Raw genomic sequence first — 57,671 nt, 5'->3', positions numbered from 1 at the left:
ACCCCATCTGGTTGATAACCTGCAGCTCAATGTCCAGGCGTTCGTCATATTCAGGACGGCGTTGAGCCCGCACTTCCGGGTCGGGGAATAAAAATTCGAGACGCTCTTCCAGCCCCTCTTTCGACTTTTTGACCAGATAATCTTCGGTGGTCATATCGCCGGTTGGGAACTGCGGCAGGAAGTATTCCCCCAGACGCACCGTCACATTGCAGCGTTTCGCTATTTCGACGCTGTTTTCCAGCGCTTCCGGGATGTCAGCAAAGAGTTCGCACATCTCCTCTTCGCTGCGCATAAACTGCTGCGGCGAATAGTTGCGGGGGCGTTTGGGGTCATCAAGGGTGAAGCCGTCATGAATGGCGACGCGAATCTCGTGGGCGTCAAAATCCCCCCCGTCGATAAAGCGCACATCGTTGGTGGCGACAACCGGCAGCCCGCGTGATTGCGCAAGCTCTACCGCCGCGTGCAGATAGCTCTCTTCATCGGCACGGCCGGTACGAATCAGCTCCAGATAGAAGCGATCCGGGAAGTGTTCTTCATAAAAAGCGACGCACTGATCCACCAGCGCGCTGTTGCCGCGTAGCAAACTTCGGCCGACATCGCCCATCCGGCCGCCGGAGAGGAGAATTAACCCCTCTTTTAGCTCTGCCAGCCACTCGCGGTCGATCCACGGGCCCAGCGCGCCGTAACCACGCTGATAGGCGCGGGAGATAAGCAGCGTCAGGTTCTGGTAGCCGACATTGTTAGCGGCGAGTACGGTAAGCTGCGTCATCTCATCGCCGAGCAGTTCGCTCTGCACATGAAAATCAGCGCCGACGATTGGCTTTATCCCTGCCCCGTGCGCCGTTCCATAAAACTTCACCAGACCGCACAGGTTGGTGAAATCGGTAATCGCCAGCGCAGGCATGCCGAGGGCGGCCGCCTTTTTCACCAGCGGCCCGGTTTTCGCCAGCCCATCAATCATGGAGTAGTCGCTATGCACCCGCAGGTGTACGAAACGTGGTTCAGCCATCTTCAGATTCCGCGTTACTTAATTACTTGCGTCTTGATTCAGGACACCAGTCCCAGTGCGCGTTTCACCGGCCCGAAACTGCGCCGGTGATGCTCTGTCGCGCCGTGTTCAGCCAGTCTTTCCAGATGGAAAGCGGTAGGATACCCCTTATGCTGGGCAAAGCCATACTGGGGAAAAGAGAGATCGAGAGTGGCCATTTCCGCATCGCGCGTGACTTTAGCGAGTATTGAGGCGGCGCTTATCTCCGCAACCCGGCTATCGCCCTTTACAACGGCCAGCGAAGGCATGGGAAGCGTCGGGCATCGGTTACCGTCAATCAGTACAAACTCAGGCGTTATGCCGAGGCCGGCGACGGCACGCTGCATCGCCAGCATGGTGGCGTGCAAAATGTTCAGCTCGTCGATCTCATGCGGCTCCGCCCGCCCAAGGCTCCAGGCCAGCGCTTTCTCTTTAATCTCATCATAGAGCGCCAGGCGGCGTTTCTCTGATAATTTTTTTGAATCATTAAGCCCGACGATCGGGCGGGCCGGATCGAGGATCACTGCGGCAGTGACCACGGCACCGACCAGCGGCCCGCGCCCCACTTCATCCACACCCGCCACCAGATGGGTGTGAGGATAAATAAATTCCATCATTGCGCCAGCTCCAGTACGGCATCTGCGGCCTGTTCGTCGGCGTTACAGCGGATCTGCTGATGCAGTTCGCGGAACGTTTCATGCATCGCATGGCTGGTTTGCCCCTTCGCCAACAGCGGCATCAGCGCGTCGGCAAGCTTTGGCGGCGTGCAATCGTCCTGCAAAAGCTCTTTGACCAGCTCCCTTCCCGCCAGCAGATTAGGCAGCGAAACGTAATCCGTTTTGACCAGACGCTCAGCCAGCCAGAAGGTAAAGGGCTTCATGCGATAGCCGACGACCATCGGGCATTTTGCCAGCATACACTCCAGCGCCGCCGTGCCGGACGCCAGCAGTGCGGCATCGCTGGCGACCATCGCTTCCCGCCCCATGCCATCCAGCAGATGTACCGCTAAATCGGGCGCCACCTCAGCCTTGATCTGTTCAAACTGCTCGCGACGTTTAGCGTTCACCAGCGGCACTACAATTTCCAAATCCGGGTAGTGTTGCCGCAGTAGCTGAGCGGTTCTCAGAAAGTCCGCGCTGAGCATCTCGACTTCCGCGCCCCGGCTACCCGGCAATAATGCCAGACAGTGGGCGTCGTGCGGCAGACCCAGCGCTTCACGGGCCGCCTGCTTATCAGGATCCAGCGGCATGGCATCCGCCATGGTGTGGCCGATAAAACGGCACGGTACGTTGAATTTATCGTAAAACGCTTTTTCGAAAGGCACAAAGGCCAGCACAAGGTTGGTGGCTCTGCCTATTTTGAAAACCCGTTTCTGACGCCAGGCCCAGACGGAGGGGCTGACATAATGAATGGTTTTGATGCCCTGCTTTTTCAGGTTCCCCTCGAGGGTAATATTGAAATCGGGGGCGTCAATGCCGACAAAAACGTCAGGCTTAAGCGCCGTAAACCGGCGGGTCAAATCAGCGCGGATATGCAGCAGACGACGCAGGCGACCAAGCACTTCAACAATGCCCATGACGGCCAGCTCTTCCATTTCGTACCAGGCTTCACAGCCTTCCGCCTGCATACGCGGGCCGGCGACGCCTACAAACCGGGCATCCGGCATGCGGGCCTTGAGGGCACGAATTAAGCCTGCGCCAAGAATATCGCCGGAGGTTTCTCCGGCGACCAGGGCTATCGTTAACGGACGTCTTTCGGCCATTACCGAATCAGACCACGCGTCGAGCGCTCAAAGAAGTCGGTAAAGGCTTGCACTTCCGGGTACTGCGCCGCCAGCTCAGCAATTTCCGGCTTCGCTTCATCCAGCGTTTTACCGCTGCGATAAAGAAGCTTATAGGCGTTACGGATAGCGGTGATAGCTTCGCGGCTAAAGCCACGACGTTTCAGCCCTTCGATATTAACGCCAAACGGCGTGGCATGGTTGCCCTGAGCAATAACGTATGGCGGAACGTCCTGCGCAACGCCAGAACAGCCCCCGACCATAACGTGCGCGCCAATAATACAGAACTGGTGCACGGCGGTCATGCCGCCGATGATGACATAGTCATCCAGCGAAACATGACCCGCGAGCGTGGCGTTATTCGCCAGGATGCAGCGGTCCCCTACCGTACAATCATGCGCCACGTGGGCGTTGATCATCAGCAGGTTATCGCTGCCCACCTTCGTCAACCCACCGCCTTGTACTGTGCCACGGTGAATGGTGACGCTTTCGCGGATGCGGTTGCGATCGCCAATTTCCACTTGGGTCGGCTCGCCAGCATATTTCAGATCCTGGTTTACTTCGCCAATAGAGGCGAACTGATAGATCTCGTTATCGCGACCAATTTTCGTGTGGCCATTCACGACAACGTGAGACTTCAGTACGGTGCCCTCACCAATTTCTACGTGAGGTCCCACAATACAAAACGGGCCAATGTGAACGTTGGCGCCGATGACGGCACCCTCTTCAACAATGGCTGAAGGATGAATAAAGGCGGTTTTATCAATCACGTATCAGGCCTCCCGGCTACGTGCACACATCATAGTAGCTTCACAAACAACTTTGCCATCGACCAGCGCAACCCCTTTAAAGCGGGTCAGGCCGCGGCGCGTTTTCTCGAAGGTGACTTCCATGATCATTTGATCGCCTGGCACAACCGGGCGCTTAAAGCGCGCTTCATCAATACCTGCGAAGTAATAGAGCTCTCCTGGCTCCAGCTTACCGACGCTTTTAAACGCCAGAATGCCGGTCGCCTGCGCCATCGCTTCCAGAATCAGCACGCCTGGTAAAATCGGTTTACCAGGGAAGTGGCCCTGGAAAAACGGTTCGTTTACCGAAACATTTTTAACTGCGCGTAGAAAACGACCTTCTTCAAAATCCAGCACGCGGTCAACCAGCAAAAACGGGTAACGGTGCGGCAGAAGCTCCAGGATCTCTTCAATGTGCAGAGTATGAGTGTCAGTAGTCAAAATACTCTTCCTGTCTAAATATACTAAATGGCAATAATAACACGGCCCGCGGCAATCTTATGAATGCCGACAGGCCGGGAACTTTAAACGTAGCGGGCGAGCTTTTAGTCTTCTTTATTGACCTTGCGCTCAATGGCTTTGAGGCGCTTGCTCATGTCGTCAATGTTCATCACAAGGGCCGCGGTTTTACGCCACACCTTATTCGGCTGCAGCGGAATGCCCGAGGAGTACACGCCAGGCTCGGTGATAGGACGCATGACCATCCCCATTCCCGTGACGGTGACCTTGTCGCAAATTTCCATATGACCATTGATAACGCTGGCACCGCCGATCATGCAGTAACGGCCTATTTTAAGGCTCCCTGCCATAATCACGCCGCCAGCAACCGCGGTATTGTCGCCAATCACGACGTTATGTGCAATCTGGCACTGGTTATCAATTATGACGCCGTTACCAATGCGGGTGTCGTCAAGCGCGCCACGATCGATAGTCGTACAGGCGCCGATCTCAACGCGATCGCCAATAATCACGCGACCCAGCTGCGGGATCTTAACCCAGTTGCCACGATCGTTGGCGTAGCCGAAACCGTCAGCGCCGATCACCGTGCCAGACTGGACGAGACAATTCTCACCGATCTCGATCTCATGGTAAACGGTAACATTGGCCCATAAACGCGAGCCTGCGCCAATTTTGGTCTCTTTGCCCACGAAACAGCCGGGACCGATAATGACGTTATCGCCAAGCGTTACGCCGGATTCAATCACGGCGTTCGCGCCAATCGACACGTTGTTGCCCAACGTCGCACCGGGATCAACCACCGCGCTGGGGGCGATGTTTTGCGCCGGTTGCGGCGTGGTATCTAAAATTTGCGCCATGCGCGCGTAGGTGAGGTAGGGGTTTTTGACTACCAGCGCCGCGCTATGGGCGAAAGGAAGATCGTCCTGCGTCATCACGACAGCAGAAGCCTGGCAGACGGCCAGGTGTTCACGGTATTTTGGGTTTACCATGAAAGTAATTTGACCTGCTTTAGCAGATTGCATGGACGCAACGCCGGTGATGACGATATCGCCATCACCGTGTAATTCTGCATCCAACTGTTGAGCTAAATCAGACAGTCGAATTGAAGGCATTACTTATTTAACCTGTTTCAGTACATCAGCGGTGATGTCTTTCACGTCACTGCTGTTGTAGATAGCAGCGTTAGAGGGGATAACCAGATCCACACCCTGAGAAGAGGCAACTTTCTTCACCGCAGCCTGGATACGGGTCATCAGCTTAGCGCGCTCTTCGTTAGAACGACGCGCCTGATCCTGCTCGAAAGACTGACCTTTCTGTGCAAGCTGCTGACGCTGGGACTGGATGTCTTTTTCCAGTTTTGAGCGTTCAGCCGCTTTCATTGTGGAACCGTCACGCTGATAGCGCTGCATTTTGGTCTGCAGATCGGATTCCAGACGCTGCAGTTCGCTGGCGCGGCTACCGAATTCGCTTTTCATTTTCTGAGAAACGCCGGAAGTCTGCGCAACCTGCTGGAACAGGCTGTTCATATCAACGACCGCAATTTTGTCGGCCGCCTGAGCAGACGTTGCCAAAGCCATACCTAAACCTGCAGCTAATAACCACTTTTTCACAATTAACTCCTCACCATCCCGTTGGCACCCAAGGGCACCGTTCTTTGCGTTGGCGGGCGACGCGACGCGTCGCCTCAACCATCACTACACTACTTATGCATTCCTTCGCAACGGCAAGTTACCAGGTTTTACCAATGTTAAACTGGAACTGCTCTGCTTTGTCTCCATCGTACTTTTTAAACGGCTGGGCGTAGGAGAAGACCAACGGCCCCAATGGCGACATCCATTGTAACGCGATACCTGCCGACATACGGATATTGCTCGGATCGCTATAATCCGGAACACCCGCATCCCTTGTAGCGGAGGTGTTTTGCCAGTTGGTATCCCACACTGTACCCGCATCCCAGAAGAAGGAGGTACGGACAGAGTTAGCATATTTTTCGCTCACGAACGGCGTCGGCGTAATGAATTCCAGGCTGGCGACGCCCATTGCGTTACCGCCCACCGCGTCGTCGGAACTACACACTTTATCCGAAGAGGATTTGTTGCAGTTATCCTCATCGTTGCCGCCGTAGTAGACCGCTTTCGGACCGATGTTGTTAGACTGGAAGCCACGCACGGTGCTTGAGCCGCCCGCATAGAAGTTCTCATAGAACGGCAGTTCTTTTCCGCCGATACCGTCGCCATAGCCCCAACGGGTACGGCCCAGCACCACCCATTTATGATCGTCATCGATCGGGAAGTAAGAGGCGGTATCCAGCGTTACTTTGTAGAACTCGTTATCCGAGCCCGGCACGGTCACTTTACCGTTCAGGTTGACACGTGAACCTTTGGTCGGGAAGTAGCCGCGGTCAAGGTTGTTGTACGTCCAACCGTAGTTGAAGGTGAAGTCGTCAGCCGAGAAACTGTTGTCGTCGTTATCTTTGCTGGTGCTCTGCCCTACGGAGTCGAGATAGCGCCACATCGCCACCTGCGGTTCCATATTGGACAGGTCGTTGTGGACATAGCCCAGGCCAAGGCGCAGCGTGTTGTACTCATTAATCGGGAAGCCAAGCGTACCGTCTAAACCATAACTTTTATTGGTATAGGAGGAGAGGTCAGCATCATCCGCTTTAAAGTCGTTGTAGAAAATACGCCCGCCAAGACTCACGCCATCAACCGTAAAGTACGGGTTGGTCACGGAGAACTCAGAATAGGTCTGGTAGTCGTTTTTCGTACCGCTGATGCCCACGGAGTAACCGGTACCTAACCAGTTATCCTGCTGCACACCCACCTGGAAGCTAACGCCGCTCTCGGTGCCATAGCCCACGCCGAAGTTGAAGCTCCCGGTGTTACGCTCTTTCACCTTGTAGACCACATCAACCTGATCGGGGCGGCCCGGAACGCGCTGGGTCTCGGAATCGACCGTTTCGAAGTAGCCCAGACGGTTCAGACGCTCTTTACCCTGGTCAACCAGGTCACTGCCCAGCCACGCGCCTTCCATCTGACGCATTTCACGGCGCAGCACCGCGTCTTTCGACGTATCGTTGCCTTCAAAACGGATTTTACGCACGTAGTAACGGTTACCCGCGTCGACATTTACCCGCAGACGAACGGTTTTATCCGTATCGTTGATTTCAGGCTGCGACTGTACGCGCGGATAGGCATAGCCATAGCGACCAAGAAGCTTCTTGATATCATCTTCCATTTTGGTCACTTTGGTGCCGTTATAGAGTTCGCCCGGCTCGATCTTCGTCAGGCTCTCGATTTCAGCAGAGTGCCCGGCCAGATTGCCGCTCACCTGAACGCCGGAGAGTTTGTACTGATCCCCTTCGGTGATGTTGACGGTGATATAAATACCTTTTTTGTCCGGCGTCAGGCTGACCTGGGTAGAGTCGATATTAAAACGGGCGTAGCCGCGATCCAGGTAGTAGCTGCGCAGGGTTTCAAGATCGCCTGCCAGTTTCTGTTTCTGATATTTGCGATCGCCTACCACGTTCCACCACGGCACTTCATCACGCAACTGGAAGGTGGAGATCAACTCTTCGGTAGAGAACGCATGGTTCCCCACGATATTGATCTGCTGGATCTGCGCGGAAACGCCTTCCTGGAATACCAGTTTCAGATCGACACGGTTACGCGGCAGCGGCGTCACGACCGCTTTTACGCTGGCGCTGTATTTACCAACGCTGTAGTAGAAATCTTCCAGCCCTTTTTCGATATCGGACAGGGTGGTGCGATCCAGAGACTCGCCTACGCGCACGCCTGAAGCTTCAAGATTCTGCTTGAGCATGTCATCTTTCACCGCCTTGTTGCCGGAGAAAGTGATGCTGGCGATTGTCGGGCGTTCTTTCACCTGAACAAGAAGCGTATCGCCATCGCGCAGGACGCGAACATCCTCGAAGTTCCCAGTGGCAAACAGAGCGCGAATGGTATTACCGATATCTTCATCATTCACCGTGTCGCCTGGGCGCACCGGCATGCTGAGGAGGGCCGCACCAACGGCGACACGCTGCAGGCCTTCGAAATGAATGTCCTTCACTACGAACCCGTCAGCACCGTATACGGTGGCGCTGCTAAACAGCAGCGACGCTATGAGCAACTTTTTCATCGCCATCGTTATTATGCGTTCTTCCTAACAAACTCTCTTACAACCGAGAGAAATCATTGAAAAGTGCAAGCCCCATTAACAACACCAGCAATATCGAGCCAATGCGGTAACTAAAGTCTTGAACTCGCTCGGATACCGGCGCGCCTTTTAGCTTTTCCATGGCCAAAAACAGCAGATGACCCCCGTCTAAAACGGGCAGTGGAAACAGGTTGATTATGCCTAAGTTCACGCTGATTAAAGCGAGGAACATCAGATAATAGATCAACCCGAACTCCGCTGACATCCCAGCCCCCTGAGCGATCGAAATCGGCCCGCTGAGGTTGTTCAGTTTTACGTCACCGGTTATCAATTTCCCCAATATACTGACCGTCAGCTTCATCAACTGCCAGGTTTTATCCGTGGCGTGAACGATGGCGCTGAATGGCCCGTACTGGCGTACTGTCTTGTATTCATCCGGCAAAGGGACAACTTTCGGCACTACGCCGGCGAACCCCTCTGCCTTGTTACCGGGTTTTTCTTCCGGTATCAACGTTAATGACAGGGGAGCCCCCTGCCTTTCGATCGTCAGCGCCAACGGCGTGCCTGGATTATCGCGCACCAGAGTAACAAACGTCATCCATTGCGTTAACGGCTGACCATCGACTTTAACGATCCTGTCGCCAGCTTGCAAACCTGCTTTGCTTGCAGCGTGCCCTGACTGAACCTCCGCAAGCACCGGTTCTATCCGGGAACCATACGGCTGAATCCCCAAAGATGAGACAGGATCGTCTTTATCCGGTGAAAAAGTCCACTGGCTTAAATCGAGAACTTTATCCTGCCGATTATCGCTGCCGAATGGCGCAACGCTGAGCGTGGTCTGCCGATCGCCAATTTTGGCCACCAGCTGCATACGCGCAGTGTCCCAGTCAGGCGTTTCGATACCGTCAATTGCTTTAAGTTCCGTACCTGGTGCAATTTGTGCGTTAGCCGCGATGGAATTGGGCGTAATTTCACCAATAACCGGACGAACGCCAGGGACGCCGATGATGAAGACCAGCCACCAGGCAAAAATAGCAAAGAGGAAATTGGCGACGGGGCCAGCGGCGATAACCGCGGCGCGCTGGCCGACGGTTTTATTATTGAACGCGTAATGACGCATCTCCGGGGCAACCGGCTCGACGCGCTCATCCAGCATTTTGACGTAGCCGCCCAGGGGGATCAGGGCAAGCACAAATTCAGTACCGCGTTTATCGGTGCGACGCCACAGCGCTTTGCCAAAACCAATCGAGAAGCGCTCAACGCGGACGCCGCAACGGCGAGCAACCCAGAAATGGCCAAATTCATGCACGGTGATCAGCACACCGAGCGTAATGATGAACGACGCCAAATCCCAGAGAAAGCTCAGCATAAAACCGTCCGTTAAATCGTCCTGAAAACCAGTAACAGCAGGCAGGCAAACACAGGAATTGCCGCCGTCAGGCTGTCGATGCGGTCAAGTATACCACCGTGACCGGGGATTAAATGACCACTGTCTTTGATACCGGCTTCACGCTTGAACATGCTTTCCGTCAGGTCGCCCAGCACCGAGGCCAGCGCCGCGATAACCGAGCACAGCAGCAGCGTTGACGGCGCCACGTCAAGATTAGCCCAGGCGCCATAAGCCCAGGAGATTATGCCGGCGGTAACCAGACCACCGATAAACCCCTGCCAGGTTTTTCCGGGAGAAACTTTAGGCGCCAGTTTATGTTTGCCGAACAGCTTGCCAAACATATATGCGCCGGAATCCGCGCCCCAGACAAGGATCATGATGTAAAGCAGCCAGATGGCGCCGCTGTAGTGGTTCTCATCATAATGCCACGCCCGCAACGCCAGCATACCCCAGAAAAAAGGAATAATAGTGAGGATGCCGAAAATCAATTTTAACGGCTTAGAATGGCGCCACATTGCCGCCGATGCCGGGTAGCCTAACACCAGCGCCAGGGCAATTATCCACCACACCAGCGACGCCCACAGAGAGACTTCCACCATGGGCTGATGAATATTGTGATGATATTCGGGAAGCATAAACAGCATCAACGCCAGCACCAGCCCACAAAGGACGGCCAGCCAGACGCGCTGCGTGCGGGAGTTAAACCCGCTCAGTTGCCCCCATTCCCACGCGGCCAGCATGCATACGGCAAGGGTAACAATCGCAAAACCCACCGGCGGCAGTAAAAACAGCGCCGCAATAACAATGGGTATCAATACAAACGCAGAAATCAGGCGATACTTCAGCAAAAGCTACCCCCATCAGGCTTTGTCGCCACCAGGCTCGGTGCCGCCGAAACGACGCTCTCGATTGGCAAACGCATGCAGCGCACCTTCAAAGTCTTGTTCATCAAAATCGGGCCAAAGAACATCTGTAAAGTAAAGTTCGGCGTAGGCAATTTGCCAAAGCAAAAAATTACTGATGCGATGTTCCCCACCCGTCCTAATCACTAAATCTACCGGCGCCAGTTCGTGCATACAGATCTGCTTATTCAGCGCATCTTCGTCGATTTGGTCGGGATCCAGCAGCCCTTCCTGCACCTGAACGGCCAGCTGGCGCACGCCCTGAACGATATCCCAGCGCCCGCCGTAATTTGCCGCGATATTCAGCGTTAACCCGGTGTTTTGCGCAGTTAACGCCTCGGCTTTACGAATGCGCTCCTGCAGACGCGGGTTGAAACGGCTGGTATCGCCAATAATGCGCAGGCGCACATTATGTCGATGCAGGCTTTTCACTTCACTGTCCAGCGCCCAGACGAAGAGTTCCATCAGCGCGCTGACTTCCTGCGCCGGGCGATTCCAGTTTTCGCTACTGAACGCGTAAAGCGTTAGCGCATCAATCCCGCTGTTGGCGGCATAGGAAACGGCCCGGCGAACTGACTTCGCGCCAGCTCTATGCCCAAAGGCCCGTATCTTCCCTTGTCTTTTCGCCCAGCGACCATTGCCGTCCATAATTATCGCTACATGACGGCAGCCATGCGCAGGCAAATTTTCGCTTATTGGTTGATTCGCAGACAACATAACGCGTTTTAGTCCCTGAAAAAGGATTTAGCGGTACTCAGGAATACAAAGCCTTTACGTAAAAAAGCCGTGTCAACCACGGCTTCCACTTTCAGCCCGGTGTTAAAACCGGCTGATGGGTGGCGCAGACTATATCACCGAAGCCCTACGCTAACAAATAGCATGACTGTTAGTGGCTGGATTATCACCAGCTTGCGAAGCGCGTCACTTGTTTTTGCGCCGCTTCACGGGCCATCCTGTCCACCGCCAGCACCTCATCAATGCTCTGTGGTTCAGATAACGCCATCTGTTCGAGCACGGACAGATTAAGCGCCGCGATGTCTGTAAAGCGGATGGTCGACGCCAGAAACGCTGCCACCGTCACCTCGTTTGCCGCATTCAGCGCCGTGGTCGCCGCCTGCCCTTCGGCGAAAGCATCTATCGCCAGCTTCAGGCAAGGATAACGACCGAAGTCAGGCTCGGCGAAAGTCAGCGCGCGCAGCTTGCAAAAATCGAGGGCCTTAACGCCAGACGGCACCCGCTCAGGCCAGGCCATCGTGTGCGCAATCGGCGTACGCATATCCGGCTCGCCCAGCTGCGCCAGGACGCTGCCATCCTGATAGCGTACCATGGAGTGAATCACCGACTGCGGGTGGATTAACACTTCCATCTGGCTTGCGGAGGCATTAAACAGCCAACGCGCTTCAATGTATTCCAGACCTTTGTTCATCATGGTGGCCGAATCAACGGAGATTTTTCGCCCCATCGACCAGTTAGGATGATGGCATGCCTGATCGGGCGTCATTGAGGCCAGTTCAGACAGCGGCGTTTCCCGGAACGGGCCACCAGACCCGGTAAGCAGGATAGACGAGACGCCATTCTGCTCTAAGTCAGCGTACCCCAGGTTCTGCTGGAAAGGTTGCGGTAAACTCTGAAAAATAGCGTTATGCTCGCTATCGACGGGCAGAAGCTGCGCCCCGCACTCCTTGACCGCCTCCATAAACAGACGGCCACAGGTGACCAGCGACTCTTTATTCGCCAGCAGCACGGTTTTACCGGCGCGTATCGCAGACAGCGTAGGCACCAGGCCCGCCGCGCCTACGATCGCCGCCATCACCTGGTCAACGTCATCCAGCGCGGCCATATCGCATGCCGCCTGCTGGCCGCTCATCACTTCGGTGCGGCATCCAAGGCGCTGTAATTCATTTTTCACCGCCTGCGCGCTGGCTTCATCGTCCATCACCGCATAACGGGGCGAGAACTCAAGGCACTGTTCAACCATACGGCTAACGTTCTTGCCTGCTACCAGCGCGGTCACGGAAAAGCGGTCGGGGTTGTGGCGAACCACATCGAGCGTGCTGCAACCAATCGATCCTGTTGAGCCCAGAAGGGTTAAATGCTTCATGTAACGCTCACATTGTTGCGCGGATTAAAAAGCAAAACGCCGTCAGCAAAACCGCCAGGGCGGTTTTCTGTACGGCGTTTTCAGTCATTTTTGAATCAGAACTGCATCAGCTCTGTTTCTTTTTCCGCCAGCGCCGCGTCCACTTTTTTGATGGCGGCGTCAGTCAGTTTCTGCACTTCGTCCTGAGAACGACGATCGTCGTCTTCGCTGATCTCTTTCTCTTTCAGCAGCGCTTTGACTTTGTCGTTCGCATCACGACGCACGTTACGCACGGCAACACGCGCCTGTTCGGCTTCGCCACGAACGATTTTGGTCAGATCTTTACGACGCTCTTCGGTCAGCGGCGGCAGAGGAACGCGAATGTCCGTACCGGCAGAGCTTGGGTTCAGACCAAGGTCGGAAGCCATAATCGCTTTCTCAACGGCCGGGCCCATAGAGCGATCGAACACGTTGATTTTCAGGGTACGGGAGTCTTCTACCGTCACGTTTGCCAGCTGGCGCAGCGGCGTCGGAGTACCATAATACTCAACGACGATACCATCGAGCAGGCTCGGAGAGGCACGGCCTGTGCGCACTTTGCTGATTTGAGTTTTGAACGCTTCTACGCATTTTTCCATGCGCACTTCAGCATCTTTTCTGATATCGCTAATCACGTTACGAATCCTTGAAATCTTGTCTCGGGCAAACCATACGCCGCATGTGTGCTTAGTATAGTCTCGTTCGGTACAAGGCACCCGGGAAAGATGCCTGCCAGAACCGCTTAATAAATGAAAGCGGAATCTTACCTTTATTTATTGCTTACGGGAATTATTCCGTAATTAAAGTGCCTTCTTTTTCGCCCATCACCACACGACGCAGCGCGCCTGGTTTGTTCATATTGAACACGCGAATAGGCAATTTGTGGTCGCGGGCCAGCGTAAACGCAGCCAGGTCCATAACCTTGAGTTCTTTATCCAGTACTTCACTGTAAGAGAGCTGATCGTACATGGTCGCAGCCGGATCGGTTGCCGGATCGGCGGTAAATACGCCGTCTACTTTCGTGGCTTTCAGCACCACATCGGCTTCGATTTCAATACCGCGCAGGCAGGCGGCGGAATCGGTGGTAAAGAACGGGTTGCCGGTACCCGCGCTGAGAATCACCACGCGATTGTTGCGCAGCAGGCTAATCGCCTCTGCCCAGCTGTAGTTATCACAGACGCCGTTAAGCGGGAAAGCGGACATCAAACGGGCGTTCACATAGGCGCGGTGCAGCGCATCGCGCATTGCCAGGCCGTTCATCACCGTTGCCAGCATCCCCATGTGGTCGCCCACAACGCGGTTCATGCCTGCTTTTGCCAGGCCAGCCCCACGGAACAAGTTACCGCCACCAATCACCACGCCGACCTGAACACCCAGTTCAACCAGCTCTTTGATCTCCTGCGCCATGCGGTCAAGGATGCTTGCATCAATACCGAAGCCCTCTGAGCCCTGCAGCGCTTCGCCGCTGAGCTTAAGCAGAATGCGTTTATAGACGGGTTTTGCATTGGTAGCCATGTTTCTTTCCTGAGACTGTCAATAATGAGACGGGTTTAAATCTGGCGACATTGTATGTCGCTTTTCAGCGCAGCCACTATAGGTACTGACTGAATTTACAAGAAGGGCGCAAAAAGAAGCCGCCCTCAGGCGGCTGCTTTAAGAATTAAGACTGCTTGGACATAGCAGCAACTTCTGCTGCGAAGTCAGTCTCAACTTTCTCGATGCCTTCACCCACTTCGAAGCGGATGAAGCTGGTTACGTCAGCGTTATGCTCTTTCAGCAGCTGACCAACAGTTTTGCTCGGGTCCATAACGAAAGGCTGGCCGGTCAGAGAAACTTCGCCGGTGAATTTCTTCATGCGGCCTTCAACCATTTTCTCTGCGATTTCTTTCGGCTTGCCAGACTGCATGGCGATGTCCAGCTGAACCTGGTACTCTTTCTCAACCACTTCAGCGGAAACGTCTTCCGGCTTAACGAACTCAGGCTTGCTTGCAGCGATGTGCATAGCCAGCTGTTTAACCAGCTCTTCGTCAGCGCCTTTAGCAGCAACCAGAACGCCGATACGCGCGCCGTGCAGGTAAGAGCCCAGCACGTCGCCTTCCAGCGCGGCAACACGACGGATGTTGATGTTTTCGCCGATTTTAGCAACCAGCGCAACGCGTTCTTCTTCGAACTGCGCTTTCAGCACTTCAACGTCAGTGATTTTGCCAGCAACAGCCGCGTCCAGTACTTTGTTAGCGAAAGCCTGGAAGCCAGAATCTTTAGCAACGAAGTCGGTCTGGCAGTTAACTTCCAGAATGATGCCGTAAGTACCATCGATTTTGGTGATGATCACGCCGTCAGCAGCAACGTTGCCCGCTTTTTTCGCCGCTTTGATAGCGCCGGATTTACGCATGTTTTCAATTGCCAGCTCGATGTCGCCGTTCGCTTCGGTCAGCGCTTTTTTGCAATCCATCATGCCTGCGCCAGTACGCTCACGCAGCTCTTTTACCAGGGATGCTGTAATTTCAGCCATTCTTTAGTCCTCGGGAGATGTGATCTGCCCGGCCCGCGCGGGAACCAGACAAACTTAAAAGTGAAAAAGGGGCCGCTAAGAGGCCCCTATTTATACGGTACTAAATAAGGGTGTAACCTTATTATTCAGCTTCTACGAAGCTTTCTTCCGCCTGAGCAGCCAGGTCCTGAGAACGGCCTTCGCGAACGGTAGTCGCAACAGCGCTCAGGTACAGGGTGACAGCACGGATTGCGTCGTCGTTACCCGGGATAACGAAGTCAACGCCGTCTGGATCGGAGTTGGTATCAACGATAGCAAATACCGGAATACCCAGGTTGTTTGCTTCTTTGATCGCGATGTGCTCGTGGTCAGCGTCGATAACGAACAGCGCGTCCGGCAGGCCGCCCATGTCTTTGATACCACCCAGGCTGTTTTCCAGCTTTTCCAGCTCACGAGTGCGCATCAGCGCTTCTTTCTTGGTCAGCTTGTCGAAAGTACCGTCCTGAGACTGAGTTTCCAGGTCTTTCAGACGTTTGATGGACTGACGAACGGTTTTCCAGTTAGTCAGCATACCGCCCAGCCAGCGGTGGTTCACGAAGAACTGGTCGCAGCTGTTAGCAGCTTCTTTCACCGCTTCGCTTGCAGCGCGTTTAGTACCAACGAAAAGGATTTTACCTTTACGAGAAGCGATCTTGTTCAGCTCAGCCAGCGCTTCGTTGAACATCGGTACAGTTTTCTCAAGGTTGATGATGTGAACTTTGTTACGCGCGCCGAAGATGAACGGTTTCATTTTCGGGTTCCAGTAACGGGTCTGGTGACCGAAGTGAACACCAGCCTTGAGCATATCGCGCATGGAAACAGTAGCCATGTTTAAAACCTCTATAGATTAAGTTGGGGTTATGCCTCCACGTATCCCATATTACCGACCCCGAAGGGCACCCCGGAATATGTGCCGATACGTGTGTGTTGTTACACAAAGTGAGTATGTCGCTCCCGTCCACCCTGCGTATCTGAGTTGGATCGGAAGTCCGGCGCGCTTTATACCACAAATCACCCCGGAAACCAATAATTGTTAGCCTGCCGTGCTGCTAATGATTCTCAGTTTGGCAGCAGGCGCGCCGGGCTGTTACCATTGACAACACTCAGACTAGTATTGTCGAAAAACCGACGCTGATGGACAGAATTCATGGCTATCTCAATAAAGACCCCAGAAGAAATTGAAAAAATGCGCGTCGCCGGCCGTCTCGCCGCCGAAGTGCTTGAAATGATCGAGCCGTACATCAAGCCCGGCGTCAGCACTGGCGAGCTTGACCGTATCTGCAACGACTATATCGTTAACGAACAGCACGCCGTCTCCGCCTGCCTTGGCTATCACGGCTTCCCGAAATCCGTATGCATCTCTATTAATGAAGTGGTCTGCCACGGCATTCCGGACGACGAAAAACTGCTGAAAGATGGCGATATCGTCAACATTGACGTGACGGTCATTAAAGATGAGTACCACGGCGACACGTCAAAAATGTTTATCGTCGGTAAACCCACCATTCTGGGCGAGCGTCTGTGCCGTATCACCCAGGAGAGCCTCTATCTGGCGCTGAAAATGGTGAAGCCGGGTATCCGTCTGCGTACCCTCGGCGCGGCGATTCAGAAGTTCGTGGAAGCCGAAGGTTTCTCGGTGGTACGCGAGTACTGCGGGCACGGCATTGGCCGCGTTTTCCACGAAGAGCCGCAGGTGCTGCATTATGATGCGGACGACGGCGGCGTGGTGCTGCAAAAGGGAATGACCTTTACCATCGAGCCGATGGTCAATGCGGGCGATTACCGTATTCGTACCATGAAAGATGGCTGGACGGTAAAAACCAAAGACCGCAGCCTTTCCGCGCAGTACGAGCATACGATTGTGGTCACCGACACCGGGTGCGAAATTCTCACCCTGCGTAAAGATGACACGATCGACGCCGTGTTAACTGCCGCCTGATAGCATTTTACGGCCCGCGCCGCGGGCCGTTATTTTCTCTCCCCTGCCCCGCTTTGCGTCATACGTATAAACGACTTTTCATTTCCCGCTATCTCTTCTAATTTGTCGCATATGTCTTCGCATCCCGAACGCTGTGGGGTTCGGCTATGTCTCGCCATGCCTTCAACTTATGGGTGGACCGTTAATGAGCAATACCTTTTCTGAACAATTTGTCAGTACGCTAAAACCCACCCTCCCCGGCCAGCCGGACTACCCTGGCGAATGGCCGCAGGATGCGTTGAACTGCGCGGAAATTAAGGCGCGCCTCGATGGTTTTCAGCAGTGGCTGGGCCAGGTGTTCGACGCCGGGCTCTCGGCGGAGCAGCTTATCGAAGCGCGCACCGAGTTTATCGATCAGCTTCTGCAACGGCTGTGGCTGGAGTACGGCTTCGGCGAGGCCAGCGACACCGCGCTGGTGGCGGTAGGCGGCTACGGGCGCGGCGAGCTTCACCCCCTGTCGGATGTCGATCTGTTGATACTGAGCCGGACAAAGCTATGCGATGAGCAGGCGCAAAAGATCGGTGAGCTGCTGACGCTGCTGTGGGACGTTAAGCTTGAGGTGGGCCACAGCGTCAGGACGCTTAACGAGTGCCTGCAGGAAGGGCTTTCTGATTTAACCGTCGCCACCAACCTTATTGAATCCCGCTTATTGATTGGCGACGTCGCGCTGTTTCTTGAACTGCAAAAACATATCTTTAGCGAGCACTTCTGGCCGTCGGAACAGTTTTTTCCGGCCAAAGTTGCCGAGCAGAATGAACGTCATCAGCGCTATCACGGCACCAGCTATAACCTTGAGCCGGATATCAAAAGCAGCCCCGGCGGCCTGCGCGATATTCATACGTTGCAGTGGGTGGCGCGCCGCCATTTTGGCGCAACGTCGATGGATGAAATGGTCGGCTTTGGCTTTTTGACCGAGGCGGAGCGCAACGAACTCAACGAGTGTCTGCATCTGCTCTGGCGCATCCGCTTCGCCCTTCACCTGGAGCTTAACCGTTACGACAACCGCCTGCTGTTCGACCGCCAGCTCAGCGTCGCCCAGCGCCTTAACTATGTCGGGGAAGGAAACCAGCCGGTCGAGCATATGATGAAGGACTTCTTCCGCGTAACCCGTCGCGTGGCTGAACTTAACCATATGCTCTTGCAGCTTTTTGACGAGGCGATTCTGGCCCTGCCCGCCGACGAAAAACCGCGCCCCATTGACGACGAGTTTCAGCTTCGCGGCACGCTGATAGACCTGCGTGACGATGACCTGTTTATTCGTGAACCGCAGGCGATATTGCGGATGTTCTATACCATGGTGCGCAACAGCAATATTACCGGCATCTACTCTACAACGCTGCGCCACCTGCGGCACGCCCGCCGCCATCTCACCCAGCCTTTGTGTTATATCCCGGAAGCGCGCGCGCTTTTCCTGAGTATGCTGCGTCACCCCGGGGCCGTGAAGCGCGGCCTGCTGCCCATGCACCGCCATAGCGTACTGTGGGCCTATATGCCGCAGTGGTCGCATATTGTCGGACAGATGCAGTTCGACCTTTTCCATGCCTACACCGTGGATGAGCACACCATTCGCGTGATGCTCAAACTTGAAAGCTTTGCCGAAGAGGAGACCCGCGCCCGCCATCCGCTGTGCGTGGATCTGTGGCCGCGTCTGACCCACCCGGAGCTCATTCTTATCGCCGCCCTGTTTCACGATATCGCCAAAGGGCGCGGCGGCGACCACTCCGTGCTCGGCGCGCAGGACGTCCTTAAATTCGCCGAGCTGCACGGCCTCAACTCCCGTGAAACGCAGCTGGTGGCCTGGCTGGTGCGCCATCACCTGATGATGTCCGTCACCGCCCAGCGGCGCGATATCCAGGACCCGGAGGTTATCAAACAGTTCGCCGAAGAGGTGCAAACGGAAAACCGGTTGCGCTTCCTGGTCTGCCTGACGGTCGCCGATATTTGCGCCACCAACGAAACGCTGTGGAACAGCTGGAAACAGAGCCTGCTGCGCGAGCTGTACTTCGCCACCGAGAAACAGCTCAGGCGCGGAATGCAAAACACGCCGGATATGCGCGAGCGGGTGCGCCATCATCAGCTGCAGGCGCTGGCGCTGCTGCGGATGGACAATATCGACGAGGAGCAGCTTCATCAGATCTGGGCGCGCTGTCGCGCCAACTACTTTGTGCGCCACAGCCCAAACCAGCTCGCCTGGCATGCGCGCCATCTGCTTCAACACGACCTCAGCAAGCCCATGATCCTGCTGAGCCCGCAGGCCACCCGCGGCGGCACAGAGATATTCATCTGGAGTCCGGACAGGCCCTATCTGTTCGCCGCCGTCTGCGCGGAGCTGGATCGGCGCAATTTGAGCGTGCATGACGCGCAGATTTTTACCACACGCGACGGAATGGCGATGGACACCTTTATTGTGCTGGAGCCGGACGGCAGCCCCCTGTCGCCGGACAGGCATGAAACGATCCGCTTTGGTCTGGAGCAGGCCATCACTCAGCGCAGCTGGCAGCCGCCTCAGCCGCGTCGTCAGCCAGCGAAGCTGCGCCATTTTACCGTCGATACCGAGGTCAATTTCCTGCCGACGCATACCGACAGAAAGAGTTTTCTGGAACTTATCGCCCTCGACCAGCCCGGTCTGCTGGCGCGGGTCGGCCAGGTCTTTGCCGACCTGGGAATTTCGCTTCACGGGGCCAGAATTACGACAATTGGCGAGCGAGTAGAAGATTTATTTATAATCGCAACAGCGGACCGGCGTGGCCTTAATAATGCGCTACAAAAGGAGGTGCAACAACGGTTGACAGCGGCCCTCAATCCAAACGATAAAGGGTGATGTGTTTATTTATATGGAAAGAGTATAACAATGCAGCAGTTACAGAACATTATTGAAACCGCTTTCGAGCGTCGCGCAGAGATCACCCCGACCAACGTGGATACCGTAACCCGTGAAGCGGTCAATCAGGTGATCGCCCTTCTGGATTCCGGGCAACTTCGCGTCGCGGAAAAAATCAACGGCCAGTGGGTGACTCACCAGTGGTTGAAGAAAGCCGTGCTGCTCTCTTTCCGCATTAACGATAACCAGGTTATCGAAGGTGCGGAAAGCCGCTACTTCGATAAGGTGCCGATGAAGTTCGCCAACTACGATGAAGCGCGTTTTCAGAAGGAAGGCTTCCGCGTAGTGCCGCCTGCGGCCGTACGCCAGGGCGCGTTTATCGCCCGCAATACCGTACTGATGCCCTCCTACGTGAACATTGGCGCTTATGTTGATGAAGGCACCATGGTAGACACCTGGGCGACGGTCGGCTCCTGCGCGCAAATTGGTAAAAACGTTCACCTCTCCGGCGGCGTCGGCATCGGCGGCGTTCTGGAACCTTTGCAGGCAAACCCGACAATTATCGAGGATAATTGCTTTATCGGCGCGCGCTCCGAAGTTGTGGAAGGGGTGATTGTCGAAGAAGGTTCGGTGATTTCTATGGGCGTGTACATTGGACAGAGCACGCGTATTTATGACCGCGAAACCGGTGAGGTCCACTATGGCCGCGTACCGGCGGGCTCGGTTGTCGTTTCCGGCAACCTGCCGTCAAAAGATGGCAAATACAGCCTCTACTGCGCCGTCATTGTGAAGAAGGTTGATGCGAAAACCCGTGGCAAAGTTGGCATTAACGAACTGCTGCGCACCATCGACTAAGGTTTTCCCTCTCCCTTTTGGGGAGAGGGTGACCTGCCCCGCCTTTTTTGCACTTCACTATGGCGAAAATAGATTTTTTCGTTAATTATTCATAGGTTATGTTGAGCTTAAGGGTACTGCTATGTACGACAATCTGAAAAGTTTAGGCATCACCAATCCTGATGAAATCGATCGCTACAGCCTGCGTCAGGAAGCGAACAATGACATTCTGAAAATCTATTTTCACAAGGATAAAGGTGAGTTTTTTGCCAAAAGCGTGAAGTTTAAATATCCGCGCCAGCGCAAAACCGTGGTCGCGGATGGTGTGGGTCAGGGGTATAAAGAAGTGCAGGAGATTAGCCCCAATCTTCGCTATGTGATTGATGAACTCGATCAGATTTGCCAGCGCGATCGCACCGATGTCGATCTGAAACGTAAGATCCTTGACGATCTGCGTCATCTGGAGAGCGTGGTTGCCAATAAGATCACTGAAATCGAAGCCGATCTGGAAAAGCTGACGCGTAATAAATAGCGTCACGTCGCCCGGAAAAGCGCAGCGCATCCGGGCCTCCCGGATGCGGCGACACGCCTTGTCCGGGCTACCGTAATCTCATCACTCCCGGTTTTGTCCACACCCTCAAGGCAACTTGCGTTGCCTTTTTGCTTTCCCTATCGCTGTTCATCCAGCTGCAGCGCAACGTACAGCAACAGCCTGTCGTCGAAATTCCCCAGGTCCAGCCCGGTCAGCTCTGAGATGCGATTCAGGCGATATTCCAGCGTATTGCGGTGGATAAAGAGCGCCTTAGAGGTCGCCAGCGGCTGGACATTATGGCGGAACCAGGCAGAGAGGGTGCGGCGCAGCAGGCCATTGTTATCCATTGCTTTCAGACGCTGCAACGGGCGGGACAGCTCATTGGCCTGCCAGCCGCCGCGCAGGCTGTCGAGCAGAACCGGCAGCATCAGATCCTGATAAAAATAGCTGCGGCTTTCCGGCATCCGCTGCTTACCTACCATCATCGTGGTGCGCGCGGTGCGGTAAGAGCGGGCAATACTGCCAGGGCCGGTAAAGTAGTTGCCCAGCGCCACGCGAAAACGCAGCTGGCCGTTCTCTTTCATCCGGGCGATGAGCTGCTCTACCCGCTTGCGATGATCCTCCGCGTCCCAGCGGCCAAACTGGTTAAGCGCCGGTTTCAACACCACCATTTCAGTCAGCGAAACGATGGCGATTAAATTGTTGCGCTCAGGGGTGGTGAGCGCGTTCTGCAACTGCTGCAGCTCAGCCATTGCGCTGTCAACGCCAAGCTGGCCGCTGTCAACTTCAACGACTGCCACTACGCGCGGCTGGTTGAGATCGATACCTAACCGCTGCGCCCACTCGGTTAACGCCGGGGTGTGCTCTTCGGCCTGGATGAGATTCATCACCAGCTCTTCGCGCAGGCGGCTGTCCTGAGCTAAAAGATGCATCAGGCGGGACTGCTCCAGCATCATCTCCGCCGTCATGCAGACCAGTTCGCCATATTTGCGCAACGTTTCCGGCTCGCCGGTCAGACCGATGACGCCGACAATTTCCCCTTCCAGACGCAGCGGCAGGTTAATCCCCTGGCGAACGCCATGCAGGTGTCGGGCGACGGCATCATCGATATCCACCACGCGCCCCTGAGCGAGCACCAGCAGCGCGCCTTCGTGCAATTCCCCAATACGCTCACGATCGCCGCTGCCGATAATACGGCCGCGCGCATCCATCACGTTGATGTTGGTATCAATGATACGCATCGTACGTGCTACGATATCCTGCGCCATTTTAGTATCAAGGTGCCAGCCAGCCATGTCGTCCTCCCGTGAGCAGAGCCCAAGCATAGGGATAAAAAAAGGGCCATGCACTGTGCAAATGCACAAAGGCGGACTCGGAAGTATGGAGTTGTGGGAAACTTCACAAAATCTGTGGGAAGCGCCCTTCCCTTTCGAATGAAAGAGAAGGGCAAGAGGGGATTACTGCATCAGCAGGTAGATAGAGGTATCGCCACGCTGGATATTCAGCGCCAGCACGGACGGTTTGCTATCAAGGATTTTGCGCAACTCGCCGAGGTTTTTCACCGGCTGCTGGTTAGCGCCGAGAATCACGTCGCCTTTTTTAAGGCCGATACGCGCCGCCGGGCTATTCGCCTTCACGGTATTCACCACAACGCCTTCGTCTTTGCCTTTGTTGCTCATTTCCGCGCCTTCAATACCGCTGAAAATGGTGCCGGACTCAACCTGATTCTGGCTGCTCTGCTGCAGTTCGAGGCTGACGTTAACCGGTTTGCCGTCACGGATGAGACCCAGTTGCACTTTGCTGCCGATAGGCATAGAGCCCACTTCCGCACGCAGCGCGGCGAAGCTGCTGATGGCCTTACCGTTAAGAGAGGTAATCACATCCCCCGCCTTCACGCCCGCTTTCGCCGCGGCAGAATTCGGCATGACCTGGCTTACAAACGCCCCGCGTTGCGCATCGACTTTCATCGCCTTCGCCAGCTCGGAGTTCAGCTCGGTGCCCATGATACCCAGCTCGCCGCGGCGAACCTGACCATACTGCACCATCTGCGCCGTCAGGTTTTTCACCATATTGCTCGGGATGGCGAAGCCGATACCGATGTTGCCGCCGTCCGGAGCAAGGATCGCGGTATTAATACCGATGAGCTCACCGTTAAGGTTGACCAGCGCGCCGCCGGAGTTACCGCGGTTGATTGCCGCATCGGTCTGGATGAAGTTTTCGTAGTTCTCGGCGTTCAGGCCGCTACGACCGAGCGCAGAAACGATACCGGAAGTGACGGTTTCGCCCAGCCCGAACGGGTTACCGATGGCGACGGTGTAATCGCCTACGCGCAGAGCGTCGGAGTCGGCCAGTTTAATCGCTGTCAGGTTTTTCGGGTCCTGAATCTGCACCAGCGCGATATCGGAACGGGGATCTTTACCCACGATTTTAGCGTCGAACTTGCGGCCATCGCTCAGCTGCACTTTAATCACGGTCGCGTTATCAACAACGTGGTTGTTGGTGACGACATAACCTTTTGCCGCATCGATGATAACACCGGAACCCAGCGCCATAAATTTCTGCTGCTGGCCGCCATCAGCGCCGCCCTGACCACCACCCTGGCAGAAAGGCGAGCTCTGGAAAGGAGAGCCTTCCTGGCAGAACGGAGAGTTATCGCCAAAGAACTGCTGGAAGTTGCGCGGCATGCGCGGCGTGTTTACCGTCGTGCTGCCTTCAACGTTGATGCTGACAACCGACGGCATCACCTTCTCCAGCATCGGCGCGAGGCTCGGCATTTGCTGTGATGTGGATGCAGAAGCAGTCTCTGCCGCCAGAGCTGAAACAGGGGATAATGCCAGGCTTAAACTCAGCGCCAGCGCGCTCATTGCTAAAGTTGTTTTTTTCATCTCTCTCAATCTCTTTACTGATAACGCAAAACGGCCGTGTATGTGTCACTCAGAGTCGTTTTATAGCGTGAAGTTCCGGGATTAAGTTTTTGGAAAAAGTAAAAATTTATTGTTTGTCTTTACAATTCCCGCTGGGCTATTCCACCGCCATCAAACGCCGGTATTCATCCCATGCATATAAATCCGTCATTCCGCTGATATAGTCCTGAATTAATCGACACCGGTAATAGTATTCCATCACCGCATAATCGCCGTTCTCCCGGGATAATTTACTTACCGCCTCAACATAGGCCAGCCGATGGCGCGTCGACAGCTTCTGAAACAGCCGGGATTCAATCGGCAAGCGACGCACCCGTTCGTTCTCCACAAGCTCGGTGAAATCCGCCAGCGTCAGCTGTAGCAGCGGACGATAGATTTCCAGCAGGCCGCTAATTACCCGATATCCTTGCAGTTCAAGCTGCTCCACGTCAGGGTGGCTGAACACTTCTTTAATGGCGACGTTTTTATAGAGTTCAAGCAGCTGGCTGTAATCGCTGTCGTCCTCCAGCAGGGCGTGATTAAACTCTCCGCTGAATATTTGCGGCAGATTATCAATAAAGCGCTGGGCGGCGTACGGCACCAGCTTATTAAGCGTATTCACCCGCAGATACATAAAAAATTGATCTTCGGTGCTGCGGCTCAGGGAGTTCGCCCGGGATTTCTCCCACGCATTTTCCACCACCTGAGAAAAGAGCGAGCCCTTTGCATGGGTTTCCCAGGCATCGTGAAGATGCTGATAAAGTTGTTCTACGGTGAAGATTCTTTTTTCTACCGCATCTTCCAGGTCGGCGACGCAATAAGAGATATCGTCCGCCGCTTCCATTATCCACGTCAAAGGGAAGCGACTGTAAATATGCAGATCAAGTTCTTTACGTAGCCGCTCGACGTAAGCCTCCTCAGAAAAATAGAAACCGGGCTTTTTCATTAAATAGCTGTGCGTGGCCGGCGGCTCTCCGCGCCACCATGCCGGGCGGGTATATTTCAGAATGCACCCCACCTGGGCCCAGGTCAGATTCATGCGCAGCAGGGTATGCACCATGCGGATACCCTGGGCGTTACCTTCGAAATGGCTCAGATCCTGGCGCACTTTCCGCCGCAGCGCATTCAGCGCATCTTCGCCCTCCTGCAAACGCAGCGCCATCACCTGGCAACGATCGTCGGTCAGCGGCTGGCTGGCGGCATCCTCCGGCGCAAGCCGCTGGCGAAACCAGTCATTGATTGCCGCCTCGCCGAAGTGGCCGAACGGCGGATTACCGATGTCGTGCATCAGGCAGGCCATTTCGACAATGCTTTCGAACGGCCCGGTCAGCTCATCCAGGCCATACTCTTCAAGCAGGCGCAGCTCTTTCAGGCGGCTTAAAATCTCTTTGGCGATATAGCGCCCTACCTGCTGAACTTCTAAAGAGTGGGTAAGGCGGGTGCGCACCGCCGCGTTGCGCTCCAGAGGGAAGACCTGCGTCTTCTGTTGCAGGCGCCGAATCGCTGGCGAGTTAATGATCCGCCCGCGATCGCTTTCAAAAATGCGCAGGATTTCACGTTCGGTCTTGACCCCCTGCGGGGAGCGGTAGCGACGATGCCAGTTTATTTTTCTGCGGAAATCGATCTCAGCCATTTACTCTCCTGTCAGCAAAGCGCCACGGGGTATCATGCAATCGTGTATGCCATGATAGACTATGCCCTGAAAACGTAATCCTGTCCTATCACTTTAGCGAGTATCTCCATGAAAATTGGCATTATTGGTGCAATGGAAGAAGAAGTTACGCTGCTGCGTGACAAAATCCAGAATCGTCAGACGCTGACTCTCGGCGGCTGTGAAATCTACACCGGTACGCTGAATGGTACAGAAGTCGCCCTGCTGAGATCCGGTATTGGCAAAGTTGCCGCCGCGATGGGCGCCACGCTGCTGCTGGAACATTGCAAGCCGGACGCGATCATCAACACGGGGTCTGCTGGCGGCCTGGCCTCCACCCTGAAAGTGGGCGATATTGTTGTCTCTGACGAAGCGCGCTACCACGACGCCGACGTCACCGCCTTTGGCTATGAGTTCGGCCAACTGCCCGGCTGCCCGGCGGGTTTCAAAGCCGATGACAAACTGATTGCCGCCGCGCAAGCATGCATTAAACAGCTCAACCTGAACGCGGTGCGCGGGCTGATTGTGAGCGGCGACGCCTTTATTAACGGCTCCGTTGGGCTGGCGAAAATCCGCCATAACTTCCCACAGGCGGTGGCCGTCGAGATGGAAGCCACCGCCATTGCCCATGTCTGCCATAACTTTGGCGTGCCTTTTGTGGTAGTACGCGCCATCTCTGACGTGGCCGACCAGCAATCGCACCTGAGCTTCGACGAGTTCCTGGTGGTTGCCGCTAAGCAGTCCAGCCTGATGGTTGAGACGCTGGTGCAGAACCTCGCGCGTGGCTAATCTCTTCTCCAGGGCGCTGGTCGCCCTGTTTCTCTTTCCCGCGGCTCTTTTCGCCGCGCCGCGCGTCATTTCCCTTTCTCCGGCCAATACTGAACTGGCGTTTGCCGCAGGCATTACCCCGGTTGGCGTCAGCAGCTATTCCGACTATCCGCCGCAGGCAACAAAGATAGAGCAGGTTGCCACCTGGCAGGGGATGAACGTTGAGCGCATTGTGGCGCTAAAGCCGGATGTGGTGCTCGCCTGGCGCGGCGGCAATGCCCAAAGACAGGTCGATCAGCTTGAGAGGCTGGGCATCAAGGTGGTGTGGATAGACGCCCTCACTATCCCGCAGATTGCCGATTCACTCCGGGATCTGGCGCAATACAGCCCACAGCCAGAGATGGCGCGGCAGGCGGCGGACCAGATGCTGGAGCAGTATGAAGCGCTTAAGGCGCAGTATGCCGGCCAGCGCAAAAAACGGGTCTTTTTACAGTTTGGCGGCGAACCGCTGTTCACCACGGGGAAAGGCTCTTTGCAAAACGACGTGCTGGAGCTTTGCGGCGGCGAGAACATCTTTGCCGCCAGCCGGGTGCCCTGGCCGCAGGTGAGCCGTGAGCAGGTGCTGGCCCGCCAGCCGCAGGCAATTGTGCTGGCAGGCGGCACGGAAGAAATAGCGAAAATTGAGCAATTCTGGCGCAGACAGCTTGCGGTTTCGGTCATCCCGCTCAACAGCGACTGGTTTGAGCGCGCGGGTCCGCGTATTATCCTCGCCGCTCAACAACTCTGCCCTGCCCTGGCGCAGGTGAAATAACCGGGGATTTCGATGCTTGTCTACTGGCTGGATATTGTCGGCACCGCTGTTTTCGCTATCTCAGGCGTACTGCTCGCCGGAAAGCTGCGCATGGACCCGTTCGGCGTGCTGGTGCTTGGGGTCGTGACCGCCGTCGGCGGCGGCACCATTCGTGACATGGCACTCGCTCACGGTCCGGTATTCTGGGTCAAAGATCCGACTGATCTGGTGGTGGCGATGGTCACCTGCCTGCTCACCATCGCGCTGGTGCGTCAGCCGCGCCGTTTGCCTAAATGGATTCTGCCGGTGCTGGATGCCGTAGGGCTGGCTGTCTTCGTCGGGATCGGGGTTAATAAAGCGTTCGCCGCGGGAACCGGGCCGCTGATAGCGGTCTGCATGGGGGTTTTGACCGGCGTCGGCGGCGGTATTATTCGTGACGTGCTGGCCCGTGAAGTGCCGATGATCCTGCGTACGGAAATCTACGCTACCGCCTGCATTATCGGCGGCATCGTGCATGCGACGGCATGGTATCAGTTCAAAGTCCCGCTGGAAAACGCGGCGATGCTGGGAATGGTCGTCACGCTCGCGATTCGCCTGGCGGCGATTCGCTGGCATCTTAAACTGCCTACCTTCGCGCTGGACGACAACGTCAGATAGCAAAATGCCGTTCAGCGTTGTCCCTGAACGGCATTATATATTTGCGCGGCTTATGAAATCAGATGCTGAAAGACGAGCCGCAGCCGCAGGTGCTTTTCGCGTTCGGGTTAGTTACCACGAAACGGGAACCTTCCAGACCTTCGGTATAATCCACTGAACCGCCCACCAGATATTGCAGGCTCATCGGGTCAACCACCAGCCCAACGCCCTGTTTCTCGATGGTCATATCGCCGTCGTTAATCTGATCGTCAAAGGTAAAACCATACTGGAAGCCGCTGCAACCGCCGCCGGTAATGTAGACGCGCAGTTTCAGGTTCGGATTGTCTTCATCCGCAATCAGGTTTTTTACTTTACTGGCTGCTGCATCGGTAAACTGCAGCGGCAGCGCTACGTCATCACTCATTTTTCGCTCCCATTCATACTGCGATCTGGGCAAATAATAACCCGATCATTTTGGCTATTATCCATTACCCTGGTAAATCGTTCAAGTATTCTCCCGCATTGCCGCCGCCTCCTGGCGCGCAAGCGTACGGGCGAGAATCGTTGAATAAAGGGGTTTGCCACCCAGGAATTGAGCCAGTAGTGTCGCGCCAAGGCAGGTAATAATCATTGGCAAAATTAGCTGGTAATTGTCGGTCATCTCCAGCACCAGCACGATACCGGTGAGCGGCGCGCGTACCGAGGCGGCGAGCAGCGCCCCCATTCCCGCGACGGCGAACGTACCAACGTCCAGATGATAGAGCGGGAACAGAGCGGCACTCGCTTCGCCAAAGGCGGTACCCAGCAGCGTACCGAGCGCCAGCATCGGGGCGAAAATGCCCCCCGGCGCGCCAGAGCAGAAACAGAGTAAGGTCATGATGACTCGCGCCAGAAAAAGCAGCACCAGCATCCCGATGGCATAGTGGCCGCCCACCGCCAGCGGAATAAGCGTAAACCCGCCGCCGGCAATTTCCGGAATAATCAGCCCCAGCACGCCGCAGCCGCCGCCAATGACGCCGCCAATCAACACCCACTTCGTCGTATTCCCACGGTGCAGGCGCTGAAACATGTCCTGGGTGCGCAGCACCAGCGTGTTGAAGTACGGCCCCACCGCGCCGAATACCATGCCCAGTACCAGATAGAGCCACAGCGTATTGATCGGCGCGTTGCTGAGTTTGCCGACATCGATCACCGCGCCTTCGCCATTGGCCAGGCGAAAGACAATGCTCGACATGATAACGCCGGTAAACACCGCTTTGATAGAAACGAGGTTATAGCGAAACTGCGGCCGCATCTCTTCAATGATAAACAGGATACCCGCCAGCGGGGCGTTAAACGCGGCGGAGAGACCCGCCGCCGCGCCGGTCGCCAGCAGGGTATGCCGGGACTCCACATCGCGCAGACGAAAAATGTCGACCACCATCCGGCCCACGTTGCCGCCAAGCTGTACCGTCGGCCCTTCACGCCCGAGCACCATACCTGCGCCCAGCGTGCCCATACCGCCGATAAATTTTACCGGCAGCACGCGCCACCAGCGGACCGGGCGCAACTCTTCCAGCGCGCCTTCAATTTCCGGGATACCCGACCCGCCCGCCTCCGGCGCGAAGCGCCGCACCAGAAAGTAGCCGACCATCGCCAGCAGCGCCGAGCTGATAAACGCCAGCGGCCAGACCAGCCAGCTCCCTTCCCGCGCCAGCAGCATATCCAGACGCATTGCGGAGATGGCGTTAACGGCTTTTTCGAAGGCGACGCCGACAATCCCCGTTAGCGTGCCGACGAGCGCCGCCAGCAGGAGGACAGCAAGCGGCGTTTTATCACGAAGCAGCAGGCTGCGCATCGCGTTGCGCCGCCGCAGCTGCTCTATCTGTTCTGTTTTATGGGCATTTATTTCCGCGTTCATCACTTCGTCTTCGTCATCCTGGAACGCTGGCTAGTTTAACGGCTGCGTCAGCGTGCGTCGCAAAAAAATCTCAACGGGATATTTCATCAGGCAAAAATTTTATAAGCCCTGTCGAATCACTTAGAATAAGCCCTGACGTTTTTAACAAACCAGGAACGATGTCATGAGCAAGTCAGAAAATCTCTACAGCGCTGCGCGCCAGCTGATCCCCGGCGGCGTCAACTCGCCGGTTCGCGCTTTTACCGGCGTCGGCGGTACGCCGCTGTTTATCGAAAAGGCGAACGGCGCGTATCTGTATGATGTCGATGGCAAAGCCTATATCGACTATGTCGGCTCCTGGGGGCCTATGGTGCTGGGCCACAACCATCCGGCCATTCGCAATGCGGTGATCGAAGCGGCCGAGCGCGGCCTGAGCTTTGGCGCGCCAACCGAGATGGAAGTGAACATGGCGGCGCTGGTCACTGAACTGGTGCCGAGTATGGATATGGTGCGCATGGTTAACTCCGGCACCGAAGCCACCATGAGCGCGATTCGCCTGGCGCGCGGTTTTACCGGCCGCGATAAGATAATTAAATTTGAAGGCTGCTACCACGGCCACGCCGACTGTCTGCTGGTAAAAGCCGGTTCCGGGGCGTTGACGCTGGGCCAGCCCAATTCCCCAGGCGTACCGGCGGATTTCGCCAGACATACGCTGACCTGCACCTATAACGATCTGGACTCTGTGCGGACCGCCTTTGAACAGTACCCGCACGATATTGCCTGCATTATCGTGGAGCCGGTGGCGGGCAATATGAACTGCATCCCGCCGCAGGCGGACTTCCTGCCGGGGCTGCGGGCGCTGTGCGATGAGTTTGGCGCGCTGCTGATTATCGATGAAGTGATGACCGGTTTCCGCGTCGCGCTGGGCGGCGCGCAGGCTTACTATGACGTCACGCCGGATCTCACCTGCCTGGGGAAAATCATCGGCGGCGGCATGCCGGTAGGCGCATTCGGCGGTCGCCGCGATATCATGGAAGCGCTGGCACCGACGGGGCCGGTTTACCAGGCGGGCACGCTTTCCGGTAACCCTATCGCGATGGCCGCGGGCTTCGCCTGCCTGAACGAAGTTGCCCAGCCGGGCGTGCATGAGACGCTGAATGAGCTGACCACGCGTCTGGCGGAAGGGCTGAAAGAGGCAGCGCAGGAGGCCGGTATCCCGCTGGTGGTAAACCACGTAGGCGGCATGTTCGGCATCTTCTTTACCGATGCCGCCGGTGTGACCTGCTATCAGGACGTAATGGCCTGTGACGTTGAGCGCTTTAAGCGCTTCTTCCATTTGATGCTGGAAGAAGGTGTCTACCTGGCTCCGTCAGCCTTTGAAGCGGGCTTTATGTCGGTCGCGCACAGTATGGACGATATCAACAACACGATTGACGCCGCCCGCCGGGTGTTTGCGAAAATCTAAAGGCCGTTAATACCCGGGTGCGCAGGCTTACCCGGGCTACAATTGTGTTTTTCGTAGCCCGGATAAGGCGCTTTTGCGCCGCATCCGGGGTGCCCCTTACCGGCTCTGCTTTCGCAGCAGGTAGATAAAATAGGGCGCGCCAATAAACGTCGACAGTAACCCCGCCGGAATCTGATACGGAAACAGCATCATCCGTCCACACCAGTCAGCAAACACCAGCAGCAACCCGCCGGTCAGCGCCGAGATAATAATATGCGGCATGGTGCGCCGGAACCCCATCATCCGCGCGATATGCGGCGCCATAAGCCCGATAAAGCTCAGCGGCCCGATGGTCATCGTCGCCGTCGCCGTCAGACAGGCCGCCAGCAGCAGCAATCCAATGCGCGAAGAGGTTAACGCCATCCCCACCGAACGCGCCGTTTCGCCGCCAAGCGGAAGTACCGTCAGCCAGCGGCGGCACAGCGGCACCAGCGCCAGCAGGATCACCATCACCCCGCCGGTGCGCGCCACCTGCGCCATCGTCGCGTGATAGGTCGAGCCCGATATCCATGTAAGGATGGTCGCCATTCGCGGATCGCCGCTGGCCTGCAGCATCATCAACAGCATGGTAAATGCCGTACTGAGCGCCATCCCCGCCAGCAGCATGCGGTGGGGGGAAAAGCCGCCGCGCCCGGCGGCAATCAGGATAATCAACAGCGTCGCCGCCGCCCCCAGACTCCCGGCGGGAAGCAGCCAGCCAAAGGCGTTGCCCGGCACGAAAAAGAGCATGACCACAATACCGAATGCCGCCCCGGAACTGATGCCCAGCACTTCCGGGCTGGCCATCGGGTTGCCGGTCAAACGCTGAATAATGCAGCCGGCCACCGCCAGCATTATCCCGGCGGTCAGCGCGGCCATAATTCGCGGCATCCGCCACGGCATCAGCTCATCCAGCATAGGGAGGCTGACCCAGCGCCAGCCTTCGGCGTCACGGCCTAAGAACAGCGCGGCCAGCATGCCCAGCAGTAAAATCACCACCCCCGCCAGCGCGAACCACTGCACGTTCTGCCGCTCTGCGGGTACGTTATCCCCCGCGTTCATCGACGGGGCGCTCATGCTGCGCAGACGCGGCAGCAGCCACAGCAGAAGCGGCGCGCCGATCACTGCCGTAATAGAGCCGGTCGACACCTCCATCCAGACTCTGGCAAGCCAGATAATCAGCTGGTCGGAAAGCCAGAGGATCAGCGCCCCGATGAGCGGCGCCAGCATCAGGCGGGCCAGCAGACGACGCGCGCCAAGCATTTTCGCCAGCAGCGGCGCGAACAGGCCGATAAAGCCAATGATGCCGACGGCATTCACCAGCAGCGCGCTCAGTACGATAGCCAGCGTCAACGCCGCCAGCCGGGCCAGCGAAAGCGCAAGCCCGAGGTTACGCGCCACGCCGTCATCCAGCCCCATAAGGGTTAACGGACGCAGCAGCAACAGCGTCAGCACCGCCCCGCCCAGCAGCTGCGGCCACAGCCGCTGCGCCACGCTCCAGTCGGTCTGGGTCAGCGTGCCGGTGCTCCACAAAAACATGCTCTGCAGAGAGTCGTGATGAAAAATCGCCAGCAGTTGATTTACCGCTCCGCAGTAGAGGCTTACCACCAGCCCGGCGAGGATCAGCGTGACCGGCGACAGACGTTTACCCCAGGCAACGCCGAACACCAGTGCCCCCACCGCGCATGCCCCCGCCAGCGCGGCGAACTGCGTTGTCAGTATCCCCGGCACCGCCCATAGCGTCGTTACCGTTATCCCCAACTGCGCGCCGGTTGCAACGCCCAGGGTCGTTGGCTCCGCCAGCGGGTTACGCAACACCTGCTGAAACAGCACGCCAACCAGCCCCAGCCCGGCCCCGACCAGCAGGGATACCGCCAGCCGCGGCAGCAGGCTGTAGTGAAAGAGCATCTGGTCGATGCTGTCGATATCGGGCGCGGCGATGGCTCTCCCCCACTGCCCGCGGGGCAGCGCGGCGCTGAAGTTGTGCCAGCTCAGCCAGAGACAGGCGATAAACATTGCCGCCAGTAAAAGTGCGGGAAACAGCATGCTCTGCTTTTTCATGCTCTGTTCCCCAGCGCGCCATCAAGCACGCGAACAAAGTGCATCGCCGACAGGGTGGCGCCATAAAACCAGACGGCAGGCACCCGCTGAAACCGCCCTGCGCGGACAAACGGCATCGCCTGCCAGAGCGGCGTCGCCATGAGCTTGCGCATCTCCGCATCGTTACCGTGATCGAAGCACAGCACGTCCGCGTCTTTATACATCGCCAGGCGGTCGATACCGACCGTAGTGCTGCCCCAGAAGGTTGTCTCCCCCTGCCACGCGTTCTCAATGCCGAATTCATCAAGCACTTCCTGGAACAGGCAGTTGTGGGTGAATACCAGCATGTGCCGGGCATCAAGCAGCGTCACCATCAACAAGGGGCGCTGGCCGCGTTGGGCGAAATGCGTTTTATGCGCCGCAATAAAGCCGTCGAACGTATCAAGGTGCCGCTTTGCCGCCGCCTCCATATTGAGAAGCTGGCCCATCTCAGTGAGCGATTTTCTGGCGGTAGCGAGCGGCTTTTTACCGTCGCTAAAATTGAAGCCGCGTCCGGGGGCGATATGGGCCAGCACGTCGGCGGCGGGGCCGTAGCCCGCAGACCAGAACATATAAGAGGGTTTCATCTGGGTGAGCAGTTCCAGATTCGGTTCAGTTCGCAGCCCAACGTCAATGACGCCAGGCGGCAGCGCTGGCTCGTTCACCCACTGCGAATAATTAGGGATATCGGCAACGCCGTAGGGGGTAATGCCCAGCGCCAGCAGCAGTTCTACCGGCAGCCACTCCAGCGCCACGATCCGTTGCGTATCAATCGCCGCGGCCCGCGCGGTATTCATCTTCCACAGTAGCGGAGAGAGTGCCATCACCGTGAGCAAACGGCGACGGCTAATCATATTCATCGCCGCCATCAGTAAACAAAACTCACCGGTGCAGCCCCGGAAGGGTGAGGCAGGATGCCCATTGGAATACCATAAATTTGTTCAAGGGTTGGCGCGTTCATAATGGCCTCCGGCGCGCCCTCGGCGATCATTTCGCCGCCGCGCAGCGCCACCAGATGGTCGCAGTAGCGCGCCGCCATGTTGATATCATGCAGAACGGCAATTACCGTTAAGCCGCGTTGCTGGCTTAAACGATGCACCAGCGCCAGCACATCCACCTGATGGGCGATATCCAGCGCTGACGTGGGCTCATCCAGCAGCAGGCAGCGGCTGTCCTGCGCCACCAGCATGGCTATCCACGCCCGCTGACGCTCGCCGCCGGAAAGGCTGTCCACCAGTCGATGCGCCAGCGGCTTTAACCCCACCAGCGCTATCGCCTCTTCTACTTTTTCCCTGTCGGCCACGCCAAAGCGCCCCAGCGCGCCGTGCCACGGATAACGACCAATCGCCACCAGCTCCCGCACCGTCATCCCTTCGGCCTGCGGCAGTTGCTGCGGCAGGTAGGCCACTTTGCGGGCGAAGGATTTGCTGTTCCAGCTCTCAAGCGGCTGACCATCCAGCAAAATATCCCCCTCAGTCGCAGGCTGATGCCGTCCGAGCATCTTGAGCAGGGTGGACTTGCCGGAGCCATTATGGCCGATAAGACCCGTCACTTTTCCCGCCGGGAAGGTGAAGGAGAAAGGATGCAACAGCGTGCGGCCGGGCACGCGGAACGTCACGTGGTCCAACGAAAACGTAGTATCAGAGTGTGGCGTGTTTTCCTGCATAACGTGACCTGATGAGAGGCGCGGCGAACCGCGCCCATAAGTGGTTAGAAACGGAAAGTTGCGGTCGCAACGACCTGACGCTCAGCGCCCCAGAAGCAGCCGTAGGTGTTAAAGCAGCTGGCAACGTACTCGCGGTCGAACAGGTTGTTCACATGGAGCGCCACGTTAGAACCGGCCATGCCCACGCGTGCCAGATCGTAACGCACTAAGGCGTCCACCACCGTGTAGCTGCCCACTTTGAAGGAGTTCGCCGGATCGCCGTAGCTGGAGCCGGAGAAACGCCCGCCGGTGCCCAGAGTCAGGCCAGAGAGCGCGCCATCAAAGAAGGTGTAGTCACCCCACAGCGAGGCCATATGTTTTGGCACCTGCGCCGGGGTGTTGCCTTTGTAGGTGGTGTCGGTGGTGTATTCCGCATCGGTGTAGGTGTAGGAGCCGACCACGTTGACGCTCGCAGAGAGCGCGGCTTTGGCTTCAATTTCCACCCCGCGCGAACGAATTTCACCGCCTTCAACCGAGAAGAACGACCCAGCCGGATCGGCCATCAGGTTGTTGCTTTTAGTCAGGTGATAGAGCGCGCCGGTAATGACGATGGGACGATCGTTCGGGACATATTTCACGCCCGCTTCGTACTGTTTGCCCTTAGACGGCGAGAAAATAGCGCCGTTTTCCCCTACCTGCGAAGAAGGTTCAAACGACTCGCTGTAGCTGAAATAAGGAGTTACGCCGTTGTCGAAGAGGTAGTTTACGCCGCCACGCCAGGTGAACTGTTTGTCATCGCGCGTGTCGGTTGTACCGTAAACGCGGTTATAAGACTCCTGATCGGCCCAGTCATAGCGGCCGCCCAGCGTCACCAGAACCTTGTCCCACTGCGCCTGATCCTGCACGTAGAGGCCGGTTTGCTTCTGCTTGTTCAGGATCTGGTAAGGGCCAGAGGTATTGGGATCTTGCGAGTTGAAATCAAAATCGGTGTAGACCGGGTTATACAGATTCAGCAGCGGAACGGAGTCGTCATAGCCGAACCAGGCGTTGATGTCGTTGCGCATGCGCATGAAGTCAACGCCGGTCAGCAGGGTATGGTCGATGTCGCCGGTGGCGAATTTGCTCTGCAGCTGAGTATCGACAGTGAAGTTTTGCAGCTTCTCATCATCAACCACGTATTTACGCGCCAGATAGTGGCCCCTGTCCGCCGGAGCCAGCGCCGCACACTGTTTACTGCCCGCATCCGCCGGGTCGGAGCAGACGCCATAGCCGTAGACGCTGTTTTGCGAGGTTTTATTCTCCGCAAAGCGCAGGTTCTGACGAACGGTAAAGGTATCGTTGAATTCATGGTCGAAGCTGTAGCCCACCATTTTCTCATTACGAGAATAGGTGTTGTTCTTCGCGCCTTCGTTGAAGTCGGTCGGCAGACGGCTTCCGTCCGGTAACGGGTCTACCGTCCCCTCTTTTGGCAACCAGCCGTAGTAGCCCGTTTCGGGTTCGTTCTGGAAGTAAGAGAGGAAAGTAAAGTTTGTTTTGTCATCCGGGCGCCAGGAGAAAGACGGCGCGATGGCATAGCGCTGCTCTTCCGCACGCTCCTGCTGCGCGTTGTTGGAACGGGCGATGCCGGTTAAGCGATATGAGTAGACGCCGTCATCATCAATGGCATCGCTAAAATCAAAGCCGGTCTGATACAGGCTATCCGTACCCACTTTGAACTGGATCTCTTTGAGCGGCTCGGTGGTCGGACGCTTACTGACCATATTCAGTAAGCCGCCAGGGCTGCTTTTTCCGTACAGAACCGAAACCGGGCCACGCATGATTTCAGCGCGCTCCAGCATATAAGGGTCGATTACCGCGTCGTTGTAGAAGTTGCCCTGCATCTTCATACCGTCGAGGTAGTTATTCTGGCTCTGCCCGTCAGCGGCGAAACCGCGAATGATCAGATAGTCATAGGTATTGGAAGCGCCACGGGTGCCTACGGCCACGCCTGGGGTATAGCTCAACGCTTCTTTGACTGATTTGGGCTGATGCAGCGCCATCTCCTCAGCGGTGACGACCGAAATAGACTGCGGCACCTTCTGGATGGGGGTATCTGTTTTAGTGCCCGTAGCGGATTGTCTCGCCGCAATGGTCGCCGCCGGCCCCCACGCGCTCTCCTGCGGAGCGGGCGCTGCGGTAACGGTGATGGTCTCTTCTTTCTGGGTTGGTGCAGCCTGCGCGTGGACAGACATGGCGCTAACCGCTGTGGCTACAACTACTGCGATTTTCCGCAGGGAAGTATTGACTGGCTGAGCAGTTTCAGGACGTGCCATTGGTTTATCTCTGACAATGAGTGAATGATAACGTAAACGATAATTATTATTATGACCGCGAAATAATATGCGAAGCGCCGCGCGCATAGCAAGCAGTAAGCGGCCCTGGACGGCGTAAGGGATTAAGAAATAGCCGGATAAAAGAGAGGGAATTAAATGAAGAGTCCCGGAAACGGTAAAGGGTGGCTTTTCACCGTAACAGGAAAAGAAAAACCCCGGTCTGGTGACCGGGGTTGTAGGGGTTAATTACTGCCAAACATGTCCTTAATCCAGCCCGCAACGCCGTCACTCTTCTCTTCCTGCTGCTGAGGCGGCTGTTGTTGCTGCGGTTGCTGCGGTTGCTGCTGTTGCTGCGGCGCAGACTGGTCGAACGGGTTACCCGACGGCTGTTGCTGCTGCATCATCTGGCTTTGCTGGCACAGCGATTCCGGATTGGTGGTCCATACCGGCAGCGAGCGCATACCGCCGCCGCCGCAGATAAAGTTCCCCATATCGTCCACGCCCAGGGTGGTGATATCTTCCGGCGGGGTTAAATCAAGCGGGATCGGCGACTGGTTCGCCAGATAACGCTGATAAATCGCCATTGCCCCGCTCGCCCCGTACAGTTTGGTCGGCTGGTTGTTATCACGACCTACCCAGGTAATGGTCACTTCACGGCCATCGATACCGGCAAACCAGGTATCCACGTTGTTGTTGGTGGTGCCGGTTTTACCTGCCAGATGCAGATTCGGGTATTTCGCGCCCAGCTGACGGCCGGTACCACGCTGGATAACCTGCTGCATGGTCCACAGGGTCAGGTAGGCAGCCTGTGCCGGAACGGCGCGCTCAGCCTGCGGGAAGCTCTGATAGAGCACCGTGCCGTCTTCGGCAATGACCGAGCGCAGCGCGGAGAGCGGTGCGCGGTTACCGCCGCTGGCGATAGTCTGGAATGCCTGCGCAACCTCGATCGGCGTCAGGTTCAGCGCGCCCAGCAGCATAGATGGCATCGCTTTAAGCTGCTCTTTCGGCGCGCCCAGCTTAAGCCAGGTGTCGGTTACCGCGGGCAGGCCGAGCGCCATCCCGAGGTTCACCGTCGGCACGTTCATGGAACGCGTCAGCGCATCCACCAGCATCACCTGGCCGCTAAAGCGGTGATCGTCGTTCTGCGGCGCCCACACCTGGCCGTTAGAGAGACGCAGCGAGATCGGCGCATCCGCAATCCAGGTATTCAGACGATACTGGTTCGGCTGGCTTAAGGCGGTGAGATAGGTTGCCGGTTTCGCCAGTGAGCCAATAGAACGACGGGCCTGCATCGCGCGGTTATAACCGGCAAACTGCGGCGTCGAACCGCCGACCATCGCGCGCACTTCGCCGCTAAAGCGATCCACGACCACCATTGCGGTCTCCAGATCGCTCAGCTTACGCTGTTTGATCAGCGCCGGAATGCCTTCCACCGCCGCCTTCTCCGCCGCGTCCTGCGCAACGGAATCGAAGGTGGTGAAAATCTTCACGCCGGAGAGATCTTTCACTTTATCGCCCAGCTTCGCCTGTAGCTCCTGACGAACCAGCTGCATAAAGGCAGGCTGCGGGGAGATCACGCCGCCGCGCGGCTGTACGCCAAGCGGACGGGCGCTGAGCATATCGTACAGCTCCTGGTCGATAACCTTCTGCTGCTGCATCAAGCGCAGCACAAGGTTGCGTCGCTCCAGCGCCAGCTTCGGATTGCGCCACGGGTTATAGTAGGACGCGCCTTTCACCATCCCCACCAGCATTGCCTGCTGATCGAGACTGAGCTCCTCCACCGGGCGGCCAAAATAGTAGAGGCTCGCCAGCGGGAAGCCGCGGATTTCGTTATCGCCGCTCTGGCCGAGATAGACCTCGTTCATATACAGCTCAAGAATGCGATCCTTGCTGTAGCGGGCGTCCACGATCAGCGCCATATAGGCTTCGTTAGCCTTACGCCAGTAAGAACGCTCGCTGGAGAGGAACAGGTTCTTCACCAGCTGCTGGGTCAGCGTACTCGCCCCTTGCACCGTACGCCCGGCGGTCAGGTTAGCCAGCACCGCGCGGCCAATGGAGTAGAAGCTGATGCCGTCATGCTCATAGAAATGACGGTCTTCCGTTGCCAGCAGGGTATCAACCAGCAGGTCCGGGAAACCGCTGCGCGGCACAAACAGACGCTGCTCGCCGTTAGGGGACGAAAGCATGGTTATCAGGCGCGGATCGAGACGGAAGAAACCGAACTGGCGGTTGCTGTCCATATTCTCAATGCTCTCCAGCCGGTCGCCGTCAAACGTCAGACGGGCGCGCACCTGCCCTTCTTTGCTGTCAGGGAAGTCAAACGGGCGGCGAATCATTTCGATGCTCTTCGCCTGCACGGTAAACTCACCGGGGCGCGTCATCTTCGTTACCTTGCGGTACTGGGTCGCCTCCAGCAACTTAACCATCTCGTTTTTACTGACCGCCATATCCGGCTCAAGGTTCACCATCCGGCCATAGACTGCCGCCGGAAGCTGCCAGACTTTGCCGTCAATGCGGCTGCGGATTTTTTGATCCAGATAGACGCCGTAGGCCGCCAGCAGCACGACGCCGACAAGGCAGATTTTAAAGAACAGCCAGAACCAGCGGCGTTTGCCGCGCGGTTTACCGCCTTTGCCCTTCCCTCTGCTTTTCCGCGGAGGGGGCGCGTCATCGTCATACTCGTCGTACTCGTCGTCTCTTACCCGACGACGAGTGGTCTTCTCTTTTGCCGGACGCGAGGGTCTGCTCTTACGTCCAATCGGCTCGCGGTCATTCCCCGCCATGCTCTCTCTCCGCAACATTCAGGTTTCAGGCATAAGGGCCTGATTCTTAACTCTTCTGCCTCCCGGCAGAAGAAGAAATCTCTCAAAAATAAACAGTAAAATTTTCTCTATGAGAAAATTTTTAGTGTTTGCTCCCTCTCCCCGTGGGAGAGGGTTGGGGTGAGGGCATCAAGCCCTACCATTATCCTGGCTACCGAACCTGCTGGCGCTACGAATATTTCTTCGTGCGTCGGGTCGGCGCGCTGTTGGCCGGGTCATCCGGCCAGACATGCTTCGGATAGCGCCCCTTCATCTCCTTTTGCACCTCGCGGTACGCCCCCTGCCAGAACGCGGCCAAATCACGGGTGATCTGCAACGGACGCTGGGCGGGGGACAGCAGCTCCAGCACCAGCGCCACGCGCCCCTGAGCGATGGTCGGCGTTGATGCCTCGCCGAACATCTCCTGCATGCGAACCGCCAGCGCGGGCGGATTATCCTCATGATAACGAATCGCTATCCGGCTCCCCGTCGGCACAGTGTAATGCGATGGCAGCTCACTATCCAGACGTTGACGCAGCGGCCAGGGCAGCCAGGCCAGCAACGCCGCGCCGACATCCAGCGCCTGCAGCGCCCGCAGGGAGTGCACGCCGCTCATCTGCGGCAGCAGCCAGCTCTCCAGACTGGCCAGCAGCGCGGCGTCGTCCACGGCGGGCCAGGACTCTTCCGGCAGCCACTTCGCCGCGCAGTGCAGCCGCAGGCGTAGCTGCTGCGCCTGCGGCGTCCAGTTCAGCGCCGCCAGCCCTTTATCACGAATCCCGTTGAGCATCGCCTGGTGCAGCACCTCTTCCGAGGGTTTCGCCAGCGGCTGCGTTTTTATCGTCAGCTGACCGATACGGCTGCGGCGAAACGCTTTCAGCGTCCCCTGAGCGTCATCCCACTCCACAGAATCCTCCTGCGTCACGATATGCGGGCAGGCCTCGATGAGCGGTTCAATCTCCAGCGGCAGCGCCAGTAAAATACGCGCATCCGGCGACTGGCTGCCCTGCAACAGCAAGGGCGCCAGCAGCCAGTCGTAGCGGTTAAGCGCGTCGTCCGCGTCCAGCATCGCCCCCATACCGTTCGCCAGCTGGTAGCGGCCATCCTGGCCTCGCCGGCGGGCGATACGATCGGCAAAGGCGCTCGCCAGCAGCGGCGCGATAAGGTTGCTGTCCGCCTCCCCCGCCGCCCGCTTTAGCCGCCGGACAAGCTGAGCGGCGCGCTGTTGCCACTGGGGCTGCTGGCGAGAAAACGCCGCGCGTAAATCGGCATTGCCGCCGCGCGGCGGCTCTTCCAGAATTGCCGCCAGCTTCGCCGCCGTGGCCACGTCATCGCCATCGCTGGCGCTCGACAGCATCGCCGCCAGCCGGGGATCGTTACCCAGCTTTGCCATTCTCTGCCCGAACGGCGTCAGCCGCTCCCCCTCCAGCGCCCGCAGCTGCGTCAGCAGCGTGCGCGCCGCCGCAAGGTTAACCGCGGGGGGCGCATCCAGCCAGCTAAGCTGTTCAGGCTGCTGGCATCCCCACTGTAGAAGTTCCATCAGCAGACCCGAGAGATCGCTTTGCAGGATCTCCGGCTCGCTTTGCGCCGCCGCGCGTTCCGCCTGCTCTTTCGCAATGAGATGCAGGCAGATACCCGGCTCCAGACGCCCTGCGCGCCCGGCCCGTTGCGTCATCGACGCCTGACTTATCCGCTGGGTAATTAGCCGGGTCAGGCCGGTGCGCGGGTCAAAGCGCGCCACCCGCTCCTGAGCGCTGTCTACCACCAGGCGAATTCCTTCAATGGTTAAGCTGGTTTCGGCGATGTTGGTCGCCAGCACCACTTTGCGCTGCCCTGCGGGCGGCGGCAGGATGGCCCGGCGCTGCTCGCTAAGCGGCAGCGCGCCATAAAGCGGACAGAGGAGCACATCCGGCCCGACGCGACTCGCCAGCTGCTCCTGCACACGCTGAATTTCACCAACGCCTGGTAAAAATAGCAGTAAAGAACCGGATTGCGAGCGCAGAAGTTCGGCGGTGGCAACCGCCACCGCTTCATCAAAGCGCTGATGGGCGCTCAACGCCTGATAGCGCCGCTCCACCGGGTGCATTCTCCCGGCGGAAACAATCAGCGGCGCGTCCGGCAACAGCGCCTGCAGGCGACTGTTGTCGAGGGTTGCCGACATCACCAGCAGCCGGAGATCGTCCCGCAGCCCCTGCTGGACATCCAGCAGCAGCGCCAGTGCCAGGTCGGCCTGCAGGCTGCGCTCGTGGAATTCATCAAGGATCACCAGCCCCACGCCGTCGAGCTCCGGATCCTGCTGGATCATCCGGGTTAAGATCCCTTCGGTGACCACTTCCAGCCGGGTGTGCGGCCCGACGCAGGTCTGGGCGCGCATCCGGTAACCTACGGTTTCACCCGGCTGCTCGCCAAGCAGCTCCGCCAGCCGCTGCGCCACGTTGCGCGCCGCCAGCCTGCGCGGCTCAAGCAGCAGAATACGCCCGCTGATATTCCCCTGGCGCAGCAGCTGTAGCGGCAGCCAGGTTGATTTACCCGCGCCGGTGGGGGCGGTAAGAAGCACCTGCGGCGCGCGGTGAAGCGCATCCAGCAGTTCAGGCAGTACGGCGGCAACGGGCAATGACGACACAACAAGCTCCAGGGGGTTCGCAATGGCCGCTAATTGTACATCAACTGCGACGCTTTGGAGCGCCAGCGTCATTGCGGCCCGGCGTAGTGCCCTGTAGCATCGCCAGAAAGAGTATCGGGAGCCCGTTATGAGTGAAGCGAAAAGGCTGTTTTTCGCCATTGAACTGCCTGAGGCCACGCGCGAGGAGATTGTGCGCTGGCGGGCGGAAAATTTTCCCCAGGATGCCGGGCGGCCTGTCGCGGCGGCGAACCTGCACCTGACGCTGGCCTTTCTCGGTGAAGTCAGCGCACAAAAGCAGCAGGCGCTGGAAACCCTGGCCGGGCGGATTCGCCAGCCGGGCTTTACGCTGCGTCTGGACGATGCCGGGCAGTGGCTGCGCTCCCGGGTAGTCTGGCTGGGCTGCCGCCAGTCTCCGCGCGGGTTGATACAGCTGGCGGAAATGCTGCGCGCGCAGGCTTCCCGCAGCGGCTGCTGGCAAAGCCCGGCACCCTTCCATCCACACGTTACGCTGCTGCGCGACGCAGGCCAGGCGGTTGCTATCCCGCCGCCGGGTTTTCAGTGGTCTTTTCCTGTAACAGAGTTTGTCCTGTATGAATCGCATTTTGCCGGAGGGCGGCTACGCTATACGCCGGTGAACCGCTGGACGCTTTCAACATAACAAGGAGCCGCTATGGAGTTTTCGCCCCCCTTACAGCCCGCCACGCTGATTCAGCGCTATAAACGTTTTCTTGCCGATGTCGTTACCCCTGCGGGCGAAACGCTGACTATCCACTGCCCGAATACCGGCGCGATGACCGGTTGCGCAACCCCTGGCGATACGGTTTGGTATTCCACATCAGAAAATTCTAAACGCAAATATCCCCACACCTGGGAATTATCGCAAACGCAACAGGGGGCGTTTATCTGCGTCAATACGCTCCGGGCCAATACCCTGACCAAAGAGGCGATTGCGCAAAATCTTCTGCCTGAGCTAACCGGCTATAATTCGCTGAAAAGCGAAGTGAAATATGGTGCTGAGCGCAGCAGAATTGATTTTCTGTTACAGGCGGATGACCGCCGCAACTGCTATATTGAAGTGAAATCGGTCACGCTCGCTGAAAAGGCGAATGGTTTTTTTCCTGATGCCGTAACGCTTCGCGGACAAAAACATTTGCGGGAGTTAATGAGCGTGGCGGCTAACGGCGACCGCGCCGTCATTCTGTTCGCCGTGCTGCATTCTGCCGTTGAACATTTTTCTCCCGCGCGCCATATTGATGAGAAATACGCACGATTGTTAAACGAAGCACACCATCAGGGGGTAGAAGTTCTGGCTTATAAGGCGGAACTTTCTACCAGGGGATTAACTCTGAGATTGCCGCTGCCTTTCACTTTATAAGTTGAAGGCAGTTTTTGATTAATAACTGTTCTGGTCGCGTGCGCAAATACGCTTTTCCTCACAGGCTTGTCAAGTGTTACGTTTAGATATTTGCCAACCGGAAAAGCATCTGTTATTTATAGCGGCCTGATTTTTCCCCCTACACGGGGATCGATAGTGCGTGTTAAGGAGAAGCAACATGCAAGAAGGGCAAAACCGTAAAACATCGTCCCTGAGTATTCTCGCCATCGCTGGGGTGGAGCCGTATCAAGAGAAACCGGGCGAAGAGTATATGAATGAAGCCCAGCTGGCGCACTTCAGGCGTATTCTTGAAGCGTGGCGTAATCAACTCAGGGATGAAGTCGATCGCACCGTCACCCATATGCAGGACGAAGCGGCGAACTTCCCGGACCCGGTTGACCGTGCCGCGCAGGAAGAAGAGTTCAGCCTTGAACTGCGTAACCGTGACCGCGAGCGTAAACTGATCAAAAAGATTGAGAAGACGCTGAAAAAAGTAGAAGACGAAGATTTTGGCTTCTGCGAATCCTGCGGCGTGGAAATCGGCATTCGTCGCCTGGAAGCGCGTCCGACCGCTGACCTGTGCATCGACTGCAAAACGCTGGCGGAAATTCGCGAAAAACAGATGGCGGGTTAACCCGGCCTTTTCATCATGCATACTCAGGCGGGATTAGCTCCCGCCTGATTTTTTATTGCCCGCAGAATGACACACACTCCCTACATTGGCCGTTTCGCCCCCTCACCTTCCGGCGAACTGCACTTCGGCTCCTTGATTGCCGCTCTTGGCAGCTACCTGCAGGCGCGCGCGCAGCAGGGGATCTGGCGCGTTCGCATTGAAGATATCGATCCGCCCCGCGAAGTACCCGGTGCCGCAGAGACGATACTGCGCCAGCTTGAACACTATGGCCTGCTCTGGGATGGCGACGTGCTGTGGCAGTCGCAACGTCATGACGCCTACCGCGAAGCGCTCAACTGGCTGCAAACGCAGGGTCTCAGCTACTACTGCACCTGCACCCGCGCGCGCATACAGCGCCTCGGCGGCATTTACGACGGCCACTGCCGCACCCTGAATAACGGTCCGGAAAAGGCCGCCATGCGGCTTGTGCAACGTCATCCGGTACTCCATTTTCACGATCGCCTGCGCGGTGAGATTTACGCCGATGAAAAGCTGGCGCGGGAGGATTTTATCATCCACCGCCGCGATGGTCTGTTTGCCTATAACCTGGCGGTGGTGGTGGACGATCATTATCAGGGGGTCACGGAGATTGTGCGCGGCGCGGATTTAATTGAACCGACGGTGCGGCAAATTTCGCTCTATCAGCAGTTCGGCTGGCCTGTGCCGGGCTACGTTCATTTGCCGCTGGCGCTGAATGCCGAGGGGAATAAACTCTCCAAGCAAAACCATGCTCCGGCCTTGCCGGGCGGCGATCCGCGCCCCATAATAATCAGGGCTTTACAATTCTTAAACCAGAACGCAACAACAGAATGGCAGGATCTCACCCTGGAGGCACTGCTACAAAAAGCGGTGGCCAACTGGTCGCTTGCCGATGTGCCTGTAGCAGTGGATGCGAATACACATTCTCAAACGGGCCGCGCTGAGCTATGATTAGCCGCTATTTTTTTGTCCTGACGTCTGACACTACCGAGGTGCACTATTTTTACCCGAGTCGCAAATTTTTGCCGTAAGGTGCTGAGCCGCGATGAAAACGTGGTCGTTGAGGCTATCGTCCAACCTCAGATGACGGTTATTCCGCGAGAGCAGCATGCTATCTCCCGCAAAGATATCAGTGAAAATGCGCTCAAAGTGCTCTATCGCCTGAACAAAGCGGGTTACGAAGCCTATCTTGTCGGCGGCGGCGTGCGCGATCTGCTGCTGGGCAAAAAGCCGAAAGACTTTGACGTGACCACCAACGCCACGCCGGATCAGGTGCGTAAACTGTTCCGTAACTGCCGTCTGGTAGGCCGCCGTTTCCGTCTCGCCCATGTCATGTTCGGGCCGGAAATTATCGAGGTCGCCACCTTCCGTGGCCATCATGAAGATCACGAAGCAGACCGTACCACCTCCCAGCGCGGGCAAAACGGTATGCTGCTGCGGGATAACATCTTCGGCTCTATCGAAGAAGACGCCCAGCGTCGTGACTTCACGATTAATAGCCTCTACTACAGCGTCGCCGATTTTACCGTTCGTGATTACGTTGGCGGCATGCGCGACCTTCAGGAAGGGGTGATTCGCCTGATCGGCAATCCGGAAACGCGCTACCGTGAAGATCCGGTTCGCATGCTGCGTGCGGTGCGCTTTGCCGCCAAGCTGGGCATGGGGATCAGCCCGGAAACCGCAGAGCCTATTCCGCGTCTGGCAGCGCTGATTAACGATGTGCCGCCCGCGCGTCTGTTTGAAGAGTCGCTCAAACTTTTGCAGGCCGGCTACGGTTTTGATACCTACACCCTGCTGCGTGAATACCACCTCTTTCAGCCGCTCTTCCCGACTATCTGCCGCTACTTTACTGAAAAAGGCGACAGTCCGATGGAGCGGATCATCGCGCAGGTGCTGAAAAACACCGACACCCGTCTGCGCAACGATATGCGCGTTAACCCGGCGTTTCTGTTTGCCGCCATGTTCTGGTATCCGCTGCTGGAAACGGCCCAGCGTATCACCCAGGAGGGCGGTCTGGCCTACTATGACGCCTTTGCGCTGGCGATGAACGACGTGCTCGATGAAGCCTGCCGCTCGCTGGCCATTCCGAAACGCATCACCACGCTTATCCGCGATATCTGGCAGCTGCAACTGCGGATGTCACGCCGCCAGGGCAAACGCGCCTGGAAGCTGATGGAGCATCCGAAATTCCGCGCGGCTTACGATCTACTGGCCCTGCGCGCCGAAGTGGAAAACAACGGCGAACTGCTGCGTCTGGCGAAATGGTGGGGTGAGTTTCAGGTTTCGGCGCCGCCGGAGCAAAAAGATATGCTCAGTGAGCTGGGTGACGAACCCGCCGATCGCCGTCGCCACCGCCGCCCCCGTAAACGCGCGCCCCGGCGCTCGGGCAACATCCAGAATTGACTCTCAGGCCTGCCTCGCGCAGGCCTTTTGCTACAGGAGCTGTTATGTCCTCTACGCTTTGCTATATCGCTATCGGCAGCAACCTCGCTTCGCCGCTGCAACAGGTTGAGGCCGCGCTGCACGCCCTCGGCGAGATACCCGACAGCCGGATCGTGGCGGTCTCCGCCTTTTACCGCACGCCGCCGCTTGGCCCGCAGGATCAGCCCGATTATCTCAATGCGGCTGTGGCGCTGGAAACGGCCCTCTCCCCCGAAGCGTTACTGGATAATACCCAGCGCATTGAACTGCAGCAGGGGCGCGTGCGTAAAGCCGAACGCTGGGGGCCGCGCACGCTGGATCTGGACATAATGCTGTTTGGCGATGCCACCCTTGCCACTCCTCGCCTGACGGTTCCCCACTACGACATGAAAAACCGCGGCTTTATGCTGTGGCCGCTGTTTGAAATTGCGCCTGAGCTGCGCTTTCCCGATGGCGAAACGCTGCGTGAGGCGCTCTCCCGCAGCAACGCTGACAAACCCGCGCTGTGGTGATGTAGCCGCAAGTGCGCCGGGCGCTAAACGCTTGCCTAAAATCATTGTTCAGTCGGCCAGGGCTGCTAGAATGCGCCGGGATTCGTCTTTAGCCATCAGGATACGTTATGAAACCAACCACCATCTCCTGGCTGCTGAAATGCAAACAGGACAGGAAACGCTTCGCCACTATCACCGCCTATGATTACAGCTTCGCGAAACTGTTCGCCGAAGAGGGCATTAACGTGATGCTGGTCGGCGACTCGTTAGGGATGACGGTGCAAGGCCATGACTCCACTCTGCCCGTCACGGTAGAGGATATCGCTTATCACACCCGCAGCGTGCGCCGCGGCGCGCCTGGCTGCCTGCTGCTCGCCGACCTGCCCTTTATGGCCTATGCCACCCCGGAGCAGGCTTTTGAGAACGCGGCGACGGTCATGCGCGCCGGCGCGAATATGGTCAAAATCGAGGGCGGCCGCTGGCTGGTGGAGACGGTAAAAATGCTTACCGACCGCGCGGTGCCAGTGTGCGGCCATCTTGGCTTAACCCCTCAGTCGGTCAACATCTTCGGCGGCTATAAAGTACAAGGACGCGGCGATGAAGCGGCGCAGGGGTTACTGGACGATGCCTTAGCCCTGCAGGCCGCCGGTGCCCAACTGCTGGTGCTGGAGTGCGTACCGGTCGCGCTTGCCCAGCGCATTACCGACGCGTTAACCATTCCGGTTATCGGTATTGGCGCGGGGAACGTTACCGACGGGCAAATTCTGGTCATGCATGATGCTTTTGGTATTACCGGCGGGCATATTCCAAAATTTGCGAAAAACTTCCTGAGTCAGGCAGGCGACATGCGCGCCGCGGTCAGGCAGTATATTGCCGAGGTTGAGTCCGGGGTCTATCCGGGCGACGAGCACAGTTTCCATTAAGGAGCCCTGTTGTGTTGATTATTGAAACTCTGCCGCTGCTGCGTCAGCATATTCGAAGAGCGCGTCAGGAAGGCAAACGTATTGCGCTGGTGCCTACCATGGGTAACCTGCACGACGGCCATATGACGCTGGTGGACGAGGCGAAAGCCCGGGCCGATATCGTCGTGGTGAGTATTTTCGTCAACCCGATGCAGTTCGATCGCGCCGACGACCTGGCCCGCTATCCCCGCACCCTGCAGGAAGATTGCGAGAAGCTCAACAAACGCAAAGTGGATTTCGTCTTTGCCCCCGCCCCTGCCGACATCTATCCGCAGGGCACGGACACCCAGACTTACGTCGACGTCCCCGGCATTTCGACCATGCTGGAAGGGGCGAGCCGCCCCGGCCACTTCCGCGGCGTATCCACCATCGTCAGTAAGCTCTTTAACCTCGTGCAGCCGGATATCGCCTGCTTTGGGGAGAAGGATTATCAGCAGCTGCAGCTTATCCGTAAAATGGTCGCCGACATGGGCTACGACATTGAGATTGTCGGCGTGCCTACCGTGCGGGCGAAAGACGGGCTGGCGCTGAGTTCCCGCAACGGCTATCTCACCGCTGACCAGCGCAAAATCGCTCCGCAGTTAAGCAAAGCGATGAATGCGATGGCGGAAAAGCTGAGCGCCGGTGACCGCGATGTGGAAGAGATTGTCGCCCTGGCGGAGCAGACCTTAAATGAGGCCGGTTTTCGCGCTGACGATATCCAAATCCGCGACGCCGACACGCTGCAGCCCCTTTCGGCCACCAGCCAGCGCGCGGTAATACTGATGGCGGCATGGCTGGGCCAGGCGCGCCTGATCGATAACAAAACGGTCGAATTAGTCCGCTAGACGGCGGTTAAAAAACGGGCAATACTGCCCTGAATTTCGTTATGCCATAAAAGGTAGAAGTTATGATTCGTACTATGCTGCAGGGTAAGCTCCACCGCGTCAAAGTGACCCAGGCCGACCTGCATTACGAAGGCTCCTGCGCCATTGACCAGGATTTCCTTGAGGCGGCAGGTATTCTGGAATACGAAGCCATTGATATTTATAACGTCACTAACGGTAAGCGTTTTTCCACCTACGCTATCGCGGGCGAGCGCGGCTCGAAAATCATTTCGGTGAACGGCGCGGCCGCACACTGCGCGGATGTCGGCGATATCTTAATTATCGCCAGCTACGTCACGATGCCGGACGAGCAGGCGCGCAGCTGGCAGCCGAAAGTCGCCTATTTCGACGGCGATAATGAGATGAAACGCACTGCGAAAGCCGTGCCGGTTCAGGTGGCCTGATTTACCCTTGCGGCTGATTACTGATCAGCCGCGACATTGTCTCCAGCGAATCCGTCCTCAGAATATAGAGCCGCTTTAGTAACAGCGGGTTATCCCCTGGTTTTACCTTCCCTTTTACCGTCGTCACCGCCAGATGAAACCCGGCGTCCCTCGCCGCGCGGATGGCTTTCTCGTCGTAGCCGCCAAACGGATAGGAGAGATACCAGACATGCGGGTTAAACTGCGCCAGCGCCCGCTGCGAGTGCCTGAAATCCATCAAAATATTCTGGTAACTGCGGCTAAGCAGTATCGGGTGATTGCTGTTATCCACCCGGTGCAGAAAATGGGTGTGCGACTGAAAATCAAACACGTCCGCGATATGGTTAAGCTCCTGCACGCTCATAAACTGTAGCGATTTGGGGTCCCACTTTTGCGGCTTGCGCTTGATACGCGAAGAGATGATAAACGCGGTAGCCTTAAAGCCGTACTGCCGCAGTACCGGATAGGCGTAGCGACTTACCGATTTCAGCCCGTCGTCAAAGGTGATGGCGACCGCCCGTCCTGGAAGATTAATCCGGTTGCGCACGTAGCCTTCCAGCTGATACAGCGACAGCGTGGTATAGCCCTGGTCGCGCAGCCAGGTCATCTGGTTAGTAAAAGCGCGCACCGAGGTGGTGGTGGAGGTGTGGCGAAAACGGGTGTTCTCGTCGTCGTGCAGAATATGGTGGTAGGTCAGTATTGGAATGCCGTTATCTTCCTGCGCGTCCAGGCTGCTGACCCACGCCAGCCGGTCGCCGATACGGATCTGAAACCAGGTCTGGTTAAGGCGGTCTTTCAGTTTGCTGAGTATGGGGTAGCGCAGGTTTCCCGCCAGCGTACCAAAGCGTGGGCTGGCGGTATCGGGGGCATTGTACAAAGGCGTGGCGCGCCAGGTGATCAGGTTCTGGTTACTGAGCGGCTTGTTCAGATCGCCCAGGCTGTCCATCACCCGCTTCTTGCCGCTGACCAACGCCAGGTGCCCTTTATCAATCCAGCCGTTGCCGAAGCCAAAATGGAAGGCGTAATAGTCTTCTGCCCCAGGCACAACCGCCAGCATCTGGCCGGCGCGGATATTGCCGACGGTAACAACATTGTCACCGATTTGCGCCCAGATATCGGCATCTTCTGTGGTCTGCATATAGTGCGGCGCGGCGGTGTTAGCGTCGACAAGGCGTGCCATGACGCTGCCGGAAAAAAACAGCATCACAATAAGAATCAAACGGAACATCAGGCTGACCGAGTGGGAAAAACTGGCGTTATTGTAGGTAAAAGCGCCGTGAATACCAATGATTATTTTTCATACAAATCATGCAGTAAAACAAAGGGGGGATTCTTTTGTTGCTGGTGCCAGAGGCTGCTGACCACCGGCGCGCCCTCGGCCACAATCCGCTCACGGAACGCCGCGCTATCGCAGTCGTGACGCAGCGGGTACACCTTTTCGAGCAGGGCGGCATCCACGCCGGAAATCACTTCGCAGTGCTCATGCTTGTGGCTCATCAACGCCGCGGCGCGATAAGGCGCAGCGCCGGAAATATCGGTGAGAAACACCACGCCGTCGCCGCTGTCGGTTTCATGGAGCGCATCGCACATCATCCGGCTGAGCATATTGGTGCTTAAGCCCTGGCGAAAATTTACCGCCCGACACTGCGGGAGCGGCCCAAAACGCCTCTCCAACGCTGACAGCATCTCCTGCGCCCGATCGTCATGACAGGTTATGACCCATCCCAGCATATCTCATCTCCTTAGCAGGCTTGCAGTTTAGCGGAGCAATCATCAGCGAGAGGTGATAAATATCATAGAATGGCGGTAATGGAGGAAATCCCGGCGACAATTGCCGCCGGGGAAGTGATATTAACTACGCAGGCCGCGGCCACGCTGGATCAGATACCAGCAGAGGATATAAAACGCGACGATAAAGACCGCCAGCACGGCCACCGTGGTGAACAACGGCACGTCGGTAATCCCGAGGAAGCCGAAACGGAAGCCGCTTATCATGTACACAATCGGGTTGAGGTGCGACAGCGCCTGCCAGAACGGCGGCAGCAGCGTCAGTGAGTAGAAGACGCCGCCAAGGTAGGTTAACGGGGTCAGCACAAAGGTCGGGATCAGGCTGATGTCGTCAAACGTGGTGGCGAAGACCGCGTTTAACAGCCCCGCCAGCGAAAACAGAACGGCGGTTAACACCAGCGTTAAGGCAACGAAAAGCCACGAATGCACCTGAAACGGTACGAAAAAGAGCGAGACCGCCGTGACCAGAATCCCCACGCACAGCCCGCGCGCTACCCCGCCGCCGACATACCCGGCGATGATGACATGGGTGGGCACCGGGGCGACCAGCAACTCCTCGATATTGCGCTGAAACTTGGCGCTGAAAAACGACGAGGCGACATTCGCGTAGGCGTTGGTGATCACGGACATCATGATAAGCCCCGGCACGATGAACTGCATGTAGCTAAAGCCATGCATCTCGCCGATACGGGAACCGATCAGGTTGCCAAATATGATGAAATAGAGCGTCATGGTGATGACCGGCGGCACCAGCGTCTGCACCCAAATGCGCATAAAGCGCTGGATCTCTTTATGCCAGATACTCTTTAACGCCACCCAGTAAAGCTGCATCATGCCTGCTCTCCTTTTCTTTCATGCACCAGCGTGACGAACAGCTCTTCCAGACGGTTTGCCTTGTTACGCATACTTAATACCTGTATCCCCTGCGCGCTTAGCTGACTGAACACGCTATTGATCCCCTGCTCTCGCAGCACCTCGACTTCCAGGGTGGAGGTATCCACCAGTCGGTACTGATAACCGTCCAGTTTTGGCAACGCGCTCTTCGCCGCCAGATCGAGAATAAACGTCTCGGATTTCAGTTTCGAAAGCAGATTTTTCATGGAGGTGTTCTCAATCAGCTCGCCGCGCTGAATGATGCCGATATTGCGACAGAGCATCTCTGCCTCTTCCAGATAGTGGGTGGTGAGGATAATCGTGGTGCCCTGGGCATTCAGATTTTTCAGAAAACCCCACATCGAGCGACGCAGTTCGATATCGACCCCGGCCGTAGGCTCATCGAGGATCAGCAGCTTCGGCTCGTGCATTAAAGCGCGGGCAATCATTAAACGGCGCTTCATACCGCCGGATAACATCCGCGCACGTTCGTTGCGTTTTTCCCACAGATCGAGCTGGTTCAGGTATTTTTCGCTGCGCGCCAGCGCCTCTTTACGGTCAACGCCGTAATAGCCCGCCTGGTTGACAACGATCTGCTGTACCGTCTCGAAAGGGTTGAAGTTAAACTCCTGCGGCACCAGCCCCAGCTGGCGTTTAGCGTTAACGATATCTTTTTGCAGGTCGTACCCAAACACGCTCACCCGCCCGGAGGTTTTGTTGACCAGCGAACTGATAATGCCGATGGTGGTCGATTTTCCCGCGCCGTTCGGCCCCAGAAGCGCGTAAAAGTCACCGGCTTCTACCTGTAAATCTATTCCGCGCAGCGCCTGCACCCCGCCCGGATAGGTCTTGGTTAACTGCTCAAGCTCCAGTGCAATAGTCATCGATTGGACTTACCTATAGTTCTGACACACGATGTGTGGTTTAAAAAAGAATTAAGTTGACCTATATTAGCGCAACGCACTTATTTAGTTACAGGTCGTTAACTTCCATGAAAGATATAGATACACTCATCAGCAATAATGCACTATGGTCAAAAATGCTGGTGGAAGAGGATCCCGGTTTTTTTGAAAAACTGGCGCAAGCGCAGAAACCGCGCTTTCTATGGATTGGATGTTCTGATAGCCGCGTTCCCGCTGAACGCCTTACCGGCCTCGAACCAGGCGAGCTTTTTGTTCACCGCAACGTCGCCAACCTTGTTATCCATACTGACCTGAACTGTCTCTCTGTTGTTCAGTACGCCGTGGATGTACTGGAAGTGGAGCACATCATCATTTGCGGTCACTACGGCTGCGGCGGCGTACAGGCAGCGGTAGAGAACCCGGAGCTGGGCCTGATCAATAACTGGCTGTTGCATATTCGTGATATCTGGTTCAAACACAGCTCTCTGCTGGGAGAGATGCCGCAGGAGCGCCGTCTCGACACCCTTTGCGAGCTGAACGTGATGGAGCAGGTGTATAACCTGGGCCACTCAACCATCATGCAGTCTGCATGGAAGCGCGGGCAGAAAGTGACGATTCACGGCTGGGCTTACGGCATCCACGATGGCCTGCTGCGCGACCTCGACGTGACGGCGACCAACCGCGAGACGCTGGAACAGCGTTACCGCCAGGGCGTCTGCAACCTGCGCCAGAAGCACATTAACCACAAGTAACACCGGTTCCCGGATGCGGCGTAACGCCTTATCCGGGCTACTATTTCGTAGCCCGGGCAAGCGCAGCCGGGAATTTTACTCCTCCAGCATCACCACTTTGCCGATATAGGGCAGATGGCGATAGCGCTGAGCGTAATCAATGCCGTAACCCACCACGAACTCATCAGGAATCGAGAACCCCACGAATTCTACGTCCACCGGCACTTCACGGCGGGAAGGTTTATCCAGCAGCGTGCAGATGGCGAGGGACTTCGGCTCGCGCAGGCTGAGAATTTCGCGCACCTTCGACAGCGTATTCCCGGAATCGATGATGTCCTCCACGATCAGCACATCTTTACCGCGGATATCTTCATCCAGATCTTTAAGGATTTTCACATCGCGCGTCGAAGACATGCCGCTGCCGTAGCTGGAGGCGGTCATAAAATCGACTTCATGGGAGACCTGCACTTCACGGCACAGGTCAGCCATAAACATAAAAGAACCGCGCAGCAGACCCACCAGCACCATCTCACTGCCGCTGTCCTGATAACGTTCGGTGATTTGACGACCTAATTCGGCGATACGCGCTTTGATCTCCGCTTCCGGGATCATCACGTCAACTCTGTGTTTCATAATTGATAACCACATGATTTAAAAAACAATCAATCAATACCGGCCTGTCGCGTCCGGTGATTGAAGCGCAAGGCGGGCAGTATACCAGCAAACGGATTTTTGATGGTTATTTGTCGATAAAGCAAAATTTGTGATTCCGATCACACTTGTTAATACCTATAATTAATTGCTATCAAAAATTTAACAAAACTCAAGAGTACTTTTCTATGGCAGAAACAAAACCTCAACGTGCGGGTCTGCTCGTCACCTTAACAGCGTTGTTCGCAGCCTTCTGCGCGCTATATCTGTTAATCGGCGGCGTCTGGCTTGTCTCAATAGGCGGCTCCTGGTATTACCCCATCGCCGGCCTGATCATGCTTGGCGTTACCGTCCTGTTGTGGCGTCGCAAGCGTTCCGCTCTGTGGCTCTACGCCGCTTTCCTGCTGGCCACGATGATCTGGGGCGTCTGGGAGGTCGGCTTCGACTTCTGGGCATTGACCCCACGTAGCGACATTCTTGTCTTCTTTGGCATCTGGCTGATCCTGCCTTTTGTCTGGCGCAGACTGGTATTCCCGTCCGGCGGCGCGGTTGCCGCGCTGGTGGTCGCGCTGTTAATCAGCGGCGGCATCCTGACGTGGGCTGGCTTTAACGATCCGCAGGAAGTGAACGGCACCCTGAGCGCCGACGCGACGCCTGCCGAGCCCATCTCGCAGGTAGCCGATGGCGACTGGCCAGCCTATGGCCGTAACCAGGAAGGGCAGCGTTACTCGCCGTTAAAACAGATCAACGCCGACAACGTGCATAAGCTGAAAGAGGCGTGGGTCTTCCGCACGGGCGATCTTAAACTGCCAGACGATCCGGGCGAACTGACTAACGAAGTTACCCCCATCAAAGTTGGCGATACGCTCTATCTCTGTACCGCTCACCAGCGCCTGTTCGCCCTCGATGCGGCGACCGGGAAAGAGAAGTGGCATTTTGACCCGCAGTTAAACTCTAACCCGACGTTCCAGCATGTTACCTGCCGTGGCGTCTCATACCACGAAGCGACGGCCGATAACGCCAGCCCTGAGAGCGTAGCGGACTGCCCGCGCCGTATCATCCTGCCGGTGAACGATGGCCGCCTCTTCGCCCTGAATGCCGAAACCGGCAAGCCGTGCGAAAGCTTTGCCAACAAAGGCATTCTCAACCTGCAGACCAATATGCCGGACACCACGCCGGGTCTGTACGAGCCGACGTCTCCGCCGATTATCACCGATAAAGTGATTGTGATTGCCGGTTCGGTCACCGATAACTTCTCCGTTCGTGAAACCTCTGGCGTAATCCGTGGCTTTGACGTCAATACCGGTAAGCTGCTGTGGGCTTTTGATCCGGGCGCGAAAGATCCCAACGCGATTCCGTCAGACGAGCACACCTTTACCTTCAACTCGCCTAACTCCTGGGCGCCTGCCGCCTATGATGCGAAGCTGGACCTGGTCTACCTGCCGATGGGCGTTTCCACTCCAGATATCTGGGGCGGTCACCGCACACCCGAGCAGGAGCGTTATGCCAGCGCAATTCTGGCGCTGAACGCGACCACCGGTAAACTGGCATGGAGCTACCAGACCGTTCACCACGATCTGTGGGATATGGATATGCCGTCCCAGCCGACGCTGGCGGATATCACCGTCAACGGTCAGACTGTTCCGGTAGTCTATGCGCCGGCGAAAACCGGTAACATTTTCGTGCTGGATCGTCGTAACGGCGAACTGGTTGTCCCGGCACCGGAAATGCCGGTTCCGCAGGGCGCGGCAAAAGGCGACTATGTCACCAAAACCCAGCCGTTCTCTGAGTTAACCTTCCGTCCGAAGAAAGACCTGAGCGGTGCCGATATGTGGGGCGCCACCATGTTCGACCAGCTGGTGTGCCGCGTTATTTTCCATCAGATGCGCTATGAAGGTATCTTCACGCCGCCGTCTGAGCAGGGCACGCTGGTCTTCCCTGGCAACCTTGGCATGTTTGAATGGGGCGGGATTTCTGTCGATCCGAACCGTCAGGTAGCGATTGCCAACCCGATGGCACTGCCGTTTGTGTCGAAGCTGATTCCGCGCGGTCCAGGCAACCCCATGGAGCAGCCGAAAGACGCGAAAGGCTCCGGGACCGAAGCAGGTATTCAGCCGCAGTACGGCGTACCGTATGGCGTAACGCTGAACCCGTTCCTGTCGCCGTTTGGCCTGCCGTGCAAACAGCCAGCCTGGGGTTATATCTCTGCATTGGATCTGAAAACCAATGAAGTGGTATGGAAAAAACGTATTGGTACGCCGCGCGACAGCCTGCCGTTCTCCATGCCGTTTAAAGTGCCGTTTAATCTGGGTATGCCGATGCTGGGCGGTCCTATCTCCACCGCGGGTAACGTGCTGTTTATTGGCGCAACCGCTGACAACTACCTGCGTGCTTATAACATGAGCAACGGGGAGAAACTGTGGGAAGGCCGTCTGCCAGCCGGTGGCCAGGCGACGCCAATGACCTATGAAGTGAATGGCAAGCAGTACGTTGTCATCTCTGCGGGCGGTCACGGTTCGTTTGGTACGAAGATGGGCGACTACATCGTCGCTTATGCGTTACCGGACGAGAAATAAAAGCAAATGTAAAAGCAAAAAGGCAGCGTAAGCTGCCTTTTTTAGTGTTTGCTCCCTCTCCCCGTGGGAGAGGGCC

Annotated in this window: 51 protein-coding genes (1 of these 51 running past the window's edge); 19 read left to right on the top strand and 32 right to left on the bottom strand. The window is 56.9% G+C overall.

What is annotated here, in order from left to right:
• The 16 genes from dnaE to rpsB all read right to left on the bottom strand — a co-directional run.
• Nucleotides 1–1,009, bottom strand: the start of a protein-coding gene (dnaE, locus tag ENTHG_RS17315; RefSeq protein WP_044182426.1) for a DNA polymerase III subunit alpha. It extends 2,474 nt beyond the left edge of the window; 1,009 of the gene's 3,483 nt are visible here — the first part of the coding sequence; the start codon lies at nucleotides 1,007–1,009; the stop codon falls past the left edge of the window.
• A 38-nt stretch (nucleotides 1,010–1,047) separates the two neighbouring features.
• Nucleotides 1,048–1,644 (bottom strand): ribonuclease HII, encoded by a 597-nt coding sequence (gene rnhB / locus ENTHG_RS17310; protein WP_044182424.1) that lies wholly within the window; start codon nucleotides 1,642–1,644, stop codon nucleotides 1,048–1,050.
• Nucleotides 1,641–2,789, bottom strand: coding sequence for a lipid-A-disaccharide synthase (lpxB, locus tag ENTHG_RS17305; protein ID WP_044182422.1), 1,149 nt, complete (start codon nucleotides 2,787–2,789; stop codon nucleotides 1,641–1,643). Before lpxB ends, rnhB begins: the two co-directional genes overlap by 4 nt.
• A complete protein-coding gene (lpxA, locus tag ENTHG_RS17300) occupies nucleotides 2,789–3,577 on the bottom strand; it encodes an acyl-ACP--UDP-N-acetylglucosamine O-acyltransferase (RefSeq protein WP_044182420.1) in 789 nt (262 codons plus the stop codon). The genes lpxB and lpxA overlap by 1 nt, the downstream gene beginning before the upstream one ends.
• A gap of 3 nt (nucleotides 3,578–3,580) precedes the next feature.
• Nucleotides 3,581–4,036, bottom strand: a complete 456-nt coding sequence (gene fabZ, locus ENTHG_RS17295; RefSeq protein ID WP_004145858.1) for a 3-hydroxyacyl-ACP dehydratase FabZ — start codon at nucleotides 4,034–4,036, stop codon at nucleotides 3,581–3,583.
• 104 nt (nucleotides 4,037–4,140) lie between these two features.
• Complete coding sequence (gene lpxD, locus ENTHG_RS17290; RefSeq protein ID WP_044182416.1) at nucleotides 4,141–5,166, bottom strand: UDP-3-O-(3-hydroxymyristoyl)glucosamine N-acyltransferase; 1,026 nt, start codon at nucleotides 5,164–5,166, stop codon at nucleotides 4,141–4,143.
• A gap of 3 nt (nucleotides 5,167–5,169) precedes the next feature.
• Nucleotides 5,170–5,664, bottom strand: coding sequence for a molecular chaperone Skp (skp, locus tag ENTHG_RS17285; RefSeq protein WP_044182414.1), 495 nt, complete (start codon nucleotides 5,662–5,664; stop codon nucleotides 5,170–5,172).
• A 118-nt stretch (nucleotides 5,665–5,782) separates the two neighbouring features.
• Nucleotides 5,783–8,200: an outer membrane protein assembly factor BamA gene (gene bamA / locus ENTHG_RS17280; protein ID WP_044182412.1), complete on the bottom strand. Its 2,418-nt coding sequence runs from the start codon at nucleotides 8,198–8,200 to the stop codon at nucleotides 5,783–5,785.
• Nucleotides 8,201–8,231: 31 nt separating this feature from the next.
• Nucleotides 8,232–9,581: a sigma E protease regulator RseP gene (rseP, locus tag ENTHG_RS17275; RefSeq protein WP_044182411.1), complete on the bottom strand. Its 1,350-nt coding sequence runs from the start codon at nucleotides 9,579–9,581 to the stop codon at nucleotides 8,232–8,234.
• A gap of 11 nt (nucleotides 9,582–9,592) precedes the next feature.
• Nucleotides 9,593–10,450 carry a phosphatidate cytidylyltransferase gene (gene cdsA, locus ENTHG_RS17270; RefSeq protein WP_044182409.1) on the bottom strand — a complete coding sequence of 286 codons (858 nt, stop codon included), beginning with the start codon at nucleotides 10,448–10,450 and terminating at the stop codon, nucleotides 9,593–9,595.
• A 12-nt stretch (nucleotides 10,451–10,462) separates the two neighbouring features.
• Complete coding sequence (gene ispU, locus ENTHG_RS17265; RefSeq protein WP_044182407.1) at nucleotides 10,463–11,221, bottom strand: (2E,6E)-farnesyl-diphosphate-specific ditrans,polycis-undecaprenyl-diphosphate synthase; 759 nt, start codon at nucleotides 11,219–11,221, stop codon at nucleotides 10,463–10,465.
• A 184-nt stretch (nucleotides 11,222–11,405) separates the two neighbouring features.
• Nucleotides 11,406–12,605: a 1-deoxy-D-xylulose-5-phosphate reductoisomerase gene (gene ispC, locus ENTHG_RS17260; RefSeq protein ID WP_044182405.1), complete on the bottom strand. Its 1,200-nt coding sequence runs from the start codon at nucleotides 12,603–12,605 to the stop codon at nucleotides 11,406–11,408.
• 95 nt (nucleotides 12,606–12,700) lie between these two features.
• Nucleotides 12,701–13,258: a ribosome recycling factor gene (gene frr / locus ENTHG_RS17255; protein ID WP_044182404.1), complete on the bottom strand. Its 558-nt coding sequence runs from the start codon at nucleotides 13,256–13,258 to the stop codon at nucleotides 12,701–12,703.
• Nucleotides 13,259–13,412: 154 nt separating this feature from the next.
• Nucleotides 13,413–14,138, bottom strand: coding sequence for a UMP kinase (gene pyrH / locus ENTHG_RS17250; RefSeq protein WP_044182402.1), 726 nt, complete (start codon nucleotides 14,136–14,138; stop codon nucleotides 13,413–13,415).
• A gap of 145 nt (nucleotides 14,139–14,283) precedes the next feature.
• On the bottom strand, nucleotides 14,284–15,135 hold the full coding sequence (gene tsf, locus ENTHG_RS17245) for a translation elongation factor Ts (RefSeq protein WP_044182401.1): 852 nt from the start codon (nucleotides 15,133–15,135) through the stop codon (nucleotides 14,284–14,286).
• Nucleotides 15,136–15,256: 121 nt separating this feature from the next.
• The gene (rpsB, locus tag ENTHG_RS17240) at nucleotides 15,257–15,982 is read right to left on the bottom strand and encodes a 30S ribosomal protein S2 (protein ID WP_044182399.1); all 726 of its coding nucleotides are present in this window, start codon (nucleotides 15,980–15,982) and stop codon (nucleotides 15,257–15,259) included.
• A gap of 318 nt (nucleotides 15,983–16,300) precedes the next feature.
• On the opposite strand from rpsB, the gene map reads away from it, so the two are divergent.
• The 4 genes from map to ENTHG_RS17220 all read left to right on the top strand — a co-directional run bounded on the left by map (nucleotide 16,301) and on the right by ENTHG_RS17220 (nucleotide 21,318).
• Nucleotides 16,301–17,092, top strand: a complete 792-nt coding sequence (map, locus tag ENTHG_RS17235) for a type I methionyl aminopeptidase (protein WP_044182398.1) — start codon at nucleotides 16,301–16,303, stop codon at nucleotides 17,090–17,092.
• A 184-nt stretch (nucleotides 17,093–17,276) separates the two neighbouring features.
• Nucleotides 17,277–19,952 (top strand): bifunctional uridylyltransferase/uridylyl-removing protein GlnD, encoded by a 2,676-nt coding sequence (glnD, locus tag ENTHG_RS17230; protein WP_044182396.1) that lies wholly within the window; start codon nucleotides 17,277–17,279, stop codon nucleotides 19,950–19,952.
• 30 nt (nucleotides 19,953–19,982) lie between these two features.
• Complete coding sequence (gene dapD, locus ENTHG_RS17225; protein WP_044182395.1) at nucleotides 19,983–20,807, top strand: 2,3,4,5-tetrahydropyridine-2,6-dicarboxylate N-succinyltransferase; 825 nt, start codon at nucleotides 19,983–19,985, stop codon at nucleotides 20,805–20,807.
• Nucleotides 20,808–20,928: 121 nt separating this feature from the next.
• A complete protein-coding gene (locus ENTHG_RS17220; protein ID WP_044182393.1) occupies nucleotides 20,929–21,318 on the top strand; it encodes a DUF3461 family protein in 390 nt (129 codons plus the stop codon).
• A gap of 137 nt (nucleotides 21,319–21,455) precedes the next feature.
• Here the strand turns inward: ENTHG_RS17220 and cdaR are convergent, their stop codons facing one another.
• From cdaR to dgt, 3 genes are all read right to left on the bottom strand, one after another.
• Complete coding sequence (gene cdaR, locus ENTHG_RS17215) at nucleotides 21,456–22,613, bottom strand: DNA-binding transcriptional regulator CdaR (RefSeq protein ID WP_044182391.1); 1,158 nt, start codon at nucleotides 22,611–22,613, stop codon at nucleotides 21,456–21,458.
• Between the two features lie 162 nt (nucleotides 22,614–22,775).
• Nucleotides 22,776–24,203, bottom strand: a complete 1,428-nt coding sequence (gene degP / locus ENTHG_RS17210) for a serine endoprotease DegP (RefSeq protein WP_044182390.1) — start codon at nucleotides 24,201–24,203, stop codon at nucleotides 22,776–22,778.
• A 136-nt stretch (nucleotides 24,204–24,339) separates the two neighbouring features.
• Nucleotides 24,340–25,854: a dGTPase gene (gene dgt / locus ENTHG_RS17205; protein WP_044182387.1), complete on the bottom strand. Its 1,515-nt coding sequence runs from the start codon at nucleotides 25,852–25,854 to the stop codon at nucleotides 24,340–24,342.
• 108 nt (nucleotides 25,855–25,962) lie between these two features.
• Between dgt and mtnN the strand changes: the two genes are divergently transcribed.
• Genes mtnN through ENTHG_RS17190 form a run of 3 tightly spaced genes read left to right on the top strand, consistent with a single transcriptional unit; the run spans nucleotide 25,963 to nucleotide 28,087 of the window.
• Nucleotides 25,963–26,661: a 5'-methylthioadenosine/S-adenosylhomocysteine nucleosidase gene (gene mtnN / locus ENTHG_RS17200; protein ID WP_044182386.1), complete on the top strand. Its 699-nt coding sequence runs from the start codon at nucleotides 25,963–25,965 to the stop codon at nucleotides 26,659–26,661.
• The gene (btuF, locus tag ENTHG_RS17195; protein ID WP_044182384.1) at nucleotides 26,654–27,451 is read left to right on the top strand and encodes a vitamin B12 ABC transporter substrate-binding protein BtuF; all 798 of its coding nucleotides are present in this window, start codon (nucleotides 26,654–26,656) and stop codon (nucleotides 27,449–27,451) included. Before mtnN ends, btuF begins: the two co-directional genes overlap by 8 nt.
• Before the next feature lie 12 nt (nucleotides 27,452–27,463).
• The gene (locus tag ENTHG_RS17190; RefSeq protein ID WP_044182382.1) at nucleotides 27,464–28,087 is read left to right on the top strand and encodes a TRIC cation channel family protein; all 624 of its coding nucleotides are present in this window, start codon (nucleotides 27,464–27,466) and stop codon (nucleotides 28,085–28,087) included.
• 58 nt (nucleotides 28,088–28,145) lie between these two features.
• On the opposite strand, the gene erpA is transcribed toward ENTHG_RS17190, so the two are convergent.
• Together erpA and clcA are read right to left on the bottom strand one after the other, a co-directional pair.
• Nucleotides 28,146–28,490 carry an iron-sulfur cluster insertion protein ErpA gene (erpA, locus tag ENTHG_RS17185; RefSeq protein ID WP_044182381.1) on the bottom strand — a complete coding sequence of 115 codons (345 nt, stop codon included), beginning with the start codon at nucleotides 28,488–28,490 and terminating at the stop codon, nucleotides 28,146–28,148.
• Between the two features lie 81 nt (nucleotides 28,491–28,571).
• A complete protein-coding gene (gene clcA / locus ENTHG_RS17180) occupies nucleotides 28,572–29,966 on the bottom strand; it encodes a H(+)/Cl(-) exchange transporter ClcA (protein ID WP_044182378.1) in 1,395 nt (464 codons plus the stop codon).
• 163 nt (nucleotides 29,967–30,129) lie between these two features.
• Here clcA and hemL point away from each other — a divergent pair, with 163 nt between their 5' ends.
• Nucleotides 30,130–31,410, top strand: a complete 1,281-nt coding sequence (gene hemL, locus ENTHG_RS17175) for a glutamate-1-semialdehyde 2,1-aminomutase (RefSeq protein ID WP_044182376.1) — start codon at nucleotides 30,130–30,132, stop codon at nucleotides 31,408–31,410.
• 96 nt (nucleotides 31,411–31,506) lie between these two features.
• Here the strand turns inward: hemL and fhuB are convergent, their stop codons facing one another.
• From fhuB to hrpB, 6 genes are all read right to left on the bottom strand, one after another.
• Nucleotides 31,507–33,489, bottom strand: coding sequence for a Fe(3+)-hydroxamate ABC transporter permease FhuB (fhuB, locus tag ENTHG_RS17170; protein WP_044182373.1), 1,983 nt, complete (start codon nucleotides 33,487–33,489; stop codon nucleotides 31,507–31,509).
• A complete protein-coding gene (gene fhuD, locus ENTHG_RS17165; protein ID WP_044182370.1) occupies nucleotides 33,486–34,376 on the bottom strand; it encodes a Fe(3+)-hydroxamate ABC transporter substrate-binding protein FhuD in 891 nt (296 codons plus the stop codon). The genes fhuB and fhuD overlap by 4 nt, the downstream gene beginning before the upstream one ends.
• Nucleotides 34,376–35,173, bottom strand: a complete 798-nt coding sequence (gene fhuC / locus ENTHG_RS17160) for a Fe3+-hydroxamate ABC transporter ATP-binding protein FhuC (protein WP_044182368.1) — start codon at nucleotides 35,171–35,173, stop codon at nucleotides 34,376–34,378. Before fhuC ends, fhuD begins: the two co-directional genes overlap by 1 nt.
• Before the next feature lie 44 nt (nucleotides 35,174–35,217).
• A complete protein-coding gene (gene fhuA, locus ENTHG_RS17155) occupies nucleotides 35,218–37,464 on the bottom strand; it encodes a ferrichrome porin FhuA (RefSeq protein ID WP_044182366.1) in 2,247 nt (748 codons plus the stop codon).
• Nucleotides 37,465–37,706: 242 nt separating this feature from the next.
• Nucleotides 37,707–40,247 (bottom strand): bifunctional glycosyl transferase/transpeptidase, encoded by a 2,541-nt coding sequence (gene mrcB / locus ENTHG_RS17150; protein WP_044182363.1) that lies wholly within the window; start codon nucleotides 40,245–40,247, stop codon nucleotides 37,707–37,709.
• 208 nt (nucleotides 40,248–40,455) lie between these two features.
• Nucleotides 40,456–42,885 (bottom strand): ATP-dependent helicase HrpB, encoded by a 2,430-nt coding sequence (gene hrpB / locus ENTHG_RS17145; RefSeq protein WP_044182569.1) that lies wholly within the window; start codon nucleotides 42,883–42,885, stop codon nucleotides 40,456–40,458.
• Nucleotides 42,886–43,012: 127 nt separating this feature from the next.
• Here hrpB and thpR point away from each other — a divergent pair, with 127 nt between their 5' ends.
• From thpR to panD, 9 genes are all read left to right on the top strand, one after another.
• Entirely contained in the window at nucleotides 43,013–43,543 is a 531-nt protein-coding gene (thpR, locus tag ENTHG_RS17140; RefSeq protein ID WP_044182361.1) for an RNA 2',3'-cyclic phosphodiesterase, read from the top strand.
• Nucleotides 43,544–43,555: 12 nt separating this feature from the next.
• The gene (sfsA, locus tag ENTHG_RS17135; protein ID WP_044182358.1) at nucleotides 43,556–44,260 is read left to right on the top strand and encodes a DNA/RNA nuclease SfsA; all 705 of its coding nucleotides are present in this window, start codon (nucleotides 43,556–43,558) and stop codon (nucleotides 44,258–44,260) included.
• Nucleotides 44,261–44,438: 178 nt separating this feature from the next.
• Nucleotides 44,439–44,894 (top strand): RNA polymerase-binding protein DksA, encoded by a 456-nt coding sequence (gene dksA, locus ENTHG_RS17130; RefSeq protein ID WP_002463986.1) that lies wholly within the window; start codon nucleotides 44,439–44,441, stop codon nucleotides 44,892–44,894.
• A 66-nt stretch (nucleotides 44,895–44,960) separates the two neighbouring features.
• Nucleotides 44,961–45,863: a tRNA glutamyl-Q(34) synthetase GluQRS gene (gluQRS, locus tag ENTHG_RS17125; RefSeq protein WP_044182353.1), complete on the top strand. Its 903-nt coding sequence runs from the start codon at nucleotides 44,961–44,963 to the stop codon at nucleotides 45,861–45,863.
• Nucleotides 45,864–45,911: 48 nt separating this feature from the next.
• On the top strand, nucleotides 45,912–47,315 hold the full coding sequence (gene pcnB / locus ENTHG_RS17120; protein WP_222860430.1) for a polynucleotide adenylyltransferase PcnB: 1,404 nt from the start codon (nucleotides 45,912–45,914) through the stop codon (nucleotides 47,313–47,315).
• Nucleotides 47,316–47,359: 44 nt separating this feature from the next.
• Nucleotides 47,360–47,845, top strand: a complete 486-nt coding sequence (folK, locus tag ENTHG_RS17115) for a 2-amino-4-hydroxy-6-hydroxymethyldihydropteridine diphosphokinase (RefSeq protein WP_044182348.1) — start codon at nucleotides 47,360–47,362, stop codon at nucleotides 47,843–47,845.
• Between the two features lie 107 nt (nucleotides 47,846–47,952).
• Nucleotides 47,953–48,747, top strand: a complete 795-nt coding sequence (gene panB, locus ENTHG_RS17110; RefSeq protein ID WP_044182344.1) for a 3-methyl-2-oxobutanoate hydroxymethyltransferase — start codon at nucleotides 47,953–47,955, stop codon at nucleotides 48,745–48,747.
• A gap of 11 nt (nucleotides 48,748–48,758) precedes the next feature.
• Nucleotides 48,759–49,613, top strand: coding sequence for a pantoate--beta-alanine ligase (gene panC / locus ENTHG_RS17105; protein WP_044182341.1), 855 nt, complete (start codon nucleotides 48,759–48,761; stop codon nucleotides 49,611–49,613).
• A 62-nt stretch (nucleotides 49,614–49,675) separates the two neighbouring features.
• Nucleotides 49,676–50,056, top strand: coding sequence for an aspartate 1-decarboxylase (gene panD / locus ENTHG_RS17100; RefSeq protein WP_044182339.1), 381 nt, complete (start codon nucleotides 49,676–49,678; stop codon nucleotides 50,054–50,056).
• Nucleotide 50,057: 1 nt separating this feature from the next.
• Here panD and ENTHG_RS17095 read toward each other — a convergent pair whose 3' ends face one another.
• The 4 genes from ENTHG_RS17095 to ENTHG_RS17080 form a co-directional block, all read right to left on the bottom strand.
• On the bottom strand, nucleotides 50,058–51,278 hold the full coding sequence (locus tag ENTHG_RS17095) for a polysaccharide deacetylase family protein (RefSeq protein WP_421957820.1): 1,221 nt from the start codon (nucleotides 51,276–51,278) through the stop codon (nucleotides 50,058–50,060).
• A gap of 86 nt (nucleotides 51,279–51,364) precedes the next feature.
• Nucleotides 51,365–51,805 (bottom strand): PTS sugar transporter subunit IIA, encoded by a 441-nt coding sequence (locus ENTHG_RS17090; protein WP_044182334.1) that lies wholly within the window; start codon nucleotides 51,803–51,805, stop codon nucleotides 51,365–51,367.
• A 120-nt stretch (nucleotides 51,806–51,925) separates the two neighbouring features.
• On the bottom strand, nucleotides 51,926–52,696 hold the full coding sequence (locus ENTHG_RS17085; RefSeq protein WP_044182332.1) for an ABC transporter permease: 771 nt from the start codon (nucleotides 52,694–52,696) through the stop codon (nucleotides 51,926–51,928).
• A complete protein-coding gene (locus tag ENTHG_RS17080; protein ID WP_044182329.1) occupies nucleotides 52,693–53,619 on the bottom strand; it encodes an ABC transporter ATP-binding protein in 927 nt (308 codons plus the stop codon). Before ENTHG_RS17080 ends, ENTHG_RS17085 begins: the two co-directional genes overlap by 4 nt.
• Nucleotides 53,620–53,726: 107 nt before the next feature.
• Between ENTHG_RS17080 and can the strand changes: the two genes are divergently transcribed.
• Nucleotides 53,727–54,389, top strand: coding sequence for a carbonate dehydratase (gene can / locus ENTHG_RS17075; RefSeq protein WP_044182326.1), 663 nt, complete (start codon nucleotides 53,727–53,729; stop codon nucleotides 54,387–54,389).
• A 75-nt stretch (nucleotides 54,390–54,464) separates the two neighbouring features.
• Here can and hpt read toward each other — a convergent pair whose 3' ends face one another.
• Nucleotides 54,465–55,001 carry a hypoxanthine phosphoribosyltransferase gene (gene hpt / locus ENTHG_RS17070; RefSeq protein WP_044182567.1) on the bottom strand — a complete coding sequence of 179 codons (537 nt, stop codon included), beginning with the start codon at nucleotides 54,999–55,001 and terminating at the stop codon, nucleotides 54,465–54,467.
• Between the two features lie 206 nt (nucleotides 55,002–55,207).
• Between hpt and ENTHG_RS17065 the strand changes: the two genes are divergently transcribed.
• Nucleotides 55,208–57,595: a glucose/quinate/shikimate family membrane-bound PQQ-dependent dehydrogenase gene (locus tag ENTHG_RS17065; protein WP_044182324.1), complete on the top strand. Its 2,388-nt coding sequence runs from the start codon at nucleotides 55,208–55,210 to the stop codon at nucleotides 57,593–57,595.
• Nucleotides 57,596–57,671 lie beyond the last annotated feature (76 nt).

Origin of the sequence: Phytobacter massiliensis JC163, assembly GCF_000321045.1 — a bacterium.
Classification (GTDB): Bacteria; Pseudomonadota; Gammaproteobacteria; order Enterobacterales; family Enterobacteriaceae; genus Phytobacter_A; species Phytobacter_A massiliensis.
This window is presented reverse-complemented; position numbering and strand designations above follow the sequence as displayed.

What these genes read in the sequence shown, in the direction of transcription:
- rnhB (WP_044182424.1), bottom strand. Translation starts at nt 1,644, where the DNA reads ATGATGGAATTTATTTATCCTCACACCCATCTGGTGGCGGGTGTGGAT.
- lpxB (WP_044182422.1), bottom strand. Translation starts at nt 2,789, where the DNA reads ATGGCCGAAAGACGTCCGTTAACGATAGCCCTGGTCGCCGGAGAAACC.
- lpxD (WP_044182416.1), bottom strand. Translation starts at nt 5,166, where the DNA reads ATGCCTTCAATTCGACTGTCTGATTTAGCTCAACAGTTGGATGCAGAA.
- bamA (WP_044182412.1), bottom strand. Translation starts at nt 8,200, where the DNA reads ATGGCGATGAAAAAGTTGCTCATAGCGTCGCTGCTGTTTAGCAGCGCC.
- rseP (WP_044182411.1), bottom strand. Translation starts at nt 9,581, where the DNA reads ATGCTGAGCTTTCTCTGGGATTTGGCGTCGTTCATCATTACGCTCGGT.
- ispU (WP_044182407.1), bottom strand. Translation starts at nt 11,221, where the DNA reads ATGTTGTCTGCGAATCAACCAATAAGCGAAAATTTGCCTGCGCATGGC.
- ispC (WP_044182405.1), bottom strand. Translation starts at nt 12,605, where the DNA reads ATGAAGCATTTAACCCTTCTGGGCTCAACAGGATCGATTGGTTGCAGC.
- pyrH (WP_044182402.1), bottom strand. Translation starts at nt 14,138, where the DNA reads ATGGCTACCAATGCAAAACCCGTCTATAAACGCATTCTGCTTAAGCTC.
- tsf (WP_044182401.1), bottom strand. Translation starts at nt 15,135, where the DNA reads ATGGCTGAAATTACAGCATCCCTGGTAAAAGAGCTGCGTGAGCGTACT.
- rpsB (WP_044182399.1), bottom strand. Translation starts at nt 15,982, where the DNA reads ATGGCTACTGTTTCCATGCGCGATATGCTCAAGGCTGGTGTTCACTTC.
- map (WP_044182398.1), top strand. Translation starts at nt 16,301, where the DNA reads ATGGCTATCTCAATAAAGACCCCAGAAGAAATTGAAAAAATGCGCGTC.
- glnD (WP_044182396.1), top strand. Translation starts at nt 17,277, where the DNA reads ATGAGCAATACCTTTTCTGAACAATTTGTCAGTACGCTAAAACCCACC.
- dapD (WP_044182395.1), top strand. Translation starts at nt 19,983, where the DNA reads ATGCAGCAGTTACAGAACATTATTGAAACCGCTTTCGAGCGTCGCGCA.
- ENTHG_RS17220 (WP_044182393.1), top strand. Translation starts at nt 20,929, where the DNA reads ATGTACGACAATCTGAAAAGTTTAGGCATCACCAATCCTGATGAAATC.
- cdaR (WP_044182391.1), bottom strand. Translation starts at nt 22,613, where the DNA reads ATGGCTGGCTGGCACCTTGATACTAAAATGGCGCAGGATATCGTAGCA.
- degP (WP_044182390.1), bottom strand. Translation starts at nt 24,203, where the DNA reads ATGAAAAAAACAACTTTAGCAATGAGCGCGCTGGCGCTGAGTTTAAGC.
- dgt (WP_044182387.1), bottom strand. Translation starts at nt 25,854, where the DNA reads ATGGCTGAGATCGATTTCCGCAGAAAAATAAACTGGCATCGTCGCTAC.
- mtnN (WP_044182386.1), top strand. Translation starts at nt 25,963, where the DNA reads ATGAAAATTGGCATTATTGGTGCAATGGAAGAAGAAGTTACGCTGCTG.
- ENTHG_RS17190 (WP_044182382.1), top strand. Translation starts at nt 27,464, where the DNA reads ATGCTTGTCTACTGGCTGGATATTGTCGGCACCGCTGTTTTCGCTATC.
- erpA (WP_044182381.1), bottom strand. Translation starts at nt 28,490, where the DNA reads ATGAGTGATGACGTAGCGCTGCCGCTGCAGTTTACCGATGCAGCAGCC.
- clcA (WP_044182378.1), bottom strand. Translation starts at nt 29,966, where the DNA reads ATGAACGCGGAAATAAATGCCCATAAAACAGAACAGATAGAGCAGCTG.
- hemL (WP_044182376.1), top strand. Translation starts at nt 30,130, where the DNA reads ATGAGCAAGTCAGAAAATCTCTACAGCGCTGCGCGCCAGCTGATCCCC.
- fhuB (WP_044182373.1), bottom strand. Translation starts at nt 33,489, where the DNA reads ATGAAAAAGCAGAGCATGCTGTTTCCCGCACTTTTACTGGCGGCAATG.
- fhuD (WP_044182370.1), bottom strand. Translation starts at nt 34,376, where the DNA reads ATGGCGGCGATGAATATGATTAGCCGTCGCCGTTTGCTCACGGTGATG.
- fhuC (WP_044182368.1), bottom strand. Translation starts at nt 35,173, where the DNA reads ATGCAGGAAAACACGCCACACTCTGATACTACGTTTTCGTTGGACCAC.
- fhuA (WP_044182366.1), bottom strand. Translation starts at nt 37,464, where the DNA reads ATGGCACGTCCTGAAACTGCTCAGCCAGTCAATACTTCCCTGCGGAAA.
- mrcB (WP_044182363.1), bottom strand. Translation starts at nt 40,247, where the DNA reads ATGGCGGGGAATGACCGCGAGCCGATTGGACGTAAGAGCAGACCCTCG.
- thpR (WP_044182361.1), top strand. Translation starts at nt 43,013, where the DNA reads ATGAGTGAAGCGAAAAGGCTGTTTTTCGCCATTGAACTGCCTGAGGCC.
- sfsA (WP_044182358.1), top strand. Translation starts at nt 43,556, where the DNA reads ATGGAGTTTTCGCCCCCCTTACAGCCCGCCACGCTGATTCAGCGCTAT.
- dksA (WP_002463986.1), top strand. Translation starts at nt 44,439, where the DNA reads ATGCAAGAAGGGCAAAACCGTAAAACATCGTCCCTGAGTATTCTCGCC.
- gluQRS (WP_044182353.1), top strand. Translation starts at nt 44,961, where the DNA reads ATGACACACACTCCCTACATTGGCCGTTTCGCCCCCTCACCTTCCGGC.
- folK (WP_044182348.1), top strand. Translation starts at nt 47,360, where the DNA reads ATGTCCTCTACGCTTTGCTATATCGCTATCGGCAGCAACCTCGCTTCG.
- panB (WP_044182344.1), top strand. Translation starts at nt 47,953, where the DNA reads ATGAAACCAACCACCATCTCCTGGCTGCTGAAATGCAAACAGGACAGG.
- panD (WP_044182339.1), top strand. Translation starts at nt 49,676, where the DNA reads ATGATTCGTACTATGCTGCAGGGTAAGCTCCACCGCGTCAAAGTGACC.
- ENTHG_RS17095 (WP_421957820.1), bottom strand. Translation starts at nt 51,278, where the DNA reads ATGCTGTTTTTTTCCGGCAGCGTCATGGCACGCCTTGTCGACGCTAAC.
- ENTHG_RS17090 (WP_044182334.1), bottom strand. Translation starts at nt 51,805, where the DNA reads ATGCTGGGATGGGTCATAACCTGTCATGACGATCGGGCGCAGGAGATG.
- ENTHG_RS17085 (WP_044182332.1), bottom strand. Translation starts at nt 52,696, where the DNA reads ATGATGCAGCTTTACTGGGTGGCGTTAAAGAGTATCTGGCATAAAGAG.
- ENTHG_RS17080 (WP_044182329.1), bottom strand. Translation starts at nt 53,619, where the DNA reads ATGACTATTGCACTGGAGCTTGAGCAGTTAACCAAGACCTATCCGGGC.
- can (WP_044182326.1), top strand. Translation starts at nt 53,727, where the DNA reads ATGAAAGATATAGATACACTCATCAGCAATAATGCACTATGGTCAAAA.
- hpt (WP_044182567.1), bottom strand. Translation starts at nt 55,001, where the DNA reads ATGAAACACAGAGTTGACGTGATGATCCCGGAAGCGGAGATCAAAGCG.
- ENTHG_RS17065 (WP_044182324.1), top strand. Translation starts at nt 55,208, where the DNA reads ATGGCAGAAACAAAACCTCAACGTGCGGGTCTGCTCGTCACCTTAACA.